Source organism: Streptomyces mabaensis (assembly GCF_053763515.1).
Window position 1 is genome coordinate 56,353 of the sequence record NZ_JBSOPZ010000015.1, and the last position, 57,164, is coordinate 113,516.

The following is a 57,164-nucleotide window of genomic DNA, read 5'->3' on the forward strand; positions in this document are numbered from 1 at the left end:
ACTCCGCAGACTGCCGCCCACGACCGGCGTGAGCACCCCGCGAGTCCGTCACACCAGCCCTTTGACCTGCAACTTCAAGTTGGCGGAGGCTCAGTGCGCACCACCCGACCCGGTGGACGGTGTGCACCGGCTGACGATGGACGTCACTCCCGCGCGCACCACGATGTCCCGGCACCGCAGCCGGTGCGCACCGCCCGACGATGCACGGCACTCTCGCGCGCACCACGGTGCGCCGCACTCGATGTCCCGCACCGCACCGGTGCGCGCGCCGCCCGGCCTCCCCTTGACCAGGTCGGCCGGCGCGCGTCGTTCCTGGACCGGGTTCGCTGCCGGGCCGCTACCGACGCGTTTCCCTTGACCGCGCTCGCTACGGCCGTCGATCAGGCCGTCATGCCGACCGGTCAGCCGACGATGGCGACCGGGGCGTCCCAGGCGTTGCGGTCGACGGTGATGGTGTGACCGCCGCGGGTCTCCTTGCTGTTGGCCTTGTACTGGTGGCCGCGGCTGTGGCCGGTGTACAGCTTCGGGTCCCAGGGCCAGTCCTTGGTGGTGGTCTCCTGGCCGTTCCACAGGGCGTACCAGAGGTTGCCTGGCAGGTCCGTGCGGTCCTTGGCGGTGGCGATCGCCTTGGCGCTGGAGCTGCTGAAGCCGTAGAGGCCGGCGCGGTAGGTCTTGGCGCGCAGGGTCTTGGTGAAAGACCGCACGTAGGTAAGGGTGGCGTCGTTGCACGCCGTGTCGGCGATGTCGTACGACTCCATGTTGAGGTAGATGGGGCTGCCGGCCTTCATGCCGAGCGCCGAGGCCTTGACGATCGCGTCGTTGGCGTTGCTCACCCCGACCGAGGCCGCGGTGGCCGCGGTGAACCTCTCCTTGTTCCCGCTCTTCTGGCAGGGCGGCTGGGCGCCGACGTACAGGGGGATGACGCGCCAGCCGAGCGTGTCGACCGACTTCACCCAGGACTGGGTCAGGTTGGGCTGGGCGCAGCCGCGGTTCTTGCCACCGACGTAGACCGCGACGCCGCCGTAGTAGGCGTCCGTCTTCCATGCCTTCATCGCGGTGAGCGAGGGCGCCGTGCAGGCGTCGAACGCCCGGCCCGTGTAGGTCTTCTGTGCCGGCCACGCCGGGGCGGCCATCGAGGTCTGCGCCGCGACCCCGGCACCGGCCACGACGACGGCACCCGTTGCCGCCAAGGCGATGTAACGGTTCTTCCTGGACAACCGGTGCTTCGGCATTCCCCACCCCATACGACATGTCAAATCGAGCTCCGGTACTCCGGAGCGGGACCGCAACCAATTCCGGCCCAGTCTGGCAGATCGCACCAGCGGTCGTTCCACCAGCCAGCGCCCGGTGCTGTCGCGATCAAACCTGTTCGTGTGCGGCAGATGCCACGCGACAGGACCGCGAAGGGGGAGCTGCTGCAAGCCCTCGGCATCTTCCAGCGGGCGACCCCCGATCAGTTGTGGAAGCTGACCCGCCCGGAAAACCGGCACGACAAGCTCAGGCGGGACAACCTCGCGGATTTGGAGGACAACCTGGCGAGGACCGAATCGGTCCCGGACGACCAGCGACAGGTACGGATGCTCACTGCCCGAGAACAACCGCGAAGCGACTGCTGGAGCCGAAGAACATACGGGTCCCGGTGCTGCGCAAGGAGGAGTACGACCCGGTCACCGGGGACTGCTCGCGGGCGGCTACGACGACCACGCCGCGGCGGTCACCTCGACGGCCGCCGAACTGCACCGCGCCGGGATCGGGCACCCGCTTGCCTTCCAGACCGAGGTCGGGCACCGGACCGAGGTCGGGCACCGGCTCGCAGGCGGGTTCGTACAGAGGGCGGACCTGGTGATGCGGGCGCCGGCCTCGAAGGGGCCGGTGCTGCTGGAGATCGACCGCCGCTCCGAGGCGCCCTCGAACTGGAAGAGTTCATCGAGCACCGCCGCGCACTCGAAGAACAGGCGGCCTCCGGTTCCCGGATCGGGACTCGGACACCGCCGTCGTCGCTGGAGGACGCGGTAGCGCAACGTCGGGTGAGTTCGCCCCCAGATGGTCGTTTGAGGCCGGTGGTGACGTGGGGGGGCCGGCGCCGGTATAGGCGCGGTCAGTGAGGACAGGAACGCCTTGTCGCTCGCAGATCCGGATGATGCGGTGGGTGCGGGCGGCAGGTCGTGGGCGTGGCCTGGCAGTGCGGTCGAGATCCACAGCACATCGCCGGTGGGATCGGTAATGACTGGACCTTCACCCCACGCCAACGGTGCTTGGCGGAGTAGTCGGCGCGACTGTCGCCGACGCGGTCGCACTCGGCGAGGGTGCCGTCCAGGATGACCAAGTCCGGGTCGTGCTCCCGCAGCGTCTTCAGCAAGTCGGGGGCGGTGGCGACGTAGGCGTGGCGGTGCCGACGGAAATACCGAAGGAGTCGCGAAACGGCACGGGAGCCCTGTTGGTCAAACGATCCAGCTCATCAGCCGGGAGACGCTCCAGCATCCGGACCATCTCGCCCAGCTCGTCCCCGACCGACGTCACCGCTCACCCGCGAGGTCGAGATCACCCCTGCTCGTCTCGGCCACACCCTCAGCGCGTCGGGGACGGCGCCACGGACGGGCAATCGGACCGGACACTGCCCGCCACCACGCCTCCACCGGCAGCTTCCCGGCCGGCTCAAACGGCTCACCCGGCCGCGGGAACGCCACCGCCTGGCCGGCCTCCTCGGCTGCGTCCTTCGTCCACTCCCCCGGCTCCGTCCACGCGTGCAGCGCCAGGTTGAACGTCCCCCAGTGGATCGGCAGCAGCACCCCTCCCGGACTGCCTCCCTGCAGGTCAAGATGGGCCTGCATCCCCTGGGCGGGCGACATGTGAATGTCTGGCCAGGCCCCGGGCAGCGGCGTATAGTCCGTGTGGTTCTTGGGCCAGTACTCGCTGTATGCGCCGATCTGGATCATCGTGGCGTCGAACGGGCCGTGCTCGGCGCCGATGTCCGCGAAGCCGGGGAAGTATCCGGTGTCGCCGCTGTGGTAGATCCGGTGCTCCGGCCCGGCGACCACCCAGGAGGCCCACAGGGTGTGCTGCTGATTGCGCAGGCCGCGTCCGCAGAAGTGCCGGGCCGGGGTCGCGGTCAGACCTATCCCGGCGATCTTGACGGTCTCGTTCCAGTCGAGCTCGTGTATACGGTCGGCCGGTACCCCCCAGAGCTCGAGATGGGCGCCGACGCCGAGCGGTACGGCGAAGACCGTCCCGGTGCCGGCCAGGCCGCGGATCGTGGGCAGGTCGAGGTGGTCGTAGTGGTCGTGGGAGATCACGACGGCGTCGACCGGGCCGAGGGCGGCGAGCGGGAAGGGGACGGGGTGCAGGCGCTTGGGTCCGGCGAAGGCGAAGGGGGAGCAGCGCTCGCCCCACACCGGGTCGAACAGGATCCGGCGGCCGTCGATCTCCGCGAGCACGCTCGAATGCCCCAGCCAGGTCAGCCGCAGGCCCGAGACGGGCGGCTTGGCGAGGTCGGCGAGGGTGGTCGGGTGGACCGGAATGGCGCCTGCCGGGGCACGGCGGACCCGCTCCTCCTTGCGGAAGTAGATCTTCGCGAATTCCGTCATCGACCCGGTCGGCCGCGTCCTGGCCCCCACCGGGTTCTGGAAGACGCCGTCCGCGAAGTTCGGCGAGCGGCGGATCCGCTCCAACCGCTCTCCGGACGGATCCGCGCCGAAGGCGGCGGGCCGCAGGGCACGGAGCCCGGAACGCAGGGAAGTGGAGCCGGTCACTGGGCCTCCTGGGACGAGTCGGTTCGCATGTTCACGTGATTCGCAGGGTTCGCAGGGTTCGCATGATGTCCGTGTCACAGCATTATCGGTTGCGGCAGTGACAACGCCGTGCCGGCGGCCGGACGGGGCCGGACGGGATCAGTGCCGGCCAGCCTCGGCGCGGCTCCGGCCCGGTTAAGCCCCGGCTCGGCCCCCGTTCAGCCACGCGGCTGCCCGTACGCCCGGTCCACCCGGATCCGCAGCATGACGCGCCGGTCCTCGACCATCGCGCGCCGGTAGTCGTCCCAGTCGGGGTGCTCGCCGCGAACATCCCGGTAGAGCCTGATCAGTTCCTCGACCGTCGCGTCGTCGCGGTCAGCGGCGACCGGGGACAGTTCCGCCGTACCTTCCACGACCGTCCAGGCCCACCGGTCGTCACTGGTGACGTGGTAGCCGGCGCGGGGGTCGCGGCGCAGGTTGGCGGTCTTGGCTCGGCCCTCCGTGACGGAGACGCGGATGATCCGCTCCTCCGGGTAGTAGGCGTGGTTGACGTTGGAGAGCTGGGGCCGGCCGTCACGCTTGATCGTGACCAGTACGCCGCCATCCTGCTCGGAGAGCAGCTTCAGCAGTGCGTCCTGGTGCGCCTGGTTTTCCGTCATGCCGTGGCAACGTCTGTACCGCCTCGAGGATTCCTGGAGGCGGCTGCTTCGCCAGCAGCTTCGTTGACAGCGGCTTCGTTGACAGCGGCGCGCCGATCTTCGGATACTGAACCGCCGTTCAGCCGGGGAGTTCCGTTCCGACCGTCCGTACCGAGGAGACCGCACGATGACTGGCCCGCTGATCTCACTCACCTGGACGGACCATGTCAGCGGCCGCCATGGGTACTTGGTCGTTGACCGCCTGGTACGCGGAGTCGCCAGCGGTGGGCTGCGCATGCGCGCCGGCTGCACCCTCGACGAGGTGGCGGGGCTGGCCCGCGGGATGACGATGAAAGAGGCCCTGCACTACAACGCGGAGGACCCGGCGGCCCGCTACATCCCGCTCGGCGGCGCGAAGGGCGGTATCGACTGCGACCCGCAGGACCCGGAGGCGTACGGCATCCTGGTCCGCTACCTGCGCGCGGTGCGCCCGTACGTCGAGGCCGTCTGGACCACGGGCGAGGACCTGGGCCTCACTCAGGACATCGTCGACCTGGCGGCCGCCGAGGCCGGGCTCGTGTCCTCCATCCAGGCCGTCTATCCGTTGCTCGACGACGAACGCGCGGCACGCCGCCGGCTCGCGGACGCGTTCGCCGTCGAGGTGGACGGCATCGGTCTCGATGAGCTGGTGGGCGGCTGCGGGGTCGCGGAATCGGTACTGACCGCGCTGGACCGGGCCGGCCTGGCGCACGACGGGGCCCGGGTTTCCGTACAGGGACTCGGCACGATGGGCGGGGCGAGCGCGCGTTTCCTCGCCCGGGCGGGGCTGAAGATCGTCGCGGTGGCCGACGTCAAGGGGACGATCGCCAACCCCGGCGGTCTGGACATCGAGGCGCTGCTCGCCGCCCGCGACGCGTACGGCACGGTCGACCGTACGGCGCTGCGGGCGGATGACGAGGAACTGCCGGGCTACGCATGGCTGTCGGCGGAGGTGGAGGTGCTGGTGCCGGCCGCCGTCTCGTATGCGGTGGACACCACGAACCAGCAGGAGATCAGGGCGCGTTGGGTCGTGGAGGCGGCGAACCTGCCGGTGTTGCCGGAGGCGGAGGAGCTGCTGGCTCGGCGAGGGATCACCGTACTGCCGGACGTCGTGGTCAACTCCGCTACGAACGCGTGGTGGTGGTGGACACTCTTCGGCGACATCGGCGCGGACGCGGACGCGGCGTTCGCGTACATCCGCCGGTCCATGCGCTCTCTGACCGGCCGGATCCTGGACCGCGCGGACTCCGATGGCACCTCGCCGCGGGCAGCCGCGCACGCGGTCGTCGCCGACCGGCTGCCGGTGATGGCGGAGCGCTTCGGCTGGTACCGGCGCTGAGGCGTCGGCCGGTGCGGTGTTGACGGCTGCTGGGGCTGGGGCGGAACGGGTCACGGGGCCTGCGAGGGGCGAGTTACCGGTGTGTAGCCCGTGTGTAGGGTGACGGCGTGGCCAGGGTCAGGTTGAGCGTGGAGGAACGGCGCGAGGAGTTGCTGCGTGCGGCCGTCGAACAGATCGGGGTGCGCGGGATCGACTCGCTCCGGATCTCCGACGTCGCCTCGGCCCTGGGGGTCAGCAACGCGCTGGTCCTGTACCACTTCGCGACGAAGGAGAAGCTGGTCGCGGCGGCCTTCGGTTATGCGGCGCACGGTGACCTCGTCCATCTGCACAAGCTGCTGAACCGCCGTACCACGGCGGTGCGCAGGCTGCGCGCCGCGGTGCGGTGGTATGCGCCGACCGGTTCGGCGAAGGGCTGGAAGCTGTGGATCGAGGGCTGGGCGGCGGCGCTGCGCGAACCCGTGCTGCGCGAGGTCACCCGTGATCTCGACCTGCGGTGGAAGGCCGCGCTGACCGAGGTGATCGCGGAGGGCGCGGCGGCGGGCGAGTTCCCGTGCCCCGACCCGGCGGCGGCCGCCTGGCGGCTGACCGCGCTGCTGGACGGGCTGGCCGTGCAGATGACGTCGTACGAGGGGGCGCTGTCGCGGACCGCCATGCAGGAGTGGGTCGATGACGCGCTCGCGCGCGAGCTGGGCATAGACAGATCGGTACTGACGGCCACGGCGCGCTGACAACTGGGCTGAGGCCTGAGGAAGGATTCCGGTGTCACCCGAATTCGAGCAACCCGAGCAAGCGGAGCAACCCGGGCAACTGGAAGATGCGTACGACGTCCTGGCGATCGGGGGCAGCGGGGTGGACACGGTGGTCCGTGTCGACTCCCTGCCCGTACCACTCGCCGACTCGGTCGGGGTGTCCCCGATCCGGGAGTGGCCGGGGCATACGGGCGGCAATGTCGCGCTGGGCTGCCGGGCGCTCGGACTGAACGTCAAACTCCTCGACTTCATCGGCGACGACTGGACCGGTGCGATGGTCCGTGAGCGTCTCGCGGAGGGCGGGGTGGACTTCGAGCCGCTGATCTCGCCGGCGGGGACGCGCCGTGCGGTGAACCTTGTGGAGACTACTGGGCGCCGGATGTCGTTCTACGACGGGCGCGATCCTCTCGATCTGCGGATGCCGCGGGAGTTCTACCTCCCGCACCTGCGGCGCGCCCGCCATGTCCATCTCTCGATCATGCACTTCGCACGTTTCCTGTACGACGACATCGAGGCGCTCGGGGTCCCGGTCTCCACGGACCTGCACGACTGGGACGGACTGGCGGACCACCACCGGGAGTTCGCCCTGCGGTCCGACCTCGTCTTCCTGAGCGCGGCGGGGGCGGGCGAGCGCATCGCCTCCGTGATGCGGGAGATTCTGCGGGAGGGGCGGGCGGAGGCGGTGATAGCCATGGCGGGGGCGGGCGGCTCGTACCTGCTCGCGCGGGACGCCGGCAGCACGCCGCGCCCGATCCGCGCGACGGTACCGCCGGCGCGGGTGGTGGACTCCAACGGCGCAGGCGACGCGTACGTCTGCGGCTTCCTGTACGGACGCCTGGCGGGCCGGGACCTGGAGGAGTGCGCGAGGCTGGGCGCGGTGGCGGGCGCGTACGCGTGCACGGTGGAGGGCAGCACGGCGCTGATCGGGCGGGAGGAACTGACGGGGGGCTGAGGGCGCCCTGGTCCAGGAGCGGGTGGTTCGGGTAGGGCCCCCTGGGGACGGCGGGTGCCGGTCCCGGCTCAGCAGCCGCAGGCCGGTGGGGGGCGGACGTGTCCGGGAGCGGGCAGTGCGGGTGGGGGGCCGCCCGTGCCCGGGAGCGGGCAGTGCGGGTGGGGGGCGTGCGTGCCCCGGGGCGAGAAGTGCGGGTGGGGGGCCGCCCGGTTGGTGATGATGGCGGCTCCGGGCCGGGCGTCAAGGGCGCTCCCTGCGGTCGCGTCGCTGCGCGATGGCCTTCGGCCACCCTGGACTCCCGTCCCTCCACCGCTACTGCTTGTTGAGGGGGCGGCCCCCGGAGCGGGGCCCCGGGGATCCACCGGCTGCTGGTCCCGGTCGGCCCCCGGCCGCAGGCCGGTGGGCGATTGCGGGACGCGGTCTCCCCGGGATGGGCCCGGCCCGGCCAAGCGGCCACAGGCCGGTGGGTAGTTGCGGGCGCGGTCTCTCCGGGATGGGCCCGGCCCCGGCCAAGCGGCCACCGGGTGGTGGGTGGTGCGCAATCGGCCCGGGAGGGGCCCGGCCCCGGCCAAGCGGCCGCAGGCCGGTGGGTGATTACCCAGCGCGGCAGGTCAGAGAGGAGCACGGCCTCGGCCAAGCGGCTGCAGGTTGTGGACCACGCGGTCGCCTCGGGAGGAACCTGGCCCCGGCGCAGCGGCCGCAGATTGTGGACCGTGAGGTCCGCTCGGAGGACCCCGACCAGCTCAGCGGCCGCAGGCCGGTGGGTCATTACCGCGCGCGGCAGGTCAGAGAGGAGCACGGCCTCGGCCAAGCGACTGCAGGTTGTGGACCACGCGGTCGCCTCGGGAGGAACTGGCCCCGGCGCAGCGGCCGCAAATTGTGGACCGTGAGGTCCGCTCGGAGGACCCCGACCAGCCCAGCGGCCGCAGGCCGGTGGGTCATTGCCGCGCGCGGCAGGCCCGGGATGGACTTGGACCCGGCTGAGCGGCCAGCAGGCCGGTCTGGCCGAGGTATGACTACAACAGGCGGCATGAGAGGGTCCACAGGGCCTCAATTGCGCCCGATTTGACGGGGTTTATGACCTACTCGCAGACCCCCTCGCCCGCTTGGTGTCGCCTCACCTCGGATTGGGCGTCGTCTCGGCTCAACAGACGGCCGTCGGTCGCTTAGCCGAGCCGCGCAGCCCCCGAAGTGGCCGCGTGTCTTGCCCCATCTGCCAGGCTGAGGTCACCGACGAGAGCGCAGCCAGCGTCCCGGCTCAGGTGGGGCCCCGCTCCCCGGGGCCGCCCGACACTCATCTGCACCAGCGGGACGGGGCGGACGGTCAAGGGGGGCCGAAGGCCATCGCGCAGCGACGCGACCGCAGGGAGCGCCCTTGACGGTCCGGCCCGGCCCGCCATACTCACAAAGCGGGCGGCCCCGGGTTTCGCCGCACAACCCACCCCCGGCCACAGTCACCCCCCACCCCCGGCCCCTACAACGGCAGCAAGTCCGGGCGCTTCGGTTCTATGTGGTCGCCCGACGACTCGCCTCGCAGGCGTCGGCCGATCCACGGCACCAAGTGCTCCCGCGCCCACTGGATGTTGTCCCGGCGGACTGCCGCCGAGCCCCTCGGCTCCTCCGGGGGCCACGGCTGGTCGGGGTCGGCCGGTACCTCCAGGCCCAGCACCTGCGCCGCGCGGAGCGCGACCCGCGTGTGCCCCTCGGGCGAGAGATGCAGCCGGTCGCCGTCCCAGGCCCGCCTGTCCTGGACCGACCTGAGCGACCACAGGTCGAGCACCGGGCAGTCGTAGCGGTCGGCGATCGACCGCACATGCGCGGTGTACGTGGCGATCTTGCCCCGCAGATGCCGCAGCACCGGCACGCTGCGGGTGTCGAAACCGGTGGTGATCATCACCGTACCGACGGCCGAGGTCAGGTCCGCCACGGCCGCCTCGAAACGCTCGGCGACCGCGTCCGGATCGCTGCCCGGCCGGATGATGTCGTTGCCGCCGGCGCAGAAGCTCACCAGGTCCGGCGCGAGCCCTTTCGCCCGCGGCACCTGCTCCGCCACGATCTGGTCGAGCAGCCGTCCCCGCACGGCCAGGTTCGCGTAGCGGAAGGCGTGCTCCGGGCGTTGGTCGGCGAGCAGTACCGCCAGCCGGTCGGCCCACCCCACGAACGAACCGTCAGGCCCCGGATCGCCGACGCCTTCGGTGAAGCTGTCACCGATCGCCGCGTACGACCCGAACGCACCTCTGCTGATTGATCTCGAATCGCCTGCCACGGGAGCACATCCTTCACCGGCGGATGTGACCTACGCGACCGTAAGGAGGGGGTGACGCGGCGTGACATGGACCACGGGCCGTTTCCCACGGCTCCCGGGCATACGCCAGGAGGCCGGATCCGCCGATCCGGCCTCCTGGCTACGTCTGGTGACGCCCCGTCAGGGTGATGCGTCTCAGATGCTGACGCCGTGCTGGCGCAGGTACGCCAGCGGGTCGATGTCCGAGCCGTAGCTCGGGCTGGTCCGGACCTCCATGTGCAGGTGCGGACCGGTCGAGTTGCCGGTCGAGCCGACCAGCCCGATCTGCTGCCCGCCGCTGACACTCTGGCCGGACGAGACGGAGAGCGCGGACAGGTGGGCGTACTGCGAGTACGTGCCGTCGGCGTGCTGGATGACGACCTCGTTGCCGTAGGAACCGCTCCAGCCGGCCGAGACGACGGTGCCAGGACCGATGGACTTGACGCTGGTGCCGGAGCCCGCGGCGAAGTCCACACCCGTGTGGTAACCGCTCGACCACATGGACCCGGACATGCGGTACGGGGTGGAGACGGAAGCGTCGACCGGGGCGGTGAAGCCGGAGGCGTTCGCAGTGCCCTTGTCCGAGGCGGCCGTGGCGGCCTTCTCGGCCGGCGCGCTCTTCTTCGCCGGCGCCGGCGCCGGGGCAGGCGCGCTCTTGCGCTCGGACCGGTCGGCCCGCTCGGCAGGAGCCTCGGACTTGGCCGCCGGCTTGGCCTTGGCCTTGGCCTTGGCCTTCTCGCCGATGGTGAGCTTGAGGCCCGGGTGGATCAGCGACGGGTCGTCACCGACGACCTCGCGGTTGTCCTGGTAGAGCTTCTGCCAGCCGCCGCTGACGTCCTGCTCATCGGCGATCTTGGACAGGTAGTCGCCCGAGACCACGGAGTACGTCTTGGGAGCGGACTTCACCGCGGCGGCCGGCGCGGCGGCCGCGACCGGAGCGACGGCCTTCTCGGCGGCGGTGGCCGGTGCGGCCTTCTCCGCCGCGGTCGCGCCGGTGGCGCCCAGCAGCGGCAGCGCGAGTGCGGCACCACCAGTGCCTGCGGCGACAAAGCCGCGCGTGATCGGATTGGCCTTGGGACGACGGTGCTTACCCTTTGCGGGCATGACGAATTCCTCTCCGTCGCCTGCGAGGTGAGCTGTCGGGTTCGGACTGGAGATGTCCGGCCGCAGTGCGAGTGCGACTTAACCCCGAGCCGTTCCGGATTACCGGACCGGCGGCTTACCTGGGTCCCCCGCTCCTGCCGTGCGTGAGTGGTGGGTGCGGTTTCCGGGCGGTGGCAGGATTCGGCGGTCCACCCGGATTGACGGTGACCGTAGGCGAGCCCGACGGGCGGAACAAGCCGCGAATTCCGCATTGCATTCGCAGTGACGAATATGCCGGAATTTTCCGGTCACCCTCCGTGGATTACGGATCATTAACAGCCGCCCGCACCATGGAATTAGGCCTGCTTCCGCCACCACGCAACGTCACCAATATGATCCTGCTCACTCACTCCGGGACCATCTCACGCGCAAATACGCCAAGGCCTCGTTAAGCAAATCAATTCGGTCAGAACGGACATTGAACCGTAATTGCCCCTACTGATCCGCACCGAGATGATTGCCCCAGGAACCCATGTCGTATCGTCGAACCGATGACCCTCGCCGGCGAGCAGCGCCGACGGCAGACACGGAGGAGACCCCGTGACGCAGCAGCTTCCCCAGGTCCCGTCGACAGAGCCCGAGCTGACCGGAGTGCGCAACTTCCGTGACGTGGGCGGGCTGCCGGCCGCGGACGGCCGACGGGTACGGCAGGGGCGGCTCTTCCGCAGCGGTCATCTGGCGCATGCGAGCGCCACCGACGCCGCCTTCCTCGGCTCGCTCGGGCTGCACACGATCTTCGACTTCCGCAATGACGCGGACAAGGCACTTGAGGGTCCGGACGTCGAGCTGCCCGGCGTACGGAACGTCAACATCCCGCTGACGGACCCGGCGGACGGCGCCGAGTTCTGGAAGATGGTCCGCGACGGCGATCTCGACCAGCTGCGCTCGATCCTCGCCGACGGCCAGGCTGCCGCGCGGATGTCCGCCTCCTACCGCGTGATCATCAAGCACCGCACCGCGGAGCACAGCCGGGTGCTGCACGCGCTCGCCGAGGACAGCGTGCCGGCCCTGATGCACTGTGCGGCCGGCAAGGACCGCGCGGGCCTGTCGATCGCGGTGACGCTGCTCGCGCTCGGCGTCGAGCGGGACGCGATCGAGGCCGATTACCTGGAGTCCAACGCGGCCCACCGCCGTTACAAGGTGCACCGCAGCAACAGCTCGCCCGCCGCCATGTCCCCCGAGGTCATGGAGCTGCTGAGCCCGCTGTTCGACGCCCGCGCCGAGTACCTCGCGGCGGCCTTCGACACCATCTCCCAGACCTGGGGCACGACCGACCGCTACCTCGAGGAGGGCCTGAAGGTCACCCCCGAGATCCGCGAGCGGCTGCGCGCCCGCCTGCTGGACTGACGACGGGACCTGACGACCGGACAGGCCCTACTGCTGCCCGCCGAGGGTGAAGAGCATGTACACGAACGCCGCGAAGAGGTGTCCGGCGACGACGTAGACGAAGAGCCGGATCGCCAGGCCCCGCGGAATCCTGTCCTCGACGAAGCGACGGGCGGTGGACTTCTTCTCGTCGGTCCCGGGGGCGGTTTCGGGGTCGGTCATGGCGACACTCCTGGCGTTCGTCGGGACGCGCCGTCGCCGAGGCACAGCTCGGCAGCGGCGCTCTGCAGCAGCGTGTGGACGAAGAGCAGCTCGGCCCCGCCGCGGGTGGCGGCGGCGATCCGGTGCGGGGTCAGCGAGTCGAAGTGCGCGCTGTCCCCCGGCGCGAGGGTGTGCTCGCTCTCGCCGAGCATCAGCCGCACCCGGCCCCGGAGTACGTACAGCCACTCCTCACCGGGGTGTACGCGGACCAGGTCGCCCTGCCTGCCGTACGGAACCCGCAGCCGCAGCGCCTGCATGCCGCGACCGGGGGTGCCGGCCGACCAGTACGTCCAGCCGCCGGCCTCCGCCGGCTCGGCCCGGTCGCCGCGCACGACCGGGTCCCGGCCGGGCAGCTCCTCGCCGAGCAGTTCCGAGACGGTCGTACCGTAGGTACGGGCGAGCGCGAGCAGCATCGGCAGGGACGGCTGACGCCGACCCGTCTCGAGCCGGGACAGATGCGCCGGTGAGAGACCGGCGCGCGCGGCGGCCGCCTCCAGCGTCAGCGCGGCGCGACGCCGCAGCTCGCGCAGCTGCGGCGCGACGGCGGGCAGCTCCTGGGCCGCCCCGGTGGTGCCAGGGTCCATACCGTCGATTGAGCCAGAGCGCGTGCCTCTCAGGCAAATTTCTTGCCTCTGAGGCACATCAGAGGCACATCACCTGCCGACGGCCTGCTTGACCAGGGTGCGGCCGAAGTCCCACATCAGTCCGCCACCGCTGTGTGCCTCGTCCATGACGTCCGTGAAGGCGGCGACGAACCGGTCCACGTCCCGCTCGTCGATGATCAGCGGCGGAATCAGCTTGATCACTTCGAGATGGTCGCCGGACACCTGGGTGAGGATGCGGTGCCGCTGGAGCAGCGGGACGACCACCATCTGCGCGAAGAGCCCCTTGCGTGCCGCCTGGAGCATGGCCCACCGGCCGCGGAGCCCGAGCGATGTGGGCCGGCCGAACTCGATGCCGATCATCAGGCCCCGTCCGCGCACCTCGTGCAGCAACTCGTAGCGATCGACGAGGGCGGCGAGCCGGGTGCGCAGCAGATCACCGGTCGCCCGGGCGTGGGCGACGATCTGCTCGTTCTCCATGACCGACAGCACGGCGAGCCCCGCCGCCATCGCCTGCGCGTTGGAACCGAAGCTGGCGGAGTGCACCAGCACCCGGTCCATGGACGAGTACACCTTCTTGAAGATCCAGTCCTTGCCGAGGGTCGCCCCGACCGGCACATAGCCGCCCGACAGCGCCTTGGCCACGCAGACCAGGTCGGGTTCGACGCCCTCCTCGTGCTGGTACGCGAAGAAGTCACCGGTCCGGCCCAGGCCGGTCTGCACCTCGTCGGCGATGAGGAGCGCCTTGTGCCGGTGCAGCAACTCCTGTGCGGCGCGCAGGAATCCGGGCGGCGCCTCGCGCACGCCCTTGCCCTGGACCGGCTCGACGACGAAGGCCGCCACATCGCCGCGCTTCAACTCCCGTTCCAGCGCGACGAGATCACCGAGCGGGACGGCGGTGTCCGGCAGCAGCGGCGCGAAGCCGTCCCGGAAGCCGTCCTCCCCGTTGACCGAGAGCGAGCCGGTGGTCAGCCCGTGGAAGGCATGGGGGCAGTACAGGATCCTGGGCCTGCCCGTGGCGTACCGGGCGAACTTGAGCGCGGTCTCCACCGCCTCCGTACCGCTGTTGCCGAAGTAGACCCGGTCCAGGTGCGGACTGTACGAGAGCAGCTTCTCGGCCAGCAGTCCGGGCAGCGGCTGGCAGTCGAAGCGGACGAGATCGGCGAGCGAGGCGTCCAGGACGTCGTGCAGAGCTTTGCGGACGACGGGGTGGTGCCGGCCGAGCCCCATGACTCCGAAGCCCGCGAGCATGTCGAGGTAGTCGTTGCCCTCGGCGTCCCAGAAGTGGGCGCCCTCGGCTCGCTCGTACACCTTGTCGAAGCCGATGGTGTGCAGCATCCGCGGCAGCTGGTGGTTCAGATACCGGCTGTGCAGCTCATAGCGCTCCGCGCCGCGCTCGGCGAGCAGTACGCCGAGGTCGAAGTCCACGTCCTGGGCGTCCACGTCCTGGGCCGCGCCCGGCTCGGCGGTCGTCATGCTTCTCGCTCCTCCTTGTGAACCTGCACGGCCTGCTGGGCCCCCTGGGCGGCCTTCTGGGCCTTCTGGGCCAGTGCGGCGCTGATCCGCCCCGCGATCTCCACCGGGGTGAGGCCGATGTCGGCGAGGACTTCGCCGCGCTTGGCGTGGGCCAGGAACTGGCCGGGAATCCCGAAGGTCCGCAGCGGCCGGTCCACACCCGCGTCGCGCAGCGCCTGACCGACGGCCGAACCGACTCCGCCGTCGCGGCTGTTGTCCTCGACGACGGCCACCAGCCGGTGCTGCTCGGCGAGCGGCGCGAGCGCCTCGTCGACGGGCTTGACCCAGCGCGGGTCGACGACGGTGCAGCCGACCCCGCGGGCTTCGAGCAGCTCGGCGGCCTTCAGGCAGACGGGCGCGAGGGCGCCGACCGACACCAGCAGCACGTCAGCGGCCGCCTCGGCCCGGTGCAGTACGTCCATGCCGCCCACCCGGCCGACCGCCGGCACCGGCTCGCCGGCCGACTCCTTGGGGAAGCGCAGCACGGTCGGCGCGTCGTCGACGTCGACAGCCTCGCGTAGCTGGGCGCGGAGCTGGTCGGCGTCGCGCGGGGCCGCGATCCGCAGGCCCGGGACGACCTGAAGGAGCGACATGTCCCACATGCCGTTGTGCGAGGGGCCGTCGACCCCGGTGACGCCGGCCCGGTCGAGTACGAACGTCACGCCGCAGCGGTGCAGTGCCACGTCCATCAGCAGCTGGTCGAACGCGCGGTTGAGGAAGGTCGCGTAGACGGCGACGACCGGGTGCAGTCCGCCGGTCGCGAGGCCTGCCGCCGACACCGCGGCGTGCTGCTCCGCGATCCCCACGTCCCACACGCGGTCCGGGAAGGCCTCCGCGAACCCGCTGAGCCCGACGGGATGCAGCATGGCCGCGGTGATGGCCACCACGTCGGGCCGCTCGGCGCCGATCCGCACGATCTCGTCGCCGAACACCGAGGTCCAGGAAGGGCCGGGCGGGGGCGCGAGCGGTTCGCAGGTCAGCGGGTCCATGACACCGACCGTGTGGAAACGGTCCGCCTCGTCCTCCAGCGCGGGCGTGTAGCCGCGCCCCTTCTGGGTCAGGCAGTGCACGAGTACAGGGCCATGGAACCGCTTGGCGCGCCGCAGCGCCGATTCGACGGCCGCGGTGTCGTGTCCGTCGATGGGGCCGACGTACTTGAGCCCCAGGTCCTCGAACATGCCCTGGGGTGCGAAGGCGTCCTTGAAGCCCTTCTTCGCGCCGTGCAGTGATTCGTACAGCGGCCGGCCGACGACCGGTGTGTGGTGGAGGACGTCCTTGCCCCAGGCGAGGAACCGCTCGTAGCCGTCGGTGGTGCGCAGGGTGGCCAGGTGGTTCGCGAGGCCACCTATGGTCGGCCCGTACGACCGCTCGTTGTCGTTGACGACGATGATCAGCGGGCGGTCCTTGGCGGCGGCGATGTTGTTCAGTGCCTCCCATGCCATGCCGCCGGTGAGCGCGCCGTCCCCGATGACCGCGACCACATGGTTCTCGCGGCCGAGGACCTGGTTGGCCTTGGCGAGTCCGTCCGCCCAGCCCAGCACGGTCGAGGCGTGCGAGTTCTCGATGACGTCGTGCTCGGACTCCTCGCGCGACGGGTAGCCGGACAGCCCGCCCTTGCCGCGCAGCTTGGAGAAGTCCTGCCGCCCGGTGAGCAGTTTGTGTACGTAACTCTGGTGCCCGGTGTCCCACAGGATGCGGTCCGCGGGCGAGTCGAAGACCCGGTGCAGCGCGATCGAGAGCTCCACCACCCCCAGATTGGGCCCCAGATGGCCTCCCGTTCTGGCCACCGCGTGGATCAGGAACTCCCTGATCTCCCCGGCCAGTTCGCCGAGCTGCGACTCGTCCAGCGCCTTCAGGTCGCGCGGCCCCCGGATGTTCTCCAAGATCGACACGTCGGCCCCTCCCTCTCGGATCTGTTCAGCTCACGACGGCCGGCGGCCGGCCCTCCCGGCCGGCCGCCACCAGCCTCGTCACGTCATCCGCGGCTTCCCGAGCCCGAGACGGTGTCGCGGGCCGCCCGCAGGGACTCCTTGAGCGAGCCCATGGTGGCGAGGACGGCGGTCGGCTCGTAGCCGCAGTGCGCCATGCAGTTGGCGCAGCGTGGGTCCTTCCCCCGGCCGTACTTGCTCCAGTCGGTCTCCTCGATGAGTTCCCGGTACGTGGGGACGTACCCGTCGGCCATCAGGTAGCAGGGCCGCTGCCAGCCGAACAGGGAGTAGTTGGGGATGGCCCACGCGGTGCACGGGAAGTCCGCCTTGCCCTCCAGGAAGTCCAGGAAGAGCGGCGAGTGGTTCAGCCGCCAGCGCCGCCGGTTGCCGCCCGCGAAGGACTTCCTGAAGAGTTCGCGGGTCTGCTCGACACCGAGGAAGTGCTCCTGGTCGGGGGCCTTCTCGTAGGCGTACGCGGGCGAGATCATCATCTCGTCCACCTGGAGGTCGTCGTTGAGGTAGTTGAGGACCTCGATGACGGTCTGGGGGGTGTCCGTGTTGAAGAAGGTGGAGTTGGTGGTGACCCGGAAGCCACGCTTCTTGGCCTCCTTGATGGCCGCCACCGCCTCGTCGAACACCCCCTCCTTGGCGACGGATTCGTCATGCCGCTCGCGCAGTCCGTCGATGTGCACGGCGAACGCGAAGTAGGGCGAGGGCGTGAAGTTCTCGATCTTCTTCCGGAGCAGCAGCGCGTTGGTGCAGAGGAAGACGTACTTCCTCTTGGCCACCAGCTGACGGACGATCTCGTCGATCTGAGGGTGCATCAACGGCTCGCCACCCGCGATGGACACCATCGGCGCTCCGGACTCCAGCACCGCGCCCACCGCCTGGGCCACCGGCATGCGCTGCTTGAGGATGCCGGCCGGATGCTGGATCTTCCCGCACCCCTCGCACTTGAGATTGCAGGCGTAGAGCGGTTCGAGCTCGACGATGAGCGGGAACTTCTCACGCTTGCGGAGCTTCTGTTCGAAGAGGTACGTCCCGACCCTGATGGTCTGACGGAGCGGCATGGCCATCTAGCTCACCTCCTGGGGAGCAGCAAAGAACGGTGCCATTCATGGAAAGCCGGCAGGACGGAGCGAAGGACACGGAAAGCTGATATTCCACCGCGGACCGTCCCAATGCGGACGAGCTCATGCTCAGGAGCGTCCACGACCACCCGGACGGCCGCAACCGGACGCGCGCCGCCCCGGACGGCGCTCCACAGGGTCGCGGCGGACTCCATGTCCACGGCGATCGCGCCGGTGGCCCGCAACTCGGCCCGCTCGGGCCCGCGTACGACATGGTGGGAGCCGATGAGCGGACCGGTGTGAACGGCCCGCCCGGGGACGGCCCGGGCCAGCGCGCCGGCGAGCAGTCCGGTGCCGGTGCAGGGCGTGACGCCCCGGGGGTCGCGGGTCTCGTCGGCGACGACCAGGTCACCGGGGTGCATACCGGGCGCGAGCCCGGCGCAGAAGCCGGTGGCGAGGACCGCCGCGTCATGCAGGCCCGCCTCGTCGAGCGTGCGTGTGACGGCCCGCTCGGCCGCCCTGGGCCCCATGCCCGTACGCAGCACCCGCACCGGTCCCGGCGCACCGCCGCGGTCCCGGCCGCGTCGCAGGGCGAGGTGCTCGATGCCGAGCGCGCAGGCGATCAGCAGTGGTGTGCCGTCCGGGGAAGCCGGCGCCGGGCCCATCAGTCCGCCTTGTGGCCGGCGGCCTGAGCCGGATCCGGGACCGGGGCCGGCGCCACGAACGGCTCCCCGTGGACGTACCGTCCGAGCGCCGTGAGCGGGAAGACCTGCCGGTAGAGGTGGTAGTTGATGGAGAAGTCCCAGGGGAACCCGGTACCGGTGAAGTACGGCTCGTCCCAGGAGCCGTCCTCTCCTTGCGTCTCGGCGAGCCAGGTCACCCCGCGCTCGACGGCCTTGCTCTCCCGCTCGCCGGCCGCGAGCAGCGCCATCAGCGCCCAGCCGGTCTGGCTGGCGGTGGACTCGCCGTGCCCGATCCATTCGGCGTCGCGGTACGAGCGAAGGTCCTCGCCCCAGCCGCCGTCGTCGTTCTGTACGGACTCCAGCCAGCGGACCGCACGCCGGATCGCGGGGTGCGAGGCGGGCAGCCCGGCGGCGACGAGCGCCGGCACCACCGATCCCGTTCCGTAGAGGTAGTTGACACCCCAGCGCCCGAACCAGGCGCCGTTCTGCTCCTGTTCGGCGAGCAGCCACGCGATGCCGCGCCGGGTGCGCGGGTGATGGGACTTGCCCTCGACGGCCAGCATCTCCACCACATGCGCGGTGACGTCGGCGGAGGGCGGGTCGATCACCTCGCCGAAGTCGCAGAACGGCAGCCGGTTGGGGAAGGCGCTGGTGTTGTCCGCGTCGAAGGCGCCCCACGCGCCGTTCTTCGACTGCATGCCGAGGTTCCAGCTCACCGCCCGCTCGATGGCGGCTTCGACGCGCGCCGGATCCGGATGCATGATCCTGCGCAGCGCGAGGACGACCTCGGCGGTGTCGTCGATGTCGGGGTAGTTGTCGTTGTGGAACTCGAACGCCCAGCCGCCGGGGACGAGTCCGGGCCTGCGTACGGACCAGTCCCCCGGCCGTACGATCTGCTCGGCCAGCATCCAGTCGGCGGCCCTGACGAGCGACGGGTGGTCGGCGGGGACTCCGGCGTCGGCGAGCGCGATCGCGGCGAGGCAGGTGTCCCACACCGGGGACTGGCAGGCCTCGATCATCCGGGCGCCGTCCGCGCGCGGGACCGCGAAGCGGTCCAGGGATTCCAGGCCGGCCCGCATCACCGGGTGTTCGAGGTCGTAGCCGAGGAGATGCAGGGCGATCACGGAGTACACGGCGGGCGGCTGGATGCCGCCCCAGCAGCCGTCGTTCTCCTGGCGCTCGATGATCCAGCGGGCCGCGGCGTTCATCGCGGTCCGGCGCAGCCGGCGGGGGGCGACGTTGTGGTAGACGTGCAGCGCCTTGTCGAGCCGCTGGAAGAGGCCGTCCCAGGTGGTCGGCGGGGCGAGGCGCCGGGCGGGGCTCGGGTGGCGGGCGTCCGTGTGGAGTTCCTCCAGCGCGAAAGGCGCCGGCCGCACCGGCCGCTTCGCGGAGACGACGGTGAGCGGCACGATGGTCTGCCGCGCCCAGCAGCCGAAGTCGTAGATGTTGAGCGGGAACCACTTGGGCAGGAAGATCAGTTCGGGCGGCAGCTCGGGCAGGTCGTCCCACTTCCACCAGCCGAAGAGGGCGAGCCAGATCCGGGTGAAGACGCGGCTCGCGGCGATGCCGCCGTGTGCCCGGATCCAGGCGGAGGCGAGGGCCATGTGCGGGTCGTCGGGCCGGTCGCCGGCGAGCCGCAGGGCGACGTATGCCTCGATGGTGGTGGACAGCTCGCCCGGACCGCCGTAGAAGGTGGCCCAGGTGCCGTCCTCGCGCTGCTCGCCGCGGATGAACAGGCCGGCCGCCCGGGTGGTCTGTTCGTCCTGGATGCCGAGGAACTGACGGAGCAGCAGATCTTCGGCGTCCATGGTGACGTTGGTTTCGAGGTCGCCCTTCCACCATCCCTGGGCGTCCTGGCGGCCGAGCAGATGCCCGACCGCGCGCGCGGTGGCCCGCTCGGCGGCGAGAAGGACGTCGGCCGCGGCGGAACGGCTGTCGGTGGTGTCGCCGGCCGATGCTCCACGGGGCCGTGATGCCCCGGGGCTCCCGTCGGTCGTCGCTGTCATGGCTTCCCCTTCGTGCAGTGAAGTCCTCGTGAAGTCCTCTGCTGTGCTGGGGTCCGCCGTCGGCCGGCGCCCGGTCAGGGGCACCGGCCGGCGACTGCGCGCTATATGGAGGTGATGGTGATCATCTCTTTCGTACGACCACGAAGTCGGCCAGCGCCGTGAGCTGCGCGCGGACCCGTTCCGGCATGTCGACGCGGCCGAGCGCCTCGATGGCCACCGCGTGCTGGCGGCGCGCCTCCTGGGCGGTCCACTCGCGGCCGCCCGCCTCCTCGATCAGCGCGGCCCTGATGGCGAACTCCTCCTCGGAGAAGCTGTCGAAGTCGTTGCTCTTCGCGTCGGCGGCGAGCAGTTCGCCCAGCCGCTCGGACGCGGGACCGCCGGCCGCGAGCGCAGCGACGACCGGCAGGGACTTCTTGCGCTGGCGCAGGTCGCTCCAGGTCTGCTTGCCGGTGGCCTCCGGGTCGCCCCAGATGCCGAGCAGGTCGTCGACGGCCTGGAAGGCGAGGCCGAGGTGGTAGCCGTACGCCTCCAGGGTGTCGGCGGTACGGTCGTCTGCGCCGCCGAGCACCGCCCCGATGGAGACGGCGCACGCGAGCAGCGCGCCCGTCTTGTTGCCCTCCATCTCCAGGCACTCCTCGACGGTGACCCGCTCCCGGTGCTCGTAGGAGATGTCCTGGGCCTGGCCGTCGATGAGCTTGCGGCTGGCGGTGGTGAGCCGGCGGGTGGCGCGGGCCGCCTCGGCCGTACCGAGCTCCAGCAGGATCTCGTTGGCGAGCGCGAAGAGCGCGTCACCGACCAGGATCGCCTGGGCGGGGCCGTGCACCTTCCACACCGTGTCGCGGTGGCGGCGCTGCTCGTCGCCGTCCATCAGGTCGTCGTGCAGCAGGGAGAAGTTGTGCACGAGCTCGACCGCGACCGCGCCGGGGAGGCCGACCTCGGGCGCGGCGCCGGCCGCCTCGGCGGACAGCAGGGCGAGCGCCGGGCGTACCGCCTTGCCGCCGTCGCCGTCGGCCGGCCGGCCGTGGGCGTCGATCCACCCGAAGTGGTAAGCGGCGACGGTGTCCATGGGGGGCGCGAGCCGGTCCACGGCCGCACGAAGCACCGGGGTGGACAGGGTGCGGCCGCGCTCCAGAAGCGCGACGGTGTCCGCACTGTCCGCGGTGTCGACAGCCGGATTCGCCGTGTTCACGGTCTCTCCTCTTGTTCCTGTGCTTGCGGTCATGCCGCCTCCTGCATCGGATGTTCATAGCGGCGGCCGAGTGCACAGAGCGCGGCGTCGGCGGCGCTGATACCGCTGCGCACGGCGCTCTCCATGGTCGCGGGCCAGCCGGTGGCGGTCCACGCACCGGCCAGGTACAGGCCGGGTGCGCGGGTACGGGCCGCGGGGCGCAGCCGTCCGACACCGGGGGTGGGGGCGAACGTCGCCGTCCGCTCCCGGGTGACGAAGAAGTCCCGTACGCGGGCGCCCCGGGCGGCGGGCAGCAGCCGCTCCAGTTCGGGGAGGTAGCGCGCGCGCAGGACGGACACCGGGTCGTCGATCTCGTTCTGGGCGATCGACTGGGACAGCGCGAGGTACTGGCCGCCGCCCCGGAGGCCCGACGCCTCCGTACGGTCGAAGACCCACTGGACCGGGGTGCCTAGTGCGGCGAAGAACGGCCGGCGCAGCACCTTGCGGTCGTACACGACATGGACGTTGAGGATCGGGGCGGTGCCGATGTCGAGCAGTTTGTCGGGGTCGTCGAGCGCGCGGTGCGGCAGCAGGCCGTGCGCCTCGCGCTGCGGTACGGCGAGAACGACGGTGTCCGCGGTGATCCGCTCACCGCCGGCCAGGACCTGCCAGCTGCCGTCCTCGGTACGGGAGACGGAGTCGGCCCGGGTGCGCACTGCGGTGCGCACGCCGGCCGAGTCGAGCGCCTTGCGGGCGAGTGTGTCGTGCAGGTCGCCGAGCGGGACGCGCGCCCAGCCGATGTCCGCCGCGCCGGGTGCGGAGAGCAGTCCGGTCTTGAAGACCATCGCGGCGAGCCCCAGGGAGGAGTCCTTCGCGGTGGCGTTGAGCGTCGCGATGCCGACCAGGTCCCACAGTGCTTCGACGGTGCGGCGGGACTGGCCGTGCCGGCCGAGCCAGGTGGCGAAGTCGATGCCGTCCAGGGCCGGATCGGCCGGGTCGAGTCCCTTGAGCGCGAGCGCGGCCCGTCCGACGCCCGCCCGCTCGGCGAGGGACAGATGCGGGTACGTGGCAAGGCTCGCGGCCAGGTGCAGGGGGACCGGCAGGGCGGTGCGGCGCAGCCGCCCGAGCCGGGGGCCCGTGGGGTGGGCCACGTCGAGCACGGGTACGTCGAGCCGGTCCTGCAGCGGCGCGAGCGCGGCCCCGTCGATGCGGTCCAGGAACCACTGGTAGGCCGTGCAGCAGCGCAGGTAGACGTGCTGGCCGTTGTCGACGGTGAGTTCGCCCCGACGGAAGGAGAACGCGAGGCCGCCCAGGCGGGGGCGGCCTTCGAGCAGCGTGACGGAGAGTCCGGCGTCGGCGAGTGCGAGGGCGGCGGTCACTCCGGCCAGGCCGCCGCCGACGACCACCGCGCTGGTCCCCCTCATGCGCCCTCCCCCGGGACGGCCGTCGCAGTCAGGGACGCAGCCGCGCGACGCGGGGTTGCGCCCGATGGGGCCGTGTTCGTCCGGGAGGTGCCGTACCGGCGCATCAGATCCGCCTCCTGACCGTCTGGCGGGAGATGTGCCGGGTGTCGAGCCCGGAGAGTCCGCGGACGGCGACGTACGCCTTCTCCCGGCCGGGCAGCGAGACGCGGCCGCGCAGCACCGCCTCGGGCTCGCGCTCGATACGGTCCAGGAGCCGGCGGTAGATGCCGGCCATGGCGGCGACGCAGGCGCCGCTGCGCCGGTCCAGCATGGGCAGCAGCCGGTAGCCCTCGGCGAACAGGGCCCGGGCGCGCCGCACTTCGAAGTGCACGAGGCCGGCGAAGTCGGAGTCGGCGGGCGGGGTGGAGCCGTGGAAGCCCGCGGAGCAGCCGAACTTGGCGAGGTCGTCGGAGGGCAGGTAGGCACGGCCGTTGCCGGCGTCCTCGCGGATGTCCCGGAGGATGTTGGTGAGCTGGAGGGCGAGACCGAGCGTATCGGCGTACTCGGGGGCGCGTTCGGCGTTGGCCGCGCCCGGCTGGGTACCGAACACGCCGAGGGAGAGCCGTCCGATGGCGCCCGCGACACACCGGCAGTAGACCTTGAGGTCGTCCCAGGTCTCGTACGTCTCGCCGCGCACGTCCATCAGGACGCCGTCAATGAGTTCGTCGAGTCCGCCGAGCGGGATCGGGAAGCGCCGGGCGGCGTGCGCGAGGGCCACCGCGACCGGGTCGGTGTCGTCCTCCTCGATCGCGCCGGCCCGGATCCGGCCGAGCAGGCCGCGGGTCTCCTCCAGCCGGGCCCGCTTGACGTCGGGGGCGAGCGGTCCGTCACCGATGTCGTCGACGCGACGCGAGAAGGCGTACAGCGCGGACATGGCATACCGCTTGTCGGTCGGCAGGAGCCTGATGCCGTAGGCAAAGTTGCGCGCCTGCTGTCCCGTCACGGCCTCGCAGTAGCTGTACGCGGCGAGTACCGGCGCGGACGCGTGTTGTCCTTCCACAGTCCGGCTCACCCTTCTCTCGGCGCTCTTCGCAAGACGGCTCCCACTTCGCGCAGCAGACGGAGTTTGGTGGGTTTGGGCGGTCCGGGGAGTACGTCGTGCCCGGCAGCGGCGACCGCGTGGAGCGCGGACCGCCCCCCGGCCACGAATCCGGAGAGCAGCAGCCTGAGCCTGCCGTGGACGCTACCCACCAGCGGGGTGCCTTCATTCAGCAGCAGGCGGGCGCGTTCGGCTTCGAACGCCACCAGCGCGCGCACCGATGCGCCGGCGGACGGGACTGCGAGGTCGGCCTCCTGGACATGGAACCGCTTCATGTCCTCGGCGGGCAGGTAGATGCGGTCGCGGCCGAGGTCCTCGGCGATGTCCTGGACGTGCTCGACGAGCTGCAGCGCCGTGCAGATGGCGTCGGAGCGGCGGACCCGCTCCGGGCTGCAGGAACCGGTGACCGAGAGCACCAGGCGGCCCACGGGGTTGGCGGACAGCTCGCAGTACGCGAGCAGGTCCTCATAGGTCTCGTACCGGCTCACGAGCTGGTCCTGGCGGTTGGCCTCGATCAGCCCGAGGAACGGCTCGGGGGTGAGGCCGTGGCGGCGTACGACGGGACGCAGGGTCCGCAGGACCGGGTGGCGGGGTCCGGTGCCGGCCGAGTCGAAGACACGTTTCAGGTCGGCTTCGAAGGCGTCGAGCAGGGCGAGCCGGTCGTCGGCCTGCGCGGGGTCGAGTCCGAGGAGTGCGGCGTCCCGGCCGCCGGGGACGAGGTCGCCGTCACCGATGTCGTCGACCAGGCGGGCGTATCCGTACACGGCCATGAGGCCGGCGCGCCAGGCGGCCGGCAGATAGAACGGCGCCACGGGGAAGTTCTCGTCCGCGGCCTTGTCCAGGGTGGCGAGCGAGTGGGCGTCGGGGCGGGCGCCGTACGTTCCCATTGCCGTCACATCTCCCGTTCTACACTGCCGATCCAATACATCCTATTTCGGACACGCCGCCACTCCGCCCGACCAGCGCCCGGCCCGAAGGCCCTGACAAGCGGGGAAACCGAGGGGTATCGCCCCACTTGCCGCGAATCAGCACCAGTACAGCTTACGTTGTACAACGCCCGGCAGCCCGCGTGGGTGCATTCCGTATGACAAGTCCGTGTGTGCGGCCTCCGCGTCGGCGGCCGCACACGCGTCGGACCCGAACGGCGAAGGCCTCCGCCGGGTGCCGGCGGAGGCCTTGGGCGCAGGCGCGACCGGGCTACTTGCCGGTCTCCTTCTGGTACGCCGCGAGGACCTCGTCGGTGGGGCCGTCCATCAGCAGCTCGCCCTTCTCCAGCCACAGCACCCGGTCGCAGGTCCCCCTGATCGACCCGAGACTGTGGCTGACCAGGAAGACCGTGCCGGCCTGCTTGCGCAGTTCGCGGATGCGGGCCTCGGAGCGCTTCTGGAACTTGGCGTCGCCGGTGGCCAGCGCCTCGTCGATCATCAGCACGTCGTGGCTCTTGGCCGCCGCGATGGAGAAGCGCAGCCGCGCGCCCATGCCCGAGGAGTAGGTGCGCATCGGAAGCGAGATGAAGTCGCCCTTGTCGTTGATGCCCGAGAAATCGACGATCTGCTGGTAGTGCCCGCGGATCTCCTCGCGCGTCATGCCCATCGCGAGGCCGCCGAGTATGACGTTGCGTTCGCCCGTCAGATCGCTCATCAGCGCGGCGTTCACTCCGAGCAGCGAGGGCTGCCCATGGGTGAAGACCCGGCCGCGCTCGGCCGGCAGCAGACCCGCGATGGTCCGCAGCAGCGTCGACTTGCCGGAGCCGTTGGTGCCGATGAGGCCGATGGCCTCACCCTTGTACGCGGTGAAGGTGACGCCCTTGACGGCGTGCACCTCGCGCACGCCCGACCTGCCCTTGCCGCCGCCGAGAATCCGGCTCAGTGCGGCGGTGGCGCTGCCCTTGCCGCCGCCGGCGCCCTGCACGCGGTAGACCACGTGCACGTCGTCGGCGACGACCGTGGGGGTGCGCGCCGCGGTGGCGTTCATGTCCTCAGCCACGGCCGTAGCGCTCCTCAGCCTTCCAGAAGTACACGAAGCCGCCGACCCCCACGACCACGGCCCAGCCGACCGCCATGGCCCAGATGTGCGGGGGCAGCTGGTCCGCGGTGAACGTGTCGATCAGGGCGAAACGCACCAGGTCGATGTAGATCGCCGCGGGGTTCGCCTCGAGCATCCAGCCGATGAACTGCGGAATGTCCTTGCCCTTGAGCATCTCCTCGATGCTGTACATGACACCGGACGCGTACATCCACGTCCGGAGGATGAACGGCATCAGCTGGGCCAGGTCCGGGGTCTTGCTGCCGAGCCGCGCCATGATCAGCGCGAGGCCGGCGTTGAACAGGAACTGCAGCACGAGCGCCGGAACGACCAGGAACCAGGAGAAGGCGATCGGCACGCCGAAGGCGAGCACGATCACGGCCAGCACGCCCATGGAGAGCACGAGCTGCTGGAGCTGCATCAGGCAGAACGCGATGGGCAGCGAGGCCCGCGGGAAGTGCAGGGCCCGCACCAGCCCAAGGTTGCCCGAGATGGCCTTGGTCCCGGCGAGCACCGAGCTCTGCGTGAACGTGAAGATGAAGACACCGGTCACCAGGAACGGGACGAAGTCCGGGACGCCCTGCCTGGTGTTGAGCAGCAGGCCGAAGATCAGGAAGTACACGGCCGCGTTCAGCAGCGGCGTCATGACCTGCCAGATCTGGCCCAGCTTGGCCTGGCTGTACTGCGCGGTCGTCTTCGCGCTGGCGAAGGCGGCGATGAAGTGGCGCCGTCCCCAGAGCTGGCGGACGTAGTCGCGCAGGCCCGGCCGGGCCCCGCTCACCGAGAGGCCGTACTTGGCGGCCAGTTCCGCCGGCGACAGGCCGGCGTCCGGAGACGGCGGGTCGCTCATCGCGACCGCAGCGTCATGCGTTGTCTCACTCACAAGTTGAAACTTTCGTCTTCAAGATGCGCAGCCAGTTGGGGCAGGGGCACAGCTGCCGGTCCCGGGAACAGTCCCGATGCTCTCAGAACCGAGCTTCTCAGATCACAGGAGGTCGGCCCAGTCGCGTCAGCCGCCATACCGTACGCCACTTCATCGGGCGCCGGGCCCCGCAGGGCGAACTCCAGCCCTCCCGGAAACCGCCCAGCCAGGCCTTCAGCGCGGGCAGCGAGGGCCGCCGGGCCAGGGTCAGCAGCAGCCACACCCCGAGATACACCGGGACCAGCGGCGCGGGCAGGTTGCGGCGGGCCAGCCAGACGCGGTTCCGGGCGACCATGCGGTGGTAGACCGCGTGCCGGGAGGGCGGGGTCGTGGGGTGGAACAGCACCATGTCGGCGCGGTAGTCGATCAGCCAGCCGGCGTCGAGCGCCCGCCAGGCCAGGTCGGTTTCCTCATGGGCGTAGAAGAACTCGTCCGGCAGCCCGCCGACCTCGGCGAACACCCGGGTGCGTACGGCATTGGCCCCGCCGAGGAAGGTGGTCACGCGGGAGGAGCGCATCGGGTCGGAGGCGCGCAGCCGCGGCACATGGCGGCGCTGGGTCTGCCCGGTGTCGGGGTCGGCGATCCGGAAGCTGATGATGCCCAGCTTCGGATCCGCCTCGAACGCCCGGCGGCACAGCTCAGCGGTGTCGGTGTGGGCCAGCAGACCGTCGTCGTCCAGGAACAGCAGGGCGTCCCGCTCGCGGCCGCCGGGGCCGAAAGCCTCGATGCCCGCGTTGCGGCCGCCCGGGATGCCCAGGTTCTCGGGCAGCTCGACGGTGCGTACGCCTGCCGGTACGTCGGTCACCGGGGCGCCGTTGCCGACCACGACGACCTCGACCGGGTCGCCCTCCTGCCGGGCAACCGAGTGCAGCAGGGCCTTCAGCTCGTCGGGGCGGTCACCCATGGTGATGATCACCACGCCGAGCTTCATGCCCGTGCCCGTACCCGTGCCCGTACTCACTTGAGCCTGCTCGACGCCAGGATCGAGACCAGGTGCAGCAGCGTCTGGACGATCGCGATGCCGGCCAGGACGGCGATACCCAGGCGGCTGAAGAACAGGTCACCCTTGATCAGGTCCAGCACGGCCACGAAGAGGATCAGCAGGGAGGCCTCGATACCGCCCACCAGCCGGTGGAACTTCAGCGCGGCTGCGGCCCGGCGGGCCAGCGCGAGGCCGGAGGAGCGGGGCACGGAGGCCTCGTCCTTCACGGCCGGCAGCCCGCTGCGGGAGCGCGCCACGTCGACGAGGTCCGTCTCCGCCTTGATCAGGATCGCGCCGAGCGCGGCGAGCGTGCCGAGGAAGGCCCACAGCCAGTTCGGCGAGCCGCCGAAGACGTCCGCGCCGCGGACGCCGAAGCCGACCAGCAGGGCCGCCTCGCAGAGGTAGTGGCCGATCCGGTCCAGGTAGACGCCGGTGATCGAGGTCTGCTGGCGCCAGCGGGCGACCTCGCCGTCGACACAGTCGAGCAGCAGGTAGACCTGGAACAGGACCACCGCGAGGATCGCACCGGTCAGCCCGGGGATCAGCAGGGCGGCGCCGCCCAGGACGCCCACGACGACCATGAGGTACGTCAGCTGGTTGGGCGTGATCCTGGTGTTCACCAGGTACGGGTCTATGTGCAGCGAGATCTCTCGCATGTACAGGCGCCCGGCCCAGTGCTCACCGCTGCGCCGGTCCTTCACTCCCTCGGGGTGAACGACCGGACGGAGTTCAGCTACTGATGGTCTTGGCATAGTCGGCGTAAGCGTCCCTGATCTCGGCTGCTGACAGGTTGAGGTGTTCCAGGATGGTGAAGCGGCCCGGGCGGGTCTGGGGTGCGTACTCGACTGCCGCGACGAACTCGTCCACGCTGAAGCCGATCTCCTCGGGGCGCACCGGCAGGCTGTGCCTGCGCAGTACGTCGACGAAGAGCCCGGACTGCTCGTGCGAGCCGCGCAGGTGCATCGCGAAGGCGGCGCCGAGGCCGACCTGCTCCCCGTGGCTCGCGGCCCGCTTGGGGTAGAGCAGGTCGAAGGCGTGGCTGATCTCGTGGCAGGCCCCGGACGAGGGCCGGCTGTCCCCGCTGATCGACATCGCGATGCCGGACAGGACCAGTGCCTCGGCGAGGACCGTGAGGAACTCGTCGTCGCCGCATCCGCCGGGGTGGCGCAGGACGGACTCGCCGGCCGTCCGCGCCATGGCGGCGGCCAGGCCGTCCACGGCCTCACCGGTGATCCGGTGCGAGAGCTCCCAGTCGGCGATGGCAGAGATGTTGGAGATCGCGTCGCCGACGCCGGAGCGGACGAACCGGGCGGGAGCCTCGCGGATGATGTCGAGGTCGATGACCATGGCGATGGGCGTCGGGACGCCGTACGAGCCGCGGCCGTTGTCGTTGTCCAGGCTGGACACCGGCGAGCAGATCCCGTCGTGCGCGAGGTTCGTCGCCACGGCCACCATCGGCAGCCCGACCCGGGCCGCCGCGTACTTCGCCACATCGATGATCTTGCCGCCGCCGAGTCCGACCACGGCGTCGTACCGCTTGCCCTTTATGTCGTCGGCGAGCTTGACCGCGGAGTCGATCGTGCCGTCCGCGACGGGGTACCAGTCGGCGTCGGGCAGCACCGGCGCGAGCTTCTCGCGCAGCGCCTGGCCGGAGCCGCCGCTGATCGCGATCGACAGCTTGCCGGAGGCGGAGATCCGCTGGTCGGCCAGCAGGCGGGCCAGATCGTCCATGGCGCCGCGGCTGATGTCGACGACGACCGGGGACGGGATGAGGCGGGTCAGTACTGGCACGCGATCTCCCTGCCCTTGGCGAGGTCGGCGTGGTTGTCGATCTCGACCCACTTCACGTCGCCGATCGGGGCCACGTCGATGGTCACTCCGCGGTTGACCAGCTCCTGGTAGCCGTCCTCGTAGTAGAGGTCGGGGTCGCGCTCGAAGGTGGTCCTCAGCGCGTCGGCGAGCTCCTCGGCGGCCTCGGGCTCGATCAGCGTCACGCCGATGTACTCACCGGTGGCGGTGGCCGGGTCCATCAGCTTGGTGATCTTCCGGACGCCCTGGCCGTCGGCCGTGATGACCTTCATCTCCTCGTCGGCGAGGTGCTTCACCGTGTCGAGGGCGAGGATGATCTTCTGCCCCTGGCCGCGGGCGGCCAGCAGGGTCTTCTCGACGGAGACCGGGTGCACGGTGTCGCCGTTGGCGAGGATGACGCCCTGCTTCAGGACCTCACGCGCGCACCACAGGGAGTAGGCGTTGTTCCACTCCTCGGCCTTGTCGTTGTCGATGAGGGTGAGGGTGACGCCGTACTTCGCCTCGAGGGCATCCTTCCGCGCGTACACGGCCTCCTTGCGGTAGCCGACGACGATCGCGACCTCGGTCAGACCGACCTCCGCGAAGTTGCCCAGGGTGAGGTCGAGGACGGTGAGCCTGTCCTCCTGGCCGTCGGGGCCGACCGGAACCAGGGCCTTGGGGAGCGTGTCGGTGTAGGGGCGCAGACGCCTTCCGGCGCCGGCCGCCAGTACGAGGCCGATCATGCTGGTTCTCCTTCGTCATGTACGGCGGGTGCTCCGGAGGACACCCAGAAGCGGATGCTCTCCACGAGCACCACGAGCGCCACGGCCACGGCGAGAACCGTGAGCGCGACGGTGAAGTCTGTGTTGCGGGGCAGTACGGCGGCGAGTACCGCCACCACCAGCACCCGGCCCTCGTGCCCGCCGGTCGAGCGGACCAGCCACCGCGGGGGCGCGCCGGTGCCGCCGCGGATGCGGTACACCGTGTCGTAGTGATGGTAGGCGACCGCGGCAACCAGTCCGAAAGCCGCGGGAAGCGCTCCGTTCACCTCGGAGCGGGCGGCGAGCAGCACGATCGTGCCGTACTCGGCGGCCCGGAAGACCGGGGGGACGAGCCAGTCGAGGGAGCCCTTGAGGGGCAGTGCGACGGCGGCGCCGGAGGTGACGGCGTAGAGGACGGCCGCGCCGATCATCCAGGGGCTGCCGAAGGGCAGGAGCCAGGCGGCGGCCACGAGAAGAACCGCTCCCTCGGCGGCCATCAGCGCGCGGGAACCGAACGGCGGGTAGGCCTTGAGGAGGCCCAGTGCCTTCCCCACCAGCTCGGCGACCGGACCGGTGTCCGCCAGGTCGGCCAGGGCCTGAGCCTCGCGGTCCGTCCTGGGGGCCTTGCTGGTCAGCGAGCGCAGGACGCGGCCGGCGGTGGTGTAGCAGGCGGCGAACGCGCAGCCTATGAGGAGGGCGTAGAAGACGATGCGTGGGGTGGTCACGGCCGTCAGTACGGCGATCATCGCCCAGCGCTCACCGATCGGCAGGACGATCATGCGGCGGGCCCAGACCGTCCAACCGACGGTGTTGAGCCGGTCCGAGAGCGCCGCGGTCGGGCTCCCCCCGACGGACTGGCCCGTGGCCACGGCGTCGCGGTTCGCCTCGTTGAAGGAGAAGTCCACGACATGGCGGCAGGTCTGCAGGACCATCGCGCCGAGCGCCAGGGCCCATACGTCGTCCCCGTTGCGGGCCGCGCCGAGCGCGAGGCCGGCGTAGAAGGCGTACTCCTTGGCGCGGTCGAAGGTGGCGTCCAGCCACGCGCCCATCGTCGAGTACTGCAGCGAGTAGCGGGCGAGCTGCCCGTCGGTGCAGTCCAGGACGAAGGAGAAGAGCAGCAGCAGGCCCGCGGCGATGTAGCCGCCGCGGGTACCGGTCGCCGCGCAGCCGGCCGCGATCAGCGCGGTGAGCAGCGAGGCGGTGGTGACCTGGTTGGGGGTGAAGCCCCGGCGGGCGCACCAGCGGGCGAGGTAGCGGGAGTACGGGCTGACGCAGAAGGTGGTGAAGAACCCGTCCCGGGACTTCACGGCGGTGCGCAGGCGTACGGCCTCGTCGTCCACGGCGGCGACAGCGGCCCGGGCCTCGTGCCGGGACTGCGGGTCCGTGGGGACGGCGGCGACGAGTGAGCCGAGCTCCGGGCGCTGTACGCCGGTGCCGTCCGCTTCGAGGGCGTCGGCGAGCCGGTCGGGCAGGCAGTCGGCGGGCTGTGCGGGATTGGTCGCCGCGACGGCCCGGGCGAGGCCCGGGCGTGCCTCGCGCTGAACGGTCAGCGCGCCGGGCACCGCGGCGGCGGGGAAGCGGGGATCGGTCAGCGCCAGGCGCAGGGCGTGTACGTGTCCGACGAACCCGGCGTCGACGACCGCGACCCGCTCACCGGCCGGTACCGCGGCCAGCAGGGTGCCCGTGTCCTGGGCGCCGGAGGCGATACGTACATCGAAACCCAGCGACCGCAGATCGCCTTCGAGCGGCGATCCGGGTACCGGCTGACCGGTGAGGATGGCGGTCGACAGACGAACTCACTCCTTGGAACGGGCGCCGGCGGTACGCGTGCCTGCCTGGCGGTGTGCAGGGGCCGGCCCGGCCCTCACCGGGGGCGGGCAGCACGTCGGCAGAGGCTATCGGATGAATGGAGGCGGGCGTTCACCACCCGTTTACGCCCCGATGGGCCCGGGACGGGGCGGCCGCCCGGGCCGCGATCATCATGGTGGATCGACGCGATGGCCCACAAACCGCGCGGGGATGCCGTAGGGGGTGGCTGCATGACGTGGCTGATCACAGGTGGCGCGGGTTACATCGGAGCGCATGTGGCGCGGACGATGGCGGAGGCGGGCGAGCGGGTCGTCGTCCTCGACGACATCTCCACCGGCATCGAGGAGCGGCTGCCGCCGGAGATTCCGCTGGTACGCGGCTCCTACCTGGACCGGGAGCTGCTCGACCGGGCGCTGGCCGAGCACGAGGTCGGCGGTGTGGTGCATCTCGCGGCGAAGAAGCAGGTCGGGGAATCGGTCGAGCGGCCGCTGTACTACTACCGCAACAACGTGTCCGGGCTGACGGTGCTGCTCGAAGCGGTGGCCGCGGCGGGCGTCAAGCGTTTCGTGTTCTCCTCCTCCGCCGCGGTGTACGGCGTGCCGGCGCCCGCCGTCGAACTCATCACCGAGGACACCCCCTGCGCTCCGATCAACCCGTACGGGGAGACAAAGCTCACCGGGGAGTGGCTGGTCCGGGCCACCGGCCTGGCGCACGGCATCGACACCATGTGTCTGCGGTACTTCAACGTGGCGGGCGCCGAGCTGCCCGAACTCGCGGACACCGGGGTGTTCAACATCATTCCGATGGTGTTCGACCGGCTCACCCGCGGCGAGGCCCCGCGCATCTTCGGGGACGACTATCCGACCCCGGACGGCACCTGCATCCGCGACTACATCCACGTCGGTGATCTGGCCGAGGCCCACCTCGCCGCCGTGCGTCGGCTGTCGTCGCGCGGCGGCCCGGGCGACGCTCCGGGCGACCTGACGGTGAACATCGGCCGCGGCGAGGGGGTGTCCGTGCGCGAGCTGGTCGATCTGGCGGTCGAGGTGTCCGGCATCACCCTGCCCGCGATCGTCGAATCCCGCCGCCCCGGCGACGCCGCCACGGCGGTCGCCTCGGCCGAGCTGATCGCCAAGGAACTGGGCTGGACGGCCCGCCGCGGAGTGCGCGAGATGGTCGAGTCGGCCTGGGAGGGCTGGTGCCTGCGCCACCCGGAGGCGCGCCGCCGCTGAGGCACGCGGGCCTCCTGCGAGCGCTGTGACCTGCGGGCGTTTCCGCAGGTCACAGCACATGACAACGGTGTTCAGCATCGTGTTGCCCGGCACCCCGAAGCCGTAGTTCACTGTGATCGCAGACCGCACACACGGACAGCGCACACACCGAGCCGGGAGGCAGTCGTCATGGGGGCTGGGCACAACCACGGGCATACGCACGGGGGGCCGCCGGCCACCGGGACGGCGACCGCCGCGTACAGGGGGCGGCTGCGGATCGCGCTGTGCATCACCCTGACCGTGATGGTCGTGGAGATCATCGGCGGGCTGGCCGCCGACTCGCTCGCGCTCATCGCGGACGCCGCCCACATGGCCACCGACGCGCTGGGGCTCGGGATGGCGCTGCTGGCGATCCACTTCGCGGGCCGGCCGCCCAGCGAGAGCCGTACGTTCGGCTTCGCGCGGGCCGAGATCCTCGCCGCGCTCGCCAACTGCCTGCTGCTCCTCGGCGTCGGCGGTTACATCCTCTACGAGGCGGTGCAGCGGTTCATCACACCGGCCGAGACCCACGGCGGGCTGACCATCGTCTTCGGCGTCGTCGGACTGCTGGCGAACATGGTCTCGCTGGGGCTGCTGATGCGCGGTCAGCAGGAGAGCCTCAATGTGCGCGGTGCCTTCCTGGAGGTGATGGCGGACGCCCTCGGCTCCGCGGCGGTCCTGGTCTCGGCGCTGATCATTCTGACCACCGGCTGGCTCGCGGCGGACCCGATCGCGTCCCTGGTGATCGGCCTGATGATCGTCCCGCGTACCTGGAAGCTGCTGCGGGAGACGCTGAACGTGCTGCTGGAGGCGGCGCCCAAGGACGTCGACATGGCGGAGGTACGGGCGCACATGCTGGCCCTGCCCGGCGTCGCGGACGTTCACGACCTGCACGCCTGGACGATCACCTCCGGTATGCCCGTGCTCTCCGCGCATGTGGTGGTGAGTCAGGACGCGCTGGACTCGATCGGGCACGAGAAGATACTCCACGAGCTCCAGGGCTGCCTCGGCGACCACTTCGACGTCGGGCACTGCACCTTCCAGCTGGAGCCGGTGGGGCACGCGGAGCACGAGGCGAGGCTCTGCCACTGAGCGGCCCTGGCGCTGATAGGATGATCCCCAAGAGACATGCGGTCTCTGCCATGACGTGAGAGCAGGAGGTGGGTTGATGACCGTCGCAGCGGTTGCTGCTGTGCGCAGCGACGAGAAGTTCATCCCCATCTTCCGGGTACTCGGCTGACGCCACGGGCTTGTCGGCCGGGACCCTCACACCCAAGGGTTTCTCACGTTGACCGACAACACTTTCTCTGAGGCATTCTTCGCGCTGCACCGCGGACTTCCCCGTCAGGGGCCCGGTTCGGACGCGACCACCCGCCGCCTCCTCTCCCTCACGGGACCACTGCCCGCCCGTCCGCGGGTACTGGACCTGGGCTGCGGCCCCGGCCGGTCGGCGCTGCTGCTGGCCGCGGAGGCGGGCGCCGAGGTGACCGCCGTGGACCTGGACCCCGGCATGCTCGACGAGCTGCGGCAGGCCGCCGAGGACTCCGGGCTCACCGAGTCCATCCGTACCGTCAAGGCCGACATGGCCGAACTCCCCTTCCCGGACGGGTCCTTCGACCTCGTCTGGGCGGAGAGTTCCGTCTACAACATCGGATTCGACACCGCACTGCGCGCGTGGAGGCGGCTGCTCGCACCGGGCGGCGCGGTGGTCGTCACCGAGTGCGAGTGGACCTCCGCCGAGCCCTCGGCCGAGGCCCGCGCCTTCTGGGACCAGCACTACGCCCTGCGCACCACCGCCCAGAACACGGCGGCTGCCGAGGCGGCCGGCTACACGGTCCTCGGCGTGGTCCCCCAGCCGGAGTCCGACTGGGACGAGTACTACGTCCCGCTCGGCGCGCGCGCCGAGGCGGCCGATCCCGCCGCCCCCGGCATGGACCGGGCGATCGCCGCGACCCGCGAGGAGATCGCGATGCGGCGTGAGCACGGCTCGGAGTACGGGTACACGGGCTACGTCCGCGTCCGGCGGAGCCGGCGCAGTCGGCGGTACCTGCACCCTGGCGTACCCGGCCGGAGACGGAGCGGGACATCGCGGCCGTACGGGCCGTCAATGCCGCCGCGTTCCCGACGGCCGACGAGGCCGCGCTGGTCGACGCCCTGCGCGCGGACGAGGAGGCCTGGCTGCCCGGGCTGTCGTACGTCGCGGAGGCGCCGGACGGCGAGATCGCGGCGTACGCCCTGCTGACCCGCTGCCGCATCGGGTCGTCGGGGGCGCCCGCCCTGGCGCTCGCCCCGGTCGCCGTGCTGCCGGCGTACCAGAGGCAGGGGGCGGGCAGCGCCGTCGTACGGGCCGTGCTGGCTGCGGCCCGTGAGCGCGGGGAGCACCTCGTCCTGGTGCTCGGGCATCCGGACTACTACCCGAGGTTCGGCTTCACCCCGGCCTCACAGGCCGGGATCCGGCCGGGCTTCGAGGTGCCGGACGAGGCCATGATGGCGCTGGTGCTGGACGGTTCCCGGCCGGTTCCGACGGGCACGATCCAGTACCCGGAGGCCTTCGGCGTCTGACGTCGCGTCCCGCGTCCTGCTCTGCCCCCGCCGCGTGTGCCGTGGCGGGGGCAGACATGCGCGGGCCGCCGCCGAAGTACGGACAAGCCGCTTTTTTACGGCAGACTGAGGGCCGAAGACCAAAGCGAAGGATGGTTATGCCGACCACACCAGCCACCGCGACGAACAGCTCGTCGAACGGCGCCGCACAAGCGATCATGCTCGAACTGGTCGACGAGGACGGCAACACCATCGGCACGGCGGAGAAGCTCTCCGCCCACCTGGCGCCCGGCAGACTGCACCGGGCGTTCTCCGTGTTCCTCTTCGACGAGACCGGCCGGCTGCTGATCCAGCGGCGGGCGCTCGGCAAGTACCACTCCCCCGGCGTCTGGTCGAACACCTGCTGCGGGCACCCGTATCCGGGCGAGGCGCCGTTCGCCGCGGCCGCCCGTCGTACGCACGAGGAGCTGGGCCTCTCGCCGTCGCTGCTCGCCGAGGCCGGCACGGTCCGCTACAACCACCCGGACCCCGCTTCGGGTCTCGTGGAGCAGGAGTACAACCACCTGTTCGTCGGCCTGGCGCAGGCGGCCCTGCGGCCGGATCCGGAGGAGGTCGGCGAGACCGCCTTCGTCACCCCGGCGGAGCTGGCCGCGCGTCATGGGGCGGCGCCGTTCTCCGCCTGGTTCATGACCGTGCTGGACGCGGCACGGCCGGCGATCAGGGAGCTGACCGGGCCGTCGGCGGGCTGGTGAGGGGCAGAGCCGCCCAAATGACCTTGCCGCCGCCGGCAGTGTGCTCGACATCGCAGACACCGCCCGCCTCGTAGGTGATCTCGCGGACGAGCAGCAGGCCGCGGCCGCCGGTCTGCGCGAAGTCGGCTTCCAGCGCCTTGGGCCGGTACGGGTGGTTGTCCTCGACCGCCACCCGTACCCACTCCCTGCCGATCGCCACTTCGACCGCGACCTCCGGCGAGAGCAGGGCGGCGTGCCGGACCGAGTTGGTGACCAGCTCGGACACGATGAGCAGCAGCCCCTGGACGGTGTCGTCCTGGGCCGGCACGCGCTGCCGGTTGAGCAGGTCCCGTACGGCGTGCCGGGCCTGCGGAACGGATTCTTCAATCGCGGGGGCGGTGAACCGCCAGACTCCTTCGTACGCCGGCGGCCCGGTGACCAGTGCACAGTCCTGGTTCTGGTCGGGCGGGACACTCCCGCGGATTTCCATGTTCCGCCCCCCGCCGCCGCACTCGATCGTTTCCACGGTTCAAGTGTTGGGAATGCGGGGGTCCGGGCGGTCCGGTGACCAGAAGTCAGCCCTTATCGACGCCTTCTGACCGTTCACGCATGACGGTGTCCGGGATCGGACTGATCCTGATGCCCTTGTGGCCCCTTTCCGGGCTTTTCGGGATCATCCCGCCCGTCGGGCGGCGAGACCAGACCGATCACCCGCCGGCCCCCCACACCGATCGCGATCAGGCCCAGCCCGTCGAACAGCAGCGCCAGCGAGAAGAAAGTGCCGATGAGGTACAGGCTGTTGCCCGGCCAGCCGGCCAGTACCAGCACACCGAGCAGGATGCCGAACGCCCCCTGGACCAGAGTCCAGCCGAACTGCGGGCCGCGCACCACCAGACCGCCGGCCAGCCGGAAGACCCCACCGGTCAGGAAGAGCAGCGCCGCGAACATGGTGAGCGCCTCGGCGCCCGCCTCCGGGCTGCGCAGGATGACGACACCCGCCGCGATGTTGAGCGCGGCCACGACCACGGCGAGCCAGAAGAAGCTGCTGCCACGGGACTGCGCCGCCTGCAGCAGACCGACGAGCCCGCCGACGAGCAGCAGCCAGCCGAACAGCAGCATCGAGGTGAGGGTGGCGATCCCGGTGTGAACGAGGCCGACGAGTCCGGCGACGACAAGGATGACACCGAGCAGCGCCAGCCATCCGAAACTGCGGCTGAGCTTCTTTCCCTCGGCGGTGGCAGCGGACATGAGGGCCTCCTCGGAGCGCCCCCCTGCCGGACCCTTTTGATCATAGGTTTGTCCGCTCCGGATAGCATCCGGCGCATGGAGCCGCAGCTGCAGCACACCGTCGCCGACGGGGTCGCCACCGTCGTCATCGACCATCCCGCCAAGCGCAATGCCATGACCGCGGCGATGTGGCGCCGTCTACCGGAACTGCTGGCGGAGCTGGCGGCCGACGCTTCGGTACGCGTCCTGGTGCTGACCGGCGCCGGATCCACCTTCTGCGCCGGGGCGGACATCTCCTCGCTGCGCGAGCCGGGGGACCCGCAGTCCCTCGCGGTACGGGCCGAGGAGGCCCTGGCCGCCTTCCCCAAGCCCACGCTCGCGGCGATCCGCGGCTACTGCGTGGGCGGCGGCTGCCAGCTGGCCGCGGCCTGCGATCTGCGTTTCGCGGAGGAGGGCGCGTCCTTCGGTGTCACGCCGGCGAAGCTCGGCATCGTGTATCCGGCCGGCTCGACCCGGCGGCTCGCGTCACTGGTCGGCCCGGCGGGCGCCAAGTACCTGCTGTTCTCCGCCGAGTTGATCGGGACCGAGCGGGCGCTGCGCACGGGCCTGGTGGACGAGGTGCTGCCCGTGGGTGAACTGGACAAGCGGGTGGCGGAGTTCAGCCGGATACTCGCCTCGCGGTCGCAGCTGACGCAGGCGGCGGCCAAGGAGTTCGCGACCGGTGCGGCGGACGCGGCGCGCAGCGCGTACTGGGCGGAGCAGGCACGCGGCAGCGGCGACACCGCCGAGGGTGTCGCCGCCTTCCTGGAACGCCGCGCGCCGCGCTTCACCTGGACCGCCTAGGTTCTGTCCCCCATACGACCTGCGGGCTTCCACCCGTACTGACCAGTCGGTAACGTGGGGGGCATGACTTCGCTCCCGGCCCGCGCCCGCCGCCACTGCCACAACGTGATCAACCCGCTCCACGCGGCGGTGTACTTCTCCCCCGACTACCTCAAGGAATTCGCCGGAATCGGCGTGGCGGACCAGAACGCCGCGTACTTCGCCGGGCGGGCCGCGGCCATGGGCCCGGCCACCGCCGGCATGGTCACGGCGACGTTCTACAACTTCAACCACGCGCTCGTCGCGCGCCATGTCCCGGAGGTCTGGCGCACCGCCTCCCCCGAGGCCGCCCTCGCGGCGCGGCTGCGGGCCGCCGACGCCACCCTGCGGCGGCTGCTCGGCGACGACGCCGTGGCCTCGGCGGAGATGGCCGAGGCCGCCTCCCTCGCCCTGCGGGCCGCCGAGGCCTGCACCCGGCACGCCCGGCCGCTGTACGCCGCGCACGCCGATCTTCCGGTGCCCGAGGAGTCCGTACTCGCGTATTGGCACGCCGCGACGCTGCTGCGCGAGCACCGCGGGGACGGGCACCTCGCCGTGCTCCTCGATGCGGAGCTCGACCCGGTGGAGGCCCTGGTCAGCCACACCGCGAGCGGACGGGGCATGGCGCCCAAGTGGGCCATCACCACCCGGGGCTGGTCGCGGGCGGAGTGGGAGGCCGCGGCCGGCCGGCTGCGGGACCGTGGACTGCTCGACGCGCAGGGCGAGTTGACCGAGGCCGGGGTCGCGCTGCGCAAGGACATCGAGGCGGAGACGGACCGGCTGGACCGCGCCCCGTACGAGCACCTGGGCGCGGCGGGCGTCGAGCGGCTCACCGAGCTGGCGACGGCGTTCGTGACGACCGCGCTGGGCGCCGGCGCGTTCCCCGACGGCGTGTTCGGAAAGGGCTGACCCGCAAGGGTCGCATCCCCCGGTTGTCGGCGCCACCTGCCACAATGCTGCCTTCAAGCTCAGCGAGAAGGCGGTACGGGATCGTGACGACGTCCATCGAAGGCAGGATCGCCGAGGAGCTCGGCGTACGGGAGCGGCAGGTGAAGGCCGCCGTCGAGCTGCTCGACGGCGGCTCGACCGTTCCGTTCATCGCGCGCTACCGCAAGGAAGCGACCGAGATGCTCGACGACGCGCAGTTGCGCACGCTCGAGGAGCGGCTGCGCTATCTGCGGGAGCTGGAGGACCGGCGGACCGCGATCCTCGACTCCGTACGTGAGCAGGGCAAGCTGGACGGCGAGCTGGAGGCTCGGATCCGCGCCGCGGACACCAAGGCGCGGCTCGAGGACATCTACCTCCCCTTCAAGCCGAAGCGCCGGACGAAGGCGCAGATCGCGCGCGAGGCCGGACTGGAACCGCTCGCCGACGGCCTGCTCGGCGATCCGTCGGTGGATCCGCTGGCCGCCGCGGCCGGCTTCGCCGATCCGGACCGGGGGGTGGCGGACGCCGCCGCGGCCCTGGAGGGCGCCCGGGCGATCCTGACCGAGCGGTTCGGCGAGGACGCCGACCTCATCGGCGAGCTGCGGGAGCGCATGTGGTCGCGCGGGCGGCTCGCGGCGAAGGTCCGGGACGGCAAGGAGGAGGCGGGCGCGAAGTTCGCCGACTACTTCGACTTCGCGGAGGCGTTCACCGCCCTGCCCTCGCACCGGGTGCTGGCGATGCTGCGCGGCGAGAAGGAAGAGGTGCTCGACCTCGTCCTGGAGCCCGAGGAGCCCTCGCAGACCCCCGGACCCTCAACGTACGAGGGCATGGTCGCCCGGCGCTTCGGCATCGCGGATCGCGGACGCCCCGGGGACAAGTGGCTGGCGGACACGGTCCGCTGGGCGTGGCGGACCCGGATCCTGGTGCATCTCGGCATCGACCTGCGGCTGCGGCTGCGGCAGGCCGCGGAGGACGAGGCGGTGCGCGTCTTCGCGGCCAACCTGCGCGATCTGCTGCTGGCCGCGCCCGCCGGGACGCGGGCGACGCTGGGGCTCGACCCCGGCTTCCGTACCGGCGTGAAGGTGGCCGTCGTGGACGCGACGGGGAAGGTCGTCGCCACGGACACGATCTATCCGCACGTCCCGGCCAACAAGTGGGACGAGTCGCTGGCGAAGCTGGCCCGGCTGGCCGGGGAGCACGCCGTCGAGCTGATCGCCATCGGCAATGGCACGGCGTCCCGCGAGACGGACAAGCTCGCCGCCGAACTGTGCGACAAGCACCCCGAGCTGAAGCTGACGAAGGTCATGGTCTCGGAGGCGGGCGCCTCGGTGTACTCGGCGTCGGCCTTCGCCTCGCAGGAGCTGCCGGACCTCGATGTGTCGATCCGCGGGGCGGTGTCGATCGCGCGGCGGCTGCAGGACCCGCTGGCCGAGCTGGTGAAGATCGACCCCAAGTCGATCGGTGTCGGCCAGTACCAGCACGACCTGTCCGAGGTGAAGCTGTCCCGTTCGCTCGACGCGGTGGTCGAGGACTGCGTGAACGGCGTCGGTGTCGATGTGAACACCGCGTCCGCGCCGCTGCTCTCGCGGGTGTCGGGCATCGGCTCGGGCCTGGCCGAGAACATCGTGGCCCACCGTGACGCGAACGGGCCCTTCCGGTCCCGGAAGGCGCTCAAGGACGTGGCGCGGCTCGGCCCCAAGGCGTACGAGCAGTGCGCGGGCTTCCTCCGGATCCGGGGCGGGGACGACCCGCTCGACGCGTCGAGCGTGCACCCGGAGGCGTACCCGGTGGTGCGGGCGATGGGGAAGACGGCGGGCAGCGAGGTCGCGGCGCTGGTGGGGAACACGTCCGTGCTGCGGTCGCTGAAGCCGGCCGACTTCGTGAACGACTCCTTCGGTCTGCCGACCGTGACCGACATCCTGCGCGAGCTGGAGAAGCCGGGGCGGGACCCGCGGCCCGCGTTCAGGACGGCGACCTTCAAGGAGGGCGTCGAGAAGATCGGCGACCTGGCGCCCGGGATGCTGCTGGAGGGCGTGGTCACGAACGTCGCCGCGTTCGGCGCGTTCGTGGACGTCGGTGTGCATCAGGACGGGCTGGTCCATGTCTCGGCGATGTCGAAGACGTTCGTCAAGGACCCGCGGGACGTGGTGAAGCCGGGCGACATCGTGCGGGTGAAGGTGCTGGATGTCGACATTCCGCGCAAGCGGATCTCGTTGACGCTGCGCCTGGAGGACGAGGCGGGCGCCCCCGCCCCGGCGTCCCGCGAGCGCCGCGGCGGCCGCCCGCCGCAGCAGCGGGGCGGCACCGGCGGAGGCGGCACGAGCCGGGGCGGCGGCAACCGGCGCGAGGCGGCCGCGCCACCGCCGGCCAACAGCGCGATGGCGGACGCTCTGCGGCGGGCCGGTCTGACGGGTGGCCCCGAGGGACGCCGCCGCGGCTGATGGCTTGATCGGACCCCTGGGGCCTGTCCGGCCTTGCCAGTTCGAGCACAAGATCGGTAGTCATGGCGTACCGGCACTGCCTGTGCCCGGTTGCCGAAGAGAAGGCGATGTCGTCGTGACCACCGTTCTGATCACCGGTGCCAGCGCGGGCCTCGGCGCGGCGTTCACCCGCCGCTTCGCGGCCAAGGGCTGCCACCTTGTGCTCGTCGCCCGCGACAAGGAGCGCCTGGAGGGGTCCGCCGCAGCCCTGCGGGCGGAGTTCGGCGTGTCCGTCGAGGTGCTCGTGGCCGATCTGCTCGATCCCGCCGCCTGCCGTGCGGTCGAGAGCCGCCTCGGCGACGCGGACCGGCCCGTGGACGTCCTGGTGAACAACGCGGGGTTCGGTCTGGCCGCCCCCTTTCCGTACAGCCCGCTGGAGGACGAGGAGCGGATGCTGGACCTCCTGGTCCGGGTGCCGCTCAGGCTCACCCACGCGGCGATTCCCGGCATGCGGGCCCGCCGGAGGGGAGCCGTACTGAACCTGTCCTCCATCGCCGGACTGCTGCCCACCGGAACCTACGGCGCCGCCAAGGCCTGGATCACGGCTTTCAGCGAATCCCTTCGCGTCGACCTCGCTCCGTACGGGGTCAGGGTCCTCGCCGTGTGCCCCGGCTTCACCCGTACGGAGTTCCAGGACCGGGCCGGGATGGATGTGAGCGCCTTGCCCGCATCGGCATGGCTGGAGGCCGACGCGGTGGTGACCCAGGCGCTGAAGGACCTGCAGCTGGGCCGGCCCGTGAGCATCACCGGCTGGCGCTACAAGGTGTACGCCCTGGCGGCCCGGCATCTGCCGCGCACGGTGGTCGCCGGGAAGATGGCACGCACCCGCAGGGCCCCGGCGTCGGCGGACGTCTGACGCCGGGGCGGACGTCTGACGGGGGGCGGGGCCGGCGCTTGGGCTCAGGCCTCGGCGACCTTGCCGTCGGCCACCACCAGGCGGCGGGTCGTCCGTACGGCGTCGAGCATGCGGCGGTCGTGGGTGACCAGGAGGAGCGTTCCCTCGTAGTCGGCGAGCGCCGACTCCAGCTGTTCGATCGCCGGCAGGTCCAGGTGGTTCGTCGGTTCGTCGAGGACCAGCAGGTTCACCCCCCGCCCCTGGAGCAGCGCGAGCGCCGCGCGGGTGCGTTCGCCCGGGGACAGGGTCGCGGCCGGGCGCAGCACGTGCGCCGCCCGCAGGCCGAACTTCGCCAGCAGGGTGCGGACCTCGGCCGGCTCCGTGTCCGGCACCGCCGCGCAGAACGCGTCCAGCAGCGGTTCCTCGCCCAGAAACAGTCCGCGCGCCTGGTCGACCTCGCCGACCACGACGCCGGAGCCGAGCGTGGCGTGCCCCGCGTCCAGCGGGAGGCGGCCGAGCAGCGCGGCCAGCAGGGTCGACTTGCCGGAGCCGTTGGCTCCGGTGATCGCGACCCGGTCCGCCCAGTCGATCTGCAACGTCGCGGGACCGAAGGTGAAGCCGCCGCGGCGGACCTCCGCGTCGCGCAGGGTCGCGACGACCGAGCCCGAGCGCGGGGCGGCCGCGATCTCCATCCGGAGTTCCCACTCCTTGCGCGGCTCATCGACCACGTCGAGCCGCTCGATCATCCGCTGTGTCTGGCGCGCCTTGGACGCCTGCTTCTCGCTGGCCTCGCTGCGGAACTTGCGCCCGAGCTTGTCGTTGTCGCCCGCCTTCCGGCGGGCGTTCTTGACGCCCTTGTCCATCCAGGAGCGCTGCATCTGCGCGCGCCCCTCCAGGGCGTCCTTCTTGTCCGCGTACTCCTCGTACGACTCGCGCGCGTGGCGGCGCGCCGTCTCCCGCTCCTCCAGGTACGCCGCGTACCCGCCGCCGTACAGGTTGATCCGCTGCTGCGCGAGGTCGAGTTCCAGCACCTTGGTGACCGTCCGGGTCAGGAACTCGCGGTCGTGGCTGATCACGACCGTGCCGGCCCGCAGGCCCTTCACGAAGGTTTCGAGCCGGTCGAGCCCGTCGAGATCCAGGTCGTTCGTGGGCTCGTCCAGCAGGAAGACGTCGTAGCGGGAGAGCAGCAGCGAGGCAAGCCCCGCGCGGGCCGCCTGCCCGCCGGAGAGCGCCGTCATCGGGAGGTCCAGGCCGATGGTGAGGCCCAGCGAGGCCGCGACCTCCTCCGCCCGCTCGTCGAGATCCGCGCCGCCGAGGTGGAGCCAGCGGTCCAGGCTGGTGGCGTACGCGTCGTCGGCGCCCGGCGCGCCGTCGACGAGGGCCTGGGTGGCCTCGTCGAGCGCGAGCTGCGCGGCGGCGACCCCGGTGCGGCGGGCCAGGAAGTCCCGTACCGACTCCGCCGCCCGCCGCTCCGGCTCCTGCGGGAGGTGCCCGACGGCGGCCGAGGGCGGGGAGAGGCGCAGCTCGCCGTCCTCGGGGGTGTCGAGGCCCGCCAGGAGCCGCAGCAGGGTGGATTTGCCCGCGCCGTTGACGCCGACGAGGCCGATGACGTCACCGGGCGCGACGACGAGGTCGAGCCCGGAGAAGAGCGAGCGTTCGCCGTGGCCGGCGGCGAGGTCCTTGGCGACGAGGGTTGCAGTCATGAGGAGACCGATCCTAATCGGCGTTCACCCCGGCCCCCACAGCCCGGCGGCGGCCCCGGTGGAGCCGGCCGCCGCCGGGCTCGGCGCACCCCGGGCTCGGCGCATACACGGCTCAGCGCACCATCGGCGCGACCAGCACGCTGCCCGTGGTGCGCGCCACGATGAAGGACTCGCCCCTCGTGGCCCGCCCGTCCAGCGGGATCCGGTGGGTGCCGGGTGCCAAGCTGCCGTCGAACAGCTCCTCGACATGTATCCGGTACAGCCGGTCGAGACGGTACGCGATCAGCTGCACCCGGCAGCCGGACGTCACCTCCACACCCGCCTCGCCGTCCGTGACGACCAGGCCGGTCAGACGCCGTCGGTCCAACGGGCTGCGGTCCAGGGCGTGTTCGATCTGCGCGACGAGCAGCGGGATGATCGGGGCGAGCCCGTCGACGTACGCGACATCAACGCCGGCCGCGCTGAAGGCGGCCCGCACGGCGGCGCGTTCCCGCTCGCTCACGGCCCGGCCGAAGGCCACCGCACCGTACGTGCGCAGTTCGTCGGCGGGAACCGCGGCGGCGTCGCGGGTGATCTCGGCGCCGATGCCGATGGTGCGCAGGGCCGCGGCGAGCTTGGCGAGCACGGCGACGCGGGCGCCGATCAGCAGCACCCGGCGCGCGGCCGGGGCGGCGCGGTCGCCGTCCGTCAGCAGCCTCTCCAGTTCCTGCCGGTACGGTCCGCCGCGGAAACGGAACGGACCGATGCCGTGGTAGCCGTTGCGCTCCAGGTCGGCCGTCTCGTCCGTCTGCCACGCGAAGTCCCGCCAGACGAAGTCCTGTCCGTCCGGCCCGCCGCGCTCGATGGCGGCGGTGACGGCCCCGCATTCGAGACCTTCGCACTCGGGGCAGCCGTAGATGAGGTAACGCCCGCCGTCCAGCGGCGCGTCCGCCTCCAGCAGCAGCGCCCGGACATGGGCGGTGAAGATCGCGGGCGGGACGTCGGAGGCGAGCGGCGAGACCGCGTCGAGGTCGGAGAGCTGGAACAGCAGCGGCCTGCCGTTCACCACGAAGTCCAGGAAATCCCGGTGCGCTTGGTACGAGCCGTCGGCGAGCACACCGCCGGCGCGTACGGCGGGAGCCAGTGCGAAAGTCGCGTACTCGGCTGACATGTCCTGAGTATCCCCAGCCGGCGCGGGATGTGAGCACCTCATCCCGCCACACATTCCGCCCGGCTGATGCCGCTGGGGCGCGGTACCGTCCGGGCATGACCGACGACGTAGTGGTGGTGGGAGCCGGGGTCATCGGGCTGACCACGGCGATCGTGCTCGCGGAGGACGGCCGCCGGGTACGGGTGTGGGCCCGGGAGACCGGTACGGAAACGGTCTCGGCGGTGGCCGGCGCGCTGTGGTGGCCGTACCGCATCCAGCCCGAGGAGCCGGCCGGCGTCTGGTCGCTCGCGTCGCTGCGGGTGTACACGGAGCTGGCGCGGCGGCCGGAGGAGACCGGCGTACGCCTGGTGCCGGGGTTCATGGCGGACACGGCGATGGCCGGGCTGGGGCCGTGGAGCGCCGAGGTGCCGGGGCTGCGCGACGCGCGGGCCGATGAGCTCCCGGCCGGGTACGCGTACGGGCTGCGCGCCCGTATCCCGTTGATCGACATGCCCGCCCATCTCCGGTACCTGCGCGGACGGCTGGAGGCGGCGGGCGGGGTGGTGGAGCGACGCGAGGTCCGCCACCTCGGCGAGGCCGGGCCCGTGGTGGTCAACTGCTCCGGGATCGGCGCCCGGGAGCTGGTGCCGGACCCCCGGGTCCGGCCGGTGCGCGGCCAGCTGGTGATCGTCGAGAACCCGGGGATCGAGGAGTGGTTCGTGGCGGCGGACCATGCCTCCGCCGAAACGGCGTACCTCTTCCCGCAGCCGTACGGGGTGGTCCTCGGCGGCACCGCCGAGGAGGACTCCTGGGACCGCGAGCCCGACCCCCCGACCGCCCGCGCGATCGTCGAGCGGTGTGCGCGGATCCGCCCGGAACTGGCCGGCGCGAAGGTCATCGGTCACCGGGTGGGCCTGCGGCCGGCCCGGGACGGTGGGGTGCGGCTGGAGACGGAACGGCTCCCGTCGGGTGCGCTGTGCGTGCACAACTACGGCCACGGGGGCGCGGGCATCACCGTCGCCTGGGGCTGCGCACGCGAGGCGGCCCGGCTCACCCGCGCGTAGGCTCAGGACCTCGGCTCAGCGCTTGCCGGCCGGGTCGCCCTCCGGGCTCGGGCCGGGGCCCGTGTCCTGGCCGGTTTCCGTGTCACCCGTGCCCGGGCCGATGCGGAGTTCGAAGTCGCCGTCGTACTCCTCGTGTCCCGCGATCACCGCCTTCGCGACGGCCGCGTCACCCCTCTCCTCGCGCACGATCAGCGGGTCCTTGCGCAGGTCCCGCATCAGTGCGACGCACATGCCGACCATCACCAGCGTGAAGGGCGCCGCCACCAGAATCGTCAGGTTCTGCAGTCCGGCGAGTGCGTCGCCCTTGCCGTTCCCGATGAGCAGCATGATCGCCGCGACCGCTCCCGTCACGCAGCCCCAGAAGACGACCACGAGCCGGGACGGCTCGAAGGTGCCCTTCTGGGAGAGCGTGCCCATCACGATGGACGCCGCGTCGGCGCCCGAGACGAAGAAGATGCCCACCAGGATCATCACCAGGAGGCTCATCACAGTGGCGATGGGGAACTCCTGGAGCACCCCGAAGAGCTGGCCCTCGGGCGTCGTCTCGGCCCCGAGCCGGCCGCCCTCCTTCAGCTTCATCGCCGTACCGCCGAAGACCGCGAACCACAGCAGGCTGACCGTGCTCGGCACCAGGATCACGCCGCCGACGAACTGCCTGATCGTCCGGCCCCGGCTGATCCTGGCGATGAACATGCCGACGAACGGCGTCCACGAGATCCACCAGGCCCAGTAGAAGACCGTCCAGTTGCCCAGCCACTCCGCCACGTCCTCGCCGCCCGTCGCCTCCGTACGCCCGGCGAGCTGCGGCAGGTCGCCGATGTACGCGCCGAGCGAGGTGGGCAGCAGGTCCAGGACGATGATGGTCGGACCGGCGACGAAGACGAACGCGGTCAGGACCAGCGCCAGCACCATGTTGATGTTCGACAGCCACTGGATGCCCCGCTCCACCCCGGAGACGGCGGAGACGACGAAGGCCACGGTGAGTACGGCGATGATGGTGACGAGCAGCCCGGTTCCGACCGTCTCCAGCCAGCCCACTTCACGCAGGCCGCTGCCGATCTGGAGCGTGCCCAGGCCGAGCGAGGCGGCGGAGCCGAACAGCGTGGCGAAGATGGCCAGGATGTCGATGAACCGGCCCGCCGCGCCGCGGGCGTGCTTCTTGCCGATGAGCGGTTCGAACACGGCGCTGATGGTCTGTCGCCGGCGGCGCCGGAACGTGCTGTACGCGATGGCGAGTCCGACCACCGCGTAGATGGCCCACGGGTGCAGCGTCCAGTGGAAGAGGGTGGTCGCCATGGCCGTCTGCATGGCCTCGGCGTCGTCGGCGGGGCTGGTGCCCGGTGGCGCCGTGTCGAAGTGCGACAGCGGCTCGCTCACTCCGTAGAACATCAGCCCGATGCCCATGCCCGCGCTGAACATCATCGCGACCCACGACACGGTACGGAACTCCGGCCCCTCCCCCTCCCGGCCCAGGCTGATCTTCCCGTAGCGGCTGACGGCGAGCCACAACGCGAAGACGACGAAGCCGGAGGCGGCCAGCATGAAGGCCCAGCCGCCGTTGTGAATCAGGCCGCCCAGGAGCGTGTCGGAGACGCTTTCGAGCGAGTCGGTGGCGAGGGCACCCCACAGCACGAACGCCAGTGTGAGCGCGGCCGTGACACCGAACACGACCCGGTCGGTCCGGGAGCCCCGGCCCGCTGTCGGACTACCCGCCGTCGGACTACCCGCCGTCGGACTATCTGACTCAAGTGGCACAGTGGCACCTTTCCCAGGGGTTCGCCGAGTCGGGACTCGCTCCCGCTACGCCCTACCACATGTGCCCCGCATCCGGCCGGTTCAGCAGGCGGTGTCGGGCTGCCCGTCCGTGAGGTGGTACTTCGCCCGCTCGTCGAGGAGCAGCGGGACGAGGGCGCGCAGCGGCTGCCTCAGGGGTACGTACGCTCCGGTGCCCTCGCGCCGGACCGCGACGCCGTGCAGGGCGAGTTCGTCCCCCGTCCGGGCGTACTGGGCGGCGGTCAGCCGGTAGCCGCACGGCGGGTCCTGGATGACCTCGGCGGGTTCCGCCGGGTCGTTGTCGGCGCCGCCGAGGGCGACCGGGCCGTGGTCGGCGTACCCGGCCAGGCGGGCCGTCCGGGTGGCCGCTTCGATCCGGGTCCTGCGCGCGGACACGAACGCGACGGCACCGTCCAGCGCGGCGAGTTGGGAGTGCACCCGGCGCCGGTTGTTGAGCGCCGGGTCCGCCTTCTCGGCGGCAGTGAGGGGGTCGACGCGGGTCTCGACGAGCAGGCCCACGGCGTGTTTGACCCCCGCGGTGTTGCGCAGGATGCGCTCCTGGCCGTCGCCGGCGACCTGACGGACCGGCTCGCCCGTGGCGGGGTCGGTCCAGATGCCGTAGATGCCGGTGCTGTGGCCGGCGGCCCCGGCCGCCGGGCGGACGTACTCCTCCGAGAGCGTCGTCGCCTCCGCGTGAACGGCGTCGGCGGTGTTGAGGTTGCGTGGCCACAGGGCCAGCACGTCCTTGTCGTAGTACGGCGAGGTGGAGCCGTACTCGTGCAGGTCGTAGACCGTGTCCGGCCGGTGGTCGCGGATGACCGCGGCCAGCGCCCGGCCCTCGGCGGTGGCCAGGGCGATGTGGTCGCGGTTGATGTCGACGGAGTCGGCGTTGCCACGGGTGTCCGCGGCCCGGCCGTCGGGGTTGGCTGTGGGGACGACGAGGACCCGGGTGCGCTGGAGGAAGCGCAGGGTGGACGGGTCCTCGGCGTACGCCAGATCGCGCACGGTGCTCAGACATGCCTCCCGGCCCGAGGGCTCGTCGCCGTGCTGGGAACAGATCAGCAGCAGGGTGTTCGCCGCGCGGGGCGCGCCGATCCGTACGAGCTGCAGCGGCCGGCCCTGTCGGGTCGTCCCGATGCGGTCGACGGCCATCCGTCCGCTCGCCCGGTCGACGGTGGCGAGGAAGTGCTGCTCCTCGGACTGCGTGGTCCAGCGGGCGCCGTTGGACGCCTCGAAACCGGTCCGGGGCCGGTCGCCGCTCCCCTGGCCGGGGGCAGCCGCCAGCAGCGGGAGGGCGAGTGCTGCGGCGAGCAGGGACGTACGGACGCGTCGGCTCATGGGCGGATCCTCCTCGGCCTTCGGATGTACGGACGGGCGGCGCGCGGGGCCGGGGCCCGTCGGGGACGGGCCGGGGCCGCGCCGGGGGCTCCGGCGCGGCCCCTGTTAGTCAGGAGCCCGGCACCCGCTGGATGCGGCCCGGGCCGGCCACGCCGTCGAGGCGTGCCTCGAAGGGCGCGGCTTCGGGCGCGGGGCCCGAGGTGGCGCGGGCGAACGCCGCGGCGCCGCCGACGACCGGGAGGTCCGCGGAGGTGCGGGCCGGGTCGACGGTGACGGTCGGGCGGGTGGACGGCGGGTCGATGAGGCCCGCGTCCGTGCCGGCGATGATCAGGGCGAGCCGGTGTCCGGCGGGGACGACGTGGTCGCTGGCGGCCAGGTCGAGGGTGATCGTGTACGCCTTGCCGGGAGTGAGCGGGCGGCCCTTCCCGGCGGAGGCGTGGTTGCCGAGGTCGGCCCAGCCGCGGCTGAACACCGTGTAGTCGACGGCCGCGGTCTTCGCCGCCGTCTCCTTGAAGCAGGAGCTGTCACCGGCGGTGCTCGGTCCCCAGCAGGTGCGCTCGGGCAGGGTGCTGATGCCTTCGCCCGTGGCCGCGTAGTCGCGGATGGTGTCGGGGCCCAGGTCCACCAGGACCGCGGAGAGGTGGGCGGTTGCGGTGGACGGGGTGGCGGTGACGGTCACCGTGCCGGAGCCGGACAGCCGCAGGTCCTTGGCGAGCGGGCGGGTGAGGAACCCGGTCTTGCCGGGTGTGGTCACGTCGATCCGTGCGGCCCAGTCGGTCTCGCTCAACCGCGGGTCGTCGGTGAACGTTTCGGTGGCGCCGGGGGCCGAGGGCTTCAGGCCCAGGGTGCCGACGCCCGCGGCAGCGCCCTTGGCCGGACGGACCTCGGTGGCATCGGTGGAGCGGGGCGGCCAGACCCGGTCGGTGGACCACTGGCCGGGGGCGCGCTCAATGTCGGCCATCGGCTCGCGGTCGATACCGTTGTCGTAGCCGAGGAGTTCGTGGTCGAACCAGCGGTGCAGGGTCGAGACCCACTCGGCGCGGCGGAAGTCGAACGGGTCGACGTGCCCGGTCTGCGAGAGCCAGATCTTGCGCTCGACGCCCTCGTCGGCGAGGGCGTCCCACCACTGGCCGAAGTGCTTGGCGCGGACGTTGAGGTCCTGCATGCCGTGGACGAGGAACACACTGGCTTCCACCCGGTCGGCGTCCTTGACGTGGTCGCGCTCGTTCCACAAGCGGGTCCAGTCGCCGGAGCGCGGCGCCCCGTCGACGAGCCGCTGCTGCACGGCGCCGCAGCGGGCGCGGGCCGCGGGGCTCTCGACGTAGTTCGAGAGCCAGTCGGGGCCGCTGTCGTAGAGCGGGGCGCCCTGGGCGAAGTAGTAGTCGTACCAGGAGGAGATGGCGCCGATCGGGACGATGGTCTTCAGGCCCTCGACGCCGGTGGCGGCCACGCCGTTGGCGACGGTGCCGTCGTAACTCTTACCGATCATGCCGACGTTGCCGGTCGTCCAGCCGGCCTTGACGCGGCTGTCACCGGTGCGGGTGCTGTAGCCGCGGGCGCGGCCGTTCAGCCAGTCGACGACGGCCTTCGCGGACTGGACGTCGGAGCGGCCGCCGACGTCGACGCAGCCGTCCGAGCGGTTGGTGCCGGCCAGGTCGACCATGACCATCGCGTAGCCGCGGGGTACGAAGTAGTTGTCGTAGAACAGGGGCGCCTGGACCACGTTGCCCTGCGCGTCGTACGTCTTCTTCTGGCTCTCGTTGCCGCGCCCGCAGCATGCGTAGTACGGGCTGGCGTCCATGATCACGGGTATCTTGCGGCCGTGCTGCGCGGGTTCGCGCGGCCGGACGATGTCCACGGCGACCCGGTCCGGCTTTCCGTCCGTGTCGCCGTCGATTCTCGTGTCCACCCACACGGACTCGCGTATCGCGTTCTCGTAGGAGTAGACGGGCCGGCTCTCGCGGGGCGCGCCCTGGGCGACGCCGGCCGGCGAGAGAAGCACAGCCATCAGGGCGGCCACGGCCGCTGCCACGAACGATCTCGACTGGATGCGGGTGCCCCGCGCACGTATCACCACGGGCGGGGACGGTACTCCCGTCAACTCCTGGGCAACAGAGGGCCTTTGGGGCTACGTGTGCGAGCGAGGGGCCGCCGCGTGCCGCCCGTGGCGTCGTTCGCGCGGCCGTTGGCGCGCCCGCGCCTCGCGGGCCGGCGGCAGATAGCGCAGCCGCTCCGGCAGCACCGGCACCACCGTCCGGACAACGCCGCTGAACCTCCGGAGCCTGCGCTCCTGGGCATCGCTCCAGGCCAGCCCGATGGCCTCGCGGGCGTCCGGGGGCATGTAGCCGAGGGTGACGAACGCGCGGAAGCGGACGAACGCGGGCAGCAGTGCGGGCCACAGCGCCCGCGTCAGCAGCCGCACCGGCAGCGGTCCGCGGTCCGGCGGCGGCACCGGGGCGTCGGTGGCGACGAGTTCGCGCACGACCACGGTGGCTTCGAGTTCGTCCGCGAGGACCTTGCGGTAGTACGGCCAGAACTCCTCGACGGTCTGCGGCATGTCCCGGTCGCGGAGTCCGAGGACGCGGCCGACCTGGAGCCACTCCGCGTACAGCTGCCGCTCCTCCCGCTCGCTGAGCGGGCGGACGAGGTAGCGCACCGCGTGTCGGTACACCGGAAAGCCGGTGGCGTGCACCCAGGAGTAGCAGGCCGGGTCCAGCGCGTGGTAGCGGCGCCCGTGCGCGTCCGTGCCGCGGATGGTCCGGTGCAGCCTCCTGAGCCGCCGCCCCTCCTGGGCGGCCGCCTCGCCGCCGTACACCCACAGCTGGACTGAGTGCAATGACCGCTCGCCGCGCCCCCACGGGTCGGTGCGGAAGACGGAGTACTCGTCGACGCCCGCCCCGACCGCCGGGTGGGCGACCTGCATGGTGAGCGCGGCGGGCAGCATCAGCAGGGCACGGATGTCACCGGCCAGGTACCACAGGATGCCGCCGGGCGGGGGCGGCGCGGGCTCTTGACGCATGCCTCGGCTCCCCGGATGTCCCTTCCAGTATGCGATCAGCGGGTGCCGGCGGTGCGGGTCGGCGCAGGGCTCCTCGCTGAACAGGAGGAAGCGGAAGTGCCCGGCCTACTGCAGCGGCTGGCCGAGGTACCCGGCCCGCGCGATCCCCGCGGGATCCTGCGCCCTCGGAGGTGCTCATTCGCCGGGTACCGTGCCCGGCCGCAGGTGCGGGAATTGCTCGGCCAGTCGGTCCGGTGCGGCCTGTCGCCAGGAGTCGACCACGATGTCGCGTAGTTCGTCCAGGTCCTCCAGCGCGGTGAGCCGGACCCGGACCCATGCCGAGCTCGCCTCGTGCGGCGGCACCCAGAACTTCTCCGGCTCGGCGGCGATGAGCTCCGTCCGCTCGCTTTTCGGGCAGCGGACGGCGAACGATGTCTGGTCGTCGGGGATGGTGAGGTACATCTTCCCGCCCACGCGGAATGTGGGCATGCTCCATGCTTCCTTCTCCACCGTGTCAGGGAGAGACAGGGCGATACGGCGGACGTCCTCGGCATCGTTCATGGCCACCACGGTAGTCAGCGCCACTGACGCAGGGGCCGGCACTCTGAGCGTCGCGCGCTGATGGTTCCGAAGCGCGGCTGTCATGGCCTCGACCGCCTGCTCCAGGATCGGAGTCGTGGTGGCGAAGTTCAGCCGGGCGCAACCGGCGCCATCGGCGCCGAACGCCTGCCCCGCGCTCAGGGCCACGCGGGCGTTGGCCAGGAAGAAGTCGGCCGGCTCCCCGGGCAGTCCGAGTCTCCCGAAGTCGAGCCACGCGAAGTACGTGGCCTCGGGGAGGGTGTACGTCACCTCCGGCAGCCACTCGTGCAGAAGTTCCGCGAGGAGTCTGCGGTTGTGGTCGAGGTGGGCCAGGGTTGCGTCGAGCCATGCGGCGCCCGACCGGTAGGCGGCGAGGTTCGCGGTGATGCCGAGGGTCGATGCGCCGTGGGTCTTCACCCGCGAGATCCGACGCCAGCGCTCCTCGTGTGCGTCGTTGCTGGTGATGGCCTGGGCGCATTTCAGTCCCGGAAGGTTCCACGCCTTGGACGGGGAGACCAGGGTGATGGTGTGTCCGGCGGCCTCCGCCGAGACGGAGGCATACGGCACATGGGCAGCCTCGTACGCGAGCGGGGCGTGGATCTCGTCGGAGGTCACGCACGCTTCGTGCCGGGCGACCACCTCGGAGAGGGCACTCAGCTCGGCGCGGCTGAACAGACGGCCCAGCGGGTTGTGCGGCTGGCACAGGAGCAGCATCTCGGCGCCGGAGTCGAATGCCCGGTCGATCCCGTCGAGGTCGAGGACGTGTCTGCCGGCGTCGAGCACCATGGGGACCTCGACGATCGGCCGGCCGAGGACCTTGAGCACTTCGAAGAAGGGCGTGTACGCGGGTGTCGGCAGCACGACCGGCGAGCCGGGCGACGAGAACTCCTCGACAGCCACCTCCACCCCTTTGACCACGTCCGCCAGCACATGGACCCGCTGGGGGTCAACCTGCCAGTCGTATCTCCTCGCCGACCACTCGGCGACCGCTTCCGGCAGCCCGGTCGCCGCGTCGTTCCTCGGGTAGCCGAACTCCTCACGGTCCACCGCGTCCCGTATCGCCGCGTGGACCACGGGCGCGGTGGGGAAGTCCATCTCCGCCAGCCAGAGCGGCAGGACGTCGGGGGCGTGGGTGTTCCACTTCATCGTGGCGCGAGCGCGGAGCACATTCGGGGTGAGCCCGTCGTAGGAGCAGCTCTGTGGCATCGAGGAGGCCTCGTCTCTTTCGGTCGGTCCGAGCTGTTCAAGCGGCTGCTGTGCCCGAGCTCATCGAGCAGACCCCGCCGAGCTGCCAGAACAAGCGGTTTTCCAAACTTTTCGTGAGGTACGGAACGCCGGCGGTATAACCGGATCCGGGCGCATCACCGAGCATGCGCACGGCAAGCCTGCGATGGGTTGATTTCCAGCGCTGATGCCTGCTTTCCAACCTGCTGAGCGCTGCGTCGAGAGTGTTCCACTCCGCCTGACTGAATCCGTCCTCGCCGCGGATGCCGAGATACGCACGAGTCAAACTGTCATGGCCGGCTTCCGTCTCGGCACGCACGATTGGCACACTCGTGAAGGCAGCTGACTGCAGACGCGGGACGGGCGGAGGACCGCACAGAATCTCGAACCGCTTGTACTGTTCGGACTGGATGGCGCTGGCACCTTGGGTGAACTGTCGAAATGTGGAGAATTGCTCTGCCCGCATTGTGGCGACTATCCGGAACAGTGCTGCGGCGCGTTCGAACATGGAGGTCGCATGATCCACTCGTTCCACGCCGGCTTCGAGAAGCCCATTACGCAATGCCTTGATCGCTTCCTGAACTGCTGTCGCGATCGTGGTGAATACCATTTCATGGGCCTGAAGGGCGCGGATGAAGAAATATTCGTCATGCAGTACGTATACCGGCTGGACGGTTACGTCGAACCACTGGCCGGCGTCCGTCGCCGACGGCTTCGGCAAGTAGTCGAGGAGATCTTCCAGTCGGGCCTCGGACATCTGATCTGCCTGAAACGGCAGGTCATCGGCATCTGATGTGCTGAGGTGGCCGGCCACGAACCGCAGAGCATGGCGTAGTCGCTTGCGCAGTGTCGCCGGATCCGGCCGCCTCCGGCCCGGCGATTCGTGTGACGCGCCGGCTGTCTCGATCTCGAATCGTATGACGTCGGATATGAGGAGAGTGGACAACTGGTCGGGAGTCAGGGCGGCATGCCGGTCGTCCAAGAGGAGCTCCAGAAGTGGCAGCGCGAGATAGCTCCGGTTCCAGTAACGCCCCTCGTACTTGTCCAGCATGCAGTCGAGAAATGCTTCGAGAAGCGGGCGATTCGCGGCATGCCGGCTGCGGATGTCCCACAGCTGAACAAGCATCTGCTCTGACAGGAAATGCTTTCCTGTTCGCCGTACCTGCTCTGTGATCGAGCGCGCCAGGGAGATTTCGTCGAGTTCGGCCAAGGCTGCGTTACGTGTCGTTATACGGCACATTGACATGAGAACGTTTCCTCTCTGGTGGGAAGCCTCACGTTTCCCCAGTGAGGTTCTAGGGCTCACTAAGCCCGATCGAAGAGCCGCATATCATGCCTCGAATACTCGTGTCTTGACAGGAGGGCAGGCCTTCGACGCACGAGTGCACCGCCGAGTGGGAGCACGGCGGGATGGGATGTATCCGTGGGACGACCTGCTTACCGAGCAGGGCTGCCTAGGGGCTGTCCGGCGGATCTGGGCCGGACAGGACGCGGCGTCTGGTGCGGTGCATCGCAAGGCGCCGGAGTGCCCTAATAGCGGAGCTATTCGGGCATTTCGGCAACGCAGCGAGGTGCCGTGCCAGACGCCGTGGCCCCGGCCAAGATCCGCCGGACAGCCCCTAGGGGGCCGGGAGCTGCGGCCGGCGTCCGGGTCAGGCGTCCGCCGGTCGGTCCTCGGCGGCCGGGGACGCCGGTAGGGGCTCGCCGAGGATGCGGGTCGCCAGGTCCGCGCCCCAGACGCCCACGTACGCGTGCAGTTCCGCCTCGGCGACCGCTCGCTCGGCGGCGATCGCGGCCCGCCCGGCCGCGACAATCGCGTCGCGCTCGCGCAGCGCCTGCTCCCGGGCCTCGGCGATGAGAGCCATGCCTTCGTCCTGGGCACGGTGGCGGATCGCGGCCGCGGCATGCCGGCCGGCGGCGATCTCGGCCAGCCTGTCCGCGCGCACCTGCGCCGCCTGAGCGCGCAGGTCGGCGGCGCGCGCGCTCACCCCGTCGATCGCGTCCTCGCGCTCCGCCAGGACCCGCGCGATGCGCGGCAGCAGCACCTTCGCCAGGACGACGAAGGACGCCGCGAACAGCACCAGGCCGACGAGCAGCTCCGGCACGGTCGGGTTGAGCGGGCCGATGTCCAGGGGAAGCAGCTCCATGATTGTCGATTTACCCGCCAGCCGGCCTGAACTACCGCACGAGCGCTGGAGAGTTGGTCCGAGCGTGCGCACGCGTCAAGATTCCTGGTGCACAGGTGTTACCTGGAAGTAACCCCAGCTGCTTTGATGTGCGGCGC

The 57,164-nt window shown here is 71.2% G+C and carries 47 protein-coding genes, 3 pseudogenes and 1 riboswitch; of the genes and pseudogenes, 13 read left to right on the forward strand and 37 right to left on the reverse strand.

Annotated elements, in window-relative coordinates:
- Positions 1-401: 401 nt before the first annotated feature.
- The 5 genes and pseudogenes from ACWV17_RS15720 to ACWV17_RS15740 all read right to left on the reverse strand — a co-directional run bounded on the left by ACWV17_RS15720 (position 402) and on the right by ACWV17_RS15740 (position 4,387).
- Complete coding sequence (locus ACWV17_RS15720) at positions 402-1,232, reverse strand: glycoside hydrolase domain-containing protein (protein WP_455360198.1); 831 nt, start codon at positions 1,230-1,232, stop codon at positions 402-404.
- Positions 1,233-1,581: 349 nt separating this feature from the next.
- Entirely contained in the window at positions 1,582-1,806 is a 225-nt protein-coding gene (locus ACWV17_RS15725) for a hypothetical protein (protein WP_455360277.1), read from the reverse strand.
- A 220-nt stretch (positions 1,807-2,026) separates the two neighbouring features.
- A pseudogene (locus tag ACWV17_RS15730) lies at positions 2,027-2,409 on the reverse strand (transposase family protein); the annotation flags it as partial.
- Between the two features lie 107 nt (positions 2,410-2,516).
- Complete coding sequence (locus ACWV17_RS15735) at positions 2,517-3,749, reverse strand: MBL fold metallo-hydrolase (protein WP_455360199.1); 1,233 nt, start codon at positions 3,747-3,749, stop codon at positions 2,517-2,519.
- Positions 3,750-3,946: 197 nt separating this feature from the next.
- Positions 3,947-4,387 (reverse strand): PPOX class F420-dependent oxidoreductase, encoded by a 441-nt coding sequence (locus ACWV17_RS15740; protein WP_455357265.1) that lies wholly within the window; start codon positions 4,385-4,387, stop codon positions 3,947-3,949.
- A 166-nt stretch (positions 4,388-4,553) separates the two neighbouring features.
- Here ACWV17_RS15740 and ACWV17_RS15745 point away from each other — a divergent pair, with 166 nt between their 5' ends.
- From ACWV17_RS15745 to ACWV17_RS15755, 3 genes are all read left to right on the forward strand, one after another.
- On the forward strand, positions 4,554-5,744 hold the full coding sequence (locus ACWV17_RS15745) for a Glu/Leu/Phe/Val dehydrogenase dimerization domain-containing protein (RefSeq protein ID WP_455360200.1): 1,191 nt from the start codon (positions 4,554-4,556) through the stop codon (positions 5,742-5,744).
- A 107-nt stretch (positions 5,745-5,851) separates the two neighbouring features.
- Complete coding sequence (locus ACWV17_RS15750) at positions 5,852-6,472, forward strand: TetR/AcrR family transcriptional regulator (RefSeq protein ID WP_455360201.1); 621 nt, start codon at positions 5,852-5,854, stop codon at positions 6,470-6,472.
- Positions 6,473-6,572: 100 nt separating this feature from the next.
- Positions 6,573-7,445 carry a carbohydrate kinase family protein gene (locus ACWV17_RS15755; RefSeq protein ID WP_455360270.1) on the forward strand — a complete coding sequence of 291 codons (873 nt, stop codon included), beginning with the start codon at positions 6,573-6,575 and terminating at the stop codon, positions 7,443-7,445.
- Positions 7,446-8,919: 1,474 nt separating this feature from the next.
- Here ACWV17_RS15755 and ACWV17_RS15760 read toward each other — a convergent pair.
- On the reverse strand, positions 8,920-9,711 hold the full coding sequence (locus ACWV17_RS15760) for an SGNH/GDSL hydrolase family protein (RefSeq protein WP_455357262.1): 792 nt from the start codon (positions 9,709-9,711) through the stop codon (positions 8,920-8,922).
- Positions 9,712-9,885: 174 nt separating this feature from the next.
- Positions 9,886-10,833: a M23 family metallopeptidase gene (locus ACWV17_RS15765; RefSeq protein ID WP_455360202.1), complete on the reverse strand. Its 948-nt coding sequence runs from the start codon at positions 10,831-10,833 to the stop codon at positions 9,886-9,888.
- A gap of 4 nt (positions 10,834-10,837) precedes the next feature.
- Positions 10,838-10,996, reverse strand: a riboswitch (cyclic di-AMP (ydaO/yuaA leader).
- A gap of 416 nt (positions 10,997-11,412) precedes the next feature.
- Here ACWV17_RS15765 and ACWV17_RS15770 point away from each other — a divergent pair.
- The gene (locus ACWV17_RS15770; protein ID WP_455360203.1) at positions 11,413-12,219 is read left to right on the forward strand and encodes a tyrosine-protein phosphatase; all 807 of its coding nucleotides are present in this window, start codon (positions 11,413-11,415) and stop codon (positions 12,217-12,219) included.
- Positions 12,220-12,246: 27 nt separating this feature from the next.
- On the opposite strand, the gene ACWV17_RS15775 is transcribed toward ACWV17_RS15770, so the two are convergent.
- From ACWV17_RS15775 to ACWV17_RS15860, 18 genes are all read right to left on the reverse strand, one after another.
- On the reverse strand, positions 12,247-12,420 hold the full coding sequence (locus ACWV17_RS15775; RefSeq protein ID WP_455360204.1) for a DUF6126 family protein: 174 nt from the start codon (positions 12,418-12,420) through the stop codon (positions 12,247-12,249).
- A complete protein-coding gene (locus ACWV17_RS15780) occupies positions 12,417-13,043 on the reverse strand; it encodes a helix-turn-helix domain-containing protein (protein ID WP_455360205.1) in 627 nt (208 codons plus the stop codon). Before ACWV17_RS15780 ends, ACWV17_RS15775 begins: the two co-directional genes overlap by 4 nt.
- A 69-nt stretch (positions 13,044-13,112) precedes the next feature.
- Positions 13,113-14,537: an aspartate aminotransferase family protein gene (locus ACWV17_RS15785; protein ID WP_455360206.1), complete on the reverse strand. Its 1,425-nt coding sequence runs from the start codon at positions 14,535-14,537 to the stop codon at positions 13,113-13,115.
- The gene (gene dxs / locus ACWV17_RS15790) at positions 14,534-16,468 is read right to left on the reverse strand and encodes a 1-deoxy-D-xylulose-5-phosphate synthase (RefSeq protein WP_455360207.1); all 1,935 of its coding nucleotides are present in this window, start codon (positions 16,466-16,468) and stop codon (positions 14,534-14,536) included. The genes ACWV17_RS15785 and dxs overlap by 4 nt, the downstream gene beginning before the upstream one ends.
- Positions 16,469-16,551: 83 nt before the next feature.
- A complete protein-coding gene (gene hpnH / locus ACWV17_RS15795; RefSeq protein WP_455357255.1) occupies positions 16,552-17,580 on the reverse strand; it encodes an adenosyl-hopene transferase HpnH in 1,029 nt (342 codons plus the stop codon).
- A gap of 5 nt (positions 17,581-17,585) precedes the next feature.
- Positions 17,586-18,239 (reverse strand): phosphorylase family protein, encoded by a 654-nt coding sequence (locus ACWV17_RS15800; protein WP_455357254.1) that lies wholly within the window; start codon positions 18,237-18,239, stop codon positions 17,586-17,588.
- On the reverse strand, positions 18,239-20,263 hold the full coding sequence (gene shc / locus ACWV17_RS15805; RefSeq protein ID WP_455360208.1) for a squalene--hopene cyclase: 2,025 nt from the start codon (positions 20,261-20,263) through the stop codon (positions 18,239-18,241). Before shc ends, ACWV17_RS15800 begins: the two co-directional genes overlap by 1 nt.
- A gap of 121 nt (positions 20,264-20,384) precedes the next feature.
- Entirely contained in the window at positions 20,385-21,485 is a 1,101-nt protein-coding gene (locus ACWV17_RS15810; RefSeq protein WP_455357252.1) for a polyprenyl synthetase family protein, read from the reverse strand.
- On the reverse strand, positions 21,482-22,855 hold the full coding sequence (gene hpnE, locus ACWV17_RS15815; RefSeq protein WP_455360209.1) for a hydroxysqualene dehydroxylase HpnE: 1,374 nt from the start codon (positions 22,853-22,855) through the stop codon (positions 21,482-21,484). Before hpnE ends, ACWV17_RS15810 begins: the two co-directional genes overlap by 4 nt.
- A 103-nt stretch (positions 22,856-22,958) precedes the next feature.
- A complete protein-coding gene (gene hpnD, locus ACWV17_RS15820) occupies positions 22,959-23,906 on the reverse strand; it encodes a presqualene diphosphate synthase HpnD (protein WP_455357250.1) in 948 nt (315 codons plus the stop codon).
- The gene (gene hpnC / locus ACWV17_RS15825; protein ID WP_455360271.1) at positions 23,903-24,820 is read right to left on the reverse strand and encodes a squalene synthase HpnC; all 918 of its coding nucleotides are present in this window, start codon (positions 24,818-24,820) and stop codon (positions 23,903-23,905) included. The genes hpnD and hpnC overlap by 4 nt, the downstream gene beginning before the upstream one ends.
- Positions 24,821-25,130: 310 nt before the next feature.
- Entirely contained in the window at positions 25,131-25,907 is a 777-nt protein-coding gene (locus ACWV17_RS15830) for an ABC transporter ATP-binding protein (RefSeq protein WP_455357271.1), read from the reverse strand.
- A gap of 4 nt (positions 25,908-25,911) precedes the next feature.
- Positions 25,912-26,841 (reverse strand): ABC transporter permease, encoded by a 930-nt coding sequence (locus ACWV17_RS15835; protein ID WP_455360210.1) that lies wholly within the window; start codon positions 26,839-26,841, stop codon positions 25,912-25,914.
- 97 nt (positions 26,842-26,938) lie between these two features.
- Complete coding sequence (locus tag ACWV17_RS15840; RefSeq protein WP_455360272.1) at positions 26,939-27,811, reverse strand: glycosyltransferase family 2 protein; 873 nt, start codon at positions 27,809-27,811, stop codon at positions 26,939-26,941.
- 26 nt (positions 27,812-27,837) lie between these two features.
- The gene (locus tag ACWV17_RS15845; RefSeq protein WP_455360211.1) at positions 27,838-28,614 is read right to left on the reverse strand and encodes a CDP-alcohol phosphatidyltransferase family protein; all 777 of its coding nucleotides are present in this window, start codon (positions 28,612-28,614) and stop codon (positions 27,838-27,840) included.
- Positions 28,592-29,653: an iron-containing alcohol dehydrogenase family protein gene (locus ACWV17_RS15850; RefSeq protein WP_455360212.1), complete on the reverse strand. Its 1,062-nt coding sequence runs from the start codon at positions 29,651-29,653 to the stop codon at positions 28,592-28,594. Before ACWV17_RS15850 ends, ACWV17_RS15845 begins: the two co-directional genes overlap by 23 nt.
- A complete protein-coding gene (locus ACWV17_RS15855; protein ID WP_455360213.1) occupies positions 29,641-30,393 on the reverse strand; it encodes a phosphocholine cytidylyltransferase family protein in 753 nt (250 codons plus the stop codon). The genes ACWV17_RS15850 and ACWV17_RS15855 overlap by 13 nt, the downstream gene beginning before the upstream one ends.
- Positions 30,390-32,201 (reverse strand): DUF5941 domain-containing protein, encoded by a 1,812-nt coding sequence (locus ACWV17_RS15860; RefSeq protein WP_455360273.1) that lies wholly within the window; start codon positions 32,199-32,201, stop codon positions 30,390-30,392. Before ACWV17_RS15860 ends, ACWV17_RS15855 begins: the two co-directional genes overlap by 4 nt.
- Before the next feature lie 249 nt (positions 32,202-32,450).
- Here ACWV17_RS15860 and galE point away from each other — a divergent pair, with 249 nt between their 5' ends.
- The 4 genes and pseudogenes from galE (at position 32,451) to idi (ending at position 36,763) form a co-directional block, all read left to right on the forward strand.
- Positions 32,451-33,452, forward strand: coding sequence for a UDP-glucose 4-epimerase GalE (gene galE, locus ACWV17_RS15865; RefSeq protein WP_455360214.1), 1,002 nt, complete (start codon positions 32,451-32,453; stop codon positions 33,450-33,452).
- Between the two features lie 168 nt (positions 33,453-33,620).
- Entirely contained in the window at positions 33,621-34,562 is a 942-nt protein-coding gene (locus tag ACWV17_RS15870; protein ID WP_455360215.1) for a cation diffusion facilitator family transporter, read from the forward strand.
- Positions 34,563-34,758: 196 nt separating this feature from the next.
- Positions 34,759-36,032, forward strand: a pseudogene (locus tag ACWV17_RS15875) (GNAT family N-acetyltransferase).
- A 137-nt stretch (positions 36,033-36,169) separates the two neighbouring features.
- Positions 36,170-36,763, forward strand: a complete 594-nt coding sequence (idi, locus tag ACWV17_RS15880) for an isopentenyl-diphosphate Delta-isomerase (RefSeq protein WP_455351509.1) — start codon at positions 36,170-36,172, stop codon at positions 36,761-36,763.
- Here the strand turns inward: idi and ACWV17_RS15885 are convergent.
- Complete coding sequence (locus ACWV17_RS15885; protein WP_455351890.1) at positions 36,729-37,232, reverse strand: ATP-binding protein; 504 nt, start codon at positions 37,230-37,232, stop codon at positions 36,729-36,731. The two genes, idi and ACWV17_RS15885, sit on opposite strands and share 35 nt — an antisense overlap.
- Before the next feature lie 113 nt (positions 37,233-37,345).
- Entirely contained in the window at positions 37,346-37,990 is a 645-nt protein-coding gene (locus tag ACWV17_RS15890; RefSeq protein ID WP_455351510.1) for an HdeD family acid-resistance protein, read from the reverse strand.
- A gap of 75 nt (positions 37,991-38,065) precedes the next feature.
- Here ACWV17_RS15890 and ACWV17_RS15895 point away from each other — a divergent pair, with 75 nt between their 5' ends.
- The 4 genes from ACWV17_RS15895 to ACWV17_RS15910 all read left to right on the forward strand — a co-directional run bounded on the left by ACWV17_RS15895 (position 38,066) and on the right by ACWV17_RS15910 (position 43,093).
- Positions 38,066-38,812: an enoyl-CoA hydratase/isomerase family protein gene (locus ACWV17_RS15895; RefSeq protein WP_455360216.1), complete on the forward strand. Its 747-nt coding sequence runs from the start codon at positions 38,066-38,068 to the stop codon at positions 38,810-38,812.
- Between the two features lie 63 nt (positions 38,813-38,875).
- On the forward strand, positions 38,876-39,739 hold the full coding sequence (locus ACWV17_RS15900; RefSeq protein ID WP_455360217.1) for an SCO6745 family protein: 864 nt from the start codon (positions 38,876-38,878) through the stop codon (positions 39,737-39,739).
- 83 nt (positions 39,740-39,822) lie between these two features.
- Positions 39,823-42,198, forward strand: coding sequence for a Tex family protein (locus tag ACWV17_RS15905; RefSeq protein ID WP_455360218.1), 2,376 nt, complete (start codon positions 39,823-39,825; stop codon positions 42,196-42,198).
- A 115-nt stretch (positions 42,199-42,313) separates the two neighbouring features.
- Positions 42,314-43,093 carry an SDR family NAD(P)-dependent oxidoreductase gene (locus ACWV17_RS15910; RefSeq protein ID WP_455360219.1) on the forward strand — a complete coding sequence of 260 codons (780 nt, stop codon included), beginning with the start codon at positions 42,314-42,316 and terminating at the stop codon, positions 43,091-43,093.
- Positions 43,094-43,137: 44 nt separating this feature from the next.
- Here the strand turns inward: ACWV17_RS15910 and ACWV17_RS15915 are convergent, their stop codons facing one another.
- The gene (locus tag ACWV17_RS15915) at positions 43,138-44,775 is read right to left on the reverse strand and encodes an ABC-F family ATP-binding cassette domain-containing protein (RefSeq protein ID WP_455360220.1); all 1,638 of its coding nucleotides are present in this window, start codon (positions 44,773-44,775) and stop codon (positions 43,138-43,140) included.
- Between the two features lie 112 nt (positions 44,776-44,887).
- Positions 44,888-45,925 (reverse strand): oxidoreductase, encoded by a 1,038-nt coding sequence (locus ACWV17_RS15920; protein WP_455360221.1) that lies wholly within the window; start codon positions 45,923-45,925, stop codon positions 44,888-44,890.
- Between the two features lie 95 nt (positions 45,926-46,020).
- Here ACWV17_RS15920 and ACWV17_RS15925 point away from each other — a divergent pair, with 95 nt between their 5' ends.
- Positions 46,021-46,968, forward strand: coding sequence for an FAD-dependent oxidoreductase (locus ACWV17_RS15925; protein ID WP_455360222.1), 948 nt, complete (start codon positions 46,021-46,023; stop codon positions 46,966-46,968).
- Positions 46,969-46,983: 15 nt separating this feature from the next.
- Here the strand turns inward: ACWV17_RS15925 and ACWV17_RS15930 are convergent, their stop codons facing one another.
- The 8 genes and pseudogenes from ACWV17_RS15930 to ACWV17_RS15965 form a co-directional block, all read right to left on the reverse strand.
- On the reverse strand, positions 46,984-48,723 hold the full coding sequence (locus tag ACWV17_RS15930) for a BCCT family transporter (protein ID WP_455360223.1): 1,740 nt from the start codon (positions 48,721-48,723) through the stop codon (positions 46,984-46,986).
- 81 nt (positions 48,724-48,804) lie between these two features.
- Entirely contained in the window at positions 48,805-50,079 is a 1,275-nt protein-coding gene (locus tag ACWV17_RS15935; protein ID WP_455360224.1) for a M14 family metallopeptidase, read from the reverse strand.
- A 109-nt stretch (positions 50,080-50,188) separates the two neighbouring features.
- Complete coding sequence (locus ACWV17_RS15940; protein WP_455360274.1) at positions 50,189-52,087, reverse strand: Xaa-Pro dipeptidyl-peptidase; 1,899 nt, start codon at positions 52,085-52,087, stop codon at positions 50,189-50,191.
- A 120-nt stretch (positions 52,088-52,207) separates the two neighbouring features.
- Entirely contained in the window at positions 52,208-53,098 is an 891-nt protein-coding gene (locus tag ACWV17_RS15945; RefSeq protein ID WP_455360225.1) for an oxygenase MpaB family protein, read from the reverse strand.
- A gap of 174 nt (positions 53,099-53,272) precedes the next feature.
- The gene (locus ACWV17_RS15950; protein WP_455360275.1) at positions 53,273-53,638 is read right to left on the reverse strand and encodes an MmcQ/YjbR family DNA-binding protein; all 366 of its coding nucleotides are present in this window, start codon (positions 53,636-53,638) and stop codon (positions 53,273-53,275) included.
- 81 nt (positions 53,639-53,719) lie between these two features.
- Positions 53,720-54,862, reverse strand: a pseudogene (locus ACWV17_RS15955) (MalY/PatB family protein); the annotation flags it as partial.
- A 37-nt stretch (positions 54,863-54,899) separates the two neighbouring features.
- Positions 54,900-56,090: a tryptophan 2,3-dioxygenase family protein gene (locus ACWV17_RS15960; RefSeq protein WP_455360226.1), complete on the reverse strand. Its 1,191-nt coding sequence runs from the start codon at positions 56,088-56,090 to the stop codon at positions 54,900-54,902.
- 442 nt (positions 56,091-56,532) lie between these two features.
- Complete coding sequence (locus ACWV17_RS15965; RefSeq protein ID WP_455360227.1) at positions 56,533-57,027, reverse strand: F0F1 ATP synthase subunit B family protein; 495 nt, start codon at positions 57,025-57,027, stop codon at positions 56,533-56,535.
- Between the last annotated feature and the right edge of the window lie 137 nt (positions 57,028-57,164).

Coding starts and splice junctions, on each gene's coding strand:
- hpnE (WP_455360209.1), bottom strand. CDS start 22,855: ATGAGGGGGACCAGCGCGGTGGTCGTCGGCGGCGGCCTGGCCGGAGTG.
- ACWV17_RS15830 (WP_455357271.1), bottom strand. CDS start 25,907: ATGAACGCCACCGCGGCGCGCACCCCCACGGTCGTCGCCGACGACGTG.
- idi (WP_455351509.1), top strand. CDS start 36,170: ATGCCGACCACACCAGCCACCGCGACGAACAGCTCGTCGAACGGCGCC.
- ACWV17_RS15935 (WP_455360224.1), bottom strand. CDS start 50,079: ATGAGCCGACGCGTCCGTACGTCCCTGCTCGCCGCAGCACTCGCCCTC.
- ACWV17_RS15745 (WP_455360200.1), top strand. CDS start 4,554: ATGACTGGCCCGCTGATCTCACTCACCTGGACGGACCATGTCAGCGGC.
- ACWV17_RS15885 (WP_455351890.1), bottom strand. CDS start 37,232: ATGGAAATCCGCGGGAGTGTCCCGCCCGACCAGAACCAGGACTGTGCA.
- hpnH (WP_455357255.1), bottom strand. CDS start 17,580: ATGGCCATGCCGCTCCGTCAGACCATCAGGGTCGGGACGTACCTCTTC.
- ACWV17_RS15870 (WP_455360215.1), top strand. CDS start 33,621: ATGGGGGCTGGGCACAACCACGGGCATACGCACGGGGGGCCGCCGGCC.
- ACWV17_RS15740 (WP_455357265.1), bottom strand. CDS start 4,387: ATGACGGAAAACCAGGCGCACCAGGACGCACTGCTGAAGCTGCTCTCC.
- shc (WP_455360208.1), bottom strand. CDS start 20,263: ATGACAGCGACGACCGACGGGAGCCCCGGGGCATCACGGCCCCGTGGA.
- ACWV17_RS15800 (WP_455357254.1), bottom strand. CDS start 18,239: ATGGGCCCGGCGCCGGCTTCCCCGGACGGCACACCACTGCTGATCGCC.
- ACWV17_RS15965 (WP_455360227.1), bottom strand. CDS start 57,027: ATGGAGCTGCTTCCCCTGGACATCGGCCCGCTCAACCCGACCGTGCCG.
- galE (WP_455360214.1), top strand. CDS start 32,451: ATGACGTGGCTGATCACAGGTGGCGCGGGTTACATCGGAGCGCATGTG.
- hpnC (WP_455360271.1), bottom strand. CDS start 24,820: ATGGGAACGTACGGCGCCCGCCCCGACGCCCACTCGCTCGCCACCCTG.
- ACWV17_RS15810 (WP_455357252.1), bottom strand. CDS start 21,485: ATGACCGCAAGCACAGGAACAAGAGGAGAGACCGTGAACACGGCGAAT.
- ACWV17_RS15855 (WP_455360213.1), bottom strand. CDS start 30,393: ATGATCGGCCTCGTACTGGCGGCCGGCGCCGGAAGGCGTCTGCGCCCC.
- ACWV17_RS15895 (WP_455360216.1), top strand. CDS start 38,066: ATGGAGCCGCAGCTGCAGCACACCGTCGCCGACGGGGTCGCCACCGTC.
- ACWV17_RS15900 (WP_455360217.1), top strand. CDS start 38,876: ATGACTTCGCTCCCGGCCCGCGCCCGCCGCCACTGCCACAACGTGATC.
- ACWV17_RS15890 (WP_455351510.1), bottom strand. CDS start 37,990: ATGTCCGCTGCCACCGCCGAGGGAAAGAAGCTCAGCCGCAGTTTCGGA.
- ACWV17_RS15915 (WP_455360220.1), bottom strand. CDS start 44,775: ATGACTGCAACCCTCGTCGCCAAGGACCTCGCCGCCGGCCACGGCGAA.
- ACWV17_RS15775 (WP_455360204.1), bottom strand. CDS start 12,420: ATGACCGACCCCGAAACCGCCCCCGGGACCGACGAGAAGAAGTCCACC.
- ACWV17_RS15845 (WP_455360211.1), bottom strand. CDS start 28,614: ATGCCAAGACCATCAGTAGCTGAACTCCGTCCGGTCGTTCACCCCGAG.
- ACWV17_RS15950 (WP_455360275.1), bottom strand. CDS start 53,638: ATGAACGATGCCGAGGACGTCCGCCGTATCGCCCTGTCTCTCCCTGAC.
- ACWV17_RS15780 (WP_455360205.1), bottom strand. CDS start 13,043: ATGGACCCTGGCACCACCGGGGCGGCCCAGGAGCTGCCCGCCGTCGCG.
- ACWV17_RS15840 (WP_455360272.1), bottom strand. CDS start 27,811: ATGAAGCTCGGCGTGGTGATCATCACCATGGGTGACCGCCCCGACGAG.
- ACWV17_RS15720 (WP_455360198.1), bottom strand. CDS start 1,232: ATGCCGAAGCACCGGTTGTCCAGGAAGAACCGTTACATCGCCTTGGCG.
- ACWV17_RS15765 (WP_455360202.1), bottom strand. CDS start 10,833: ATGCCCGCAAAGGGTAAGCACCGTCGTCCCAAGGCCAATCCGATCACG.
- ACWV17_RS15920 (WP_455360221.1), bottom strand. CDS start 45,925: ATGTCAGCCGAGTACGCGACTTTCGCACTGGCTCCCGCCGTACGCGCC.
- ACWV17_RS15785 (WP_455360206.1), bottom strand. CDS start 14,537: ATGACGACCGCCGAGCCGGGCGCGGCCCAGGACGTGGACGCCCAGGAC.
- ACWV17_RS15945 (WP_455360225.1), bottom strand. CDS start 53,098: ATGCGTCAAGAGCCCGCGCCGCCCCCGCCCGGCGGCATCCTGTGGTAC.
- ACWV17_RS15940 (WP_455360274.1), bottom strand. CDS start 52,087: ATGGCTGTGCTTCTCTCGCCGGCCGGCGTCGCCCAGGGCGCGCCCCGC.
- ACWV17_RS15925 (WP_455360222.1), top strand. CDS start 46,021: ATGACCGACGACGTAGTGGTGGTGGGAGCCGGGGTCATCGGGCTGACC.